Source organism: Clostridium kluyveri DSM 555 (assembly GCF_000016505.1).
Lineage (GTDB): Bacteria > Bacillota > Clostridia > Clostridiales > Clostridiaceae > Clostridium_B > Clostridium_B kluyveri.
Map to the genome: position 1 here is coordinate 1 of NC_009706.1, position 57,671 is coordinate 57,671.

At 31.2% G+C, this 57,671-nt stretch carries 45 protein-coding genes, 7 tRNA genes, 3 rRNA genes and 1 pseudogene; 38 read left to right on the forward strand and 18 right to left on the reverse strand.

All coding sequences use genetic code 11. The annotated features are described in order from the left end of the window. The 20 genes from dnaA to CKL_RS00100 all read left to right on the forward strand — a co-directional run bounded on the left by dnaA (position 1) and on the right by CKL_RS00100 (position 22,631). A complete protein-coding gene (gene dnaA / locus CKL_RS00005; RefSeq protein WP_011988614.1) occupies positions 1 to 1,356 on the forward strand; it encodes a chromosomal replication initiator protein DnaA in 1,356 nt (451 codons plus the stop codon). A 258-nt stretch (positions 1,357 to 1,614) separates the two neighbouring features. After that, positions 1,615 to 2,718 (forward strand): DNA polymerase III subunit beta, encoded by a 1,104-nt coding sequence (dnaN, locus tag CKL_RS00010; RefSeq protein WP_011988615.1) that lies wholly within the window; start codon positions 1,615 to 1,617, stop codon positions 2,716 to 2,718. 27 nt (positions 2,719 to 2,745) lie between these two features. Next, entirely contained in the window at positions 2,746 to 2,952 is a 207-nt protein-coding gene (gene yaaA / locus CKL_RS00015; protein WP_011988616.1) for a S4 domain-containing protein YaaA, read from the forward strand. Positions 2,953 to 3,032: 80 nt separating this feature from the next. Further along, on the forward strand, positions 3,033 to 4,127 hold the full coding sequence (gene recF, locus CKL_RS00020) for a DNA replication/repair protein RecF (protein ID WP_011988617.1): 1,095 nt from the start codon (positions 3,033 to 3,035) through the stop codon (positions 4,125 to 4,127). A 19-nt stretch (positions 4,128 to 4,146) separates the two neighbouring features. Next, entirely contained in the window at positions 4,147 to 4,410 is a 264-nt protein-coding gene (gene remB, locus CKL_RS00025) for an extracellular matrix regulator RemB (protein ID WP_011988618.1), read from the forward strand. Between the two features lie 21 nt (positions 4,411 to 4,431). Beyond that, a complete protein-coding gene (gyrB, locus tag CKL_RS00030) occupies positions 4,432 to 6,345 on the forward strand; it encodes a DNA topoisomerase (ATP-hydrolyzing) subunit B (protein ID WP_011988619.1) in 1,914 nt (637 codons plus the stop codon). Between the two features lie 16 nt (positions 6,346 to 6,361). Next, a complete protein-coding gene (gyrA, locus tag CKL_RS00035) occupies positions 6,362 to 8,782 on the forward strand; it encodes a DNA gyrase subunit A (RefSeq protein ID WP_011988620.1) in 2,421 nt (806 codons plus the stop codon). A gap of 566 nt (positions 8,783 to 9,348) precedes the next feature. Further along, positions 9,349 to 10,859, forward strand: a 16S ribosomal RNA gene (locus CKL_RS00040). A gap of 555 nt (positions 10,860 to 11,414) precedes the next feature. Continuing rightward, positions 11,415 to 14,311 (forward strand): 23S ribosomal RNA (locus CKL_RS00045). Between the two features lie 56 nt (positions 14,312 to 14,367). After that, positions 14,368 to 14,484 (forward strand): 5S ribosomal RNA (gene rrf / locus CKL_RS00050). The 16S, 23S and 5S rRNA genes sit together here with 2 tRNA genes alongside, the layout of an rRNA operon. A 9-nt stretch (positions 14,485 to 14,493) precedes the next feature. Further along, a tRNA-Ile gene (locus tag CKL_RS00055) sits at positions 14,494 to 14,570 on the forward strand. A 3-nt stretch (positions 14,571 to 14,573) separates the two neighbouring features. Beyond that, positions 14,574 to 14,649: transfer RNA gene (locus CKL_RS00060), tRNA-Ala, on the forward strand. A 175-nt stretch (positions 14,650 to 14,824) separates the two neighbouring features. Further along, a complete protein-coding gene (locus CKL_RS00065; RefSeq protein ID WP_011988621.1) occupies positions 14,825 to 15,238 on the forward strand; it encodes an HDIG domain-containing metalloprotein in 414 nt (137 codons plus the stop codon). Positions 15,239 to 15,393: 155 nt separating this feature from the next. Continuing rightward, on the forward strand, positions 15,394 to 15,909 hold the full coding sequence (locus CKL_RS00070) for a transcription repressor NadR (RefSeq protein WP_011988622.1): 516 nt from the start codon (positions 15,394 to 15,396) through the stop codon (positions 15,907 to 15,909). A gap of 36 nt (positions 15,910 to 15,945) precedes the next feature. Beyond that, positions 15,946 to 18,660 (forward strand): UPF0182 family protein, encoded by a 2,715-nt coding sequence (locus CKL_RS00075; RefSeq protein WP_011988623.1) that lies wholly within the window; start codon positions 15,946 to 15,948, stop codon positions 18,658 to 18,660. A gap of 48 nt (positions 18,661 to 18,708) precedes the next feature. After that, a complete protein-coding gene (locus tag CKL_RS00080) occupies positions 18,709 to 20,103 on the forward strand; it encodes an NAD(P)/FAD-dependent oxidoreductase (RefSeq protein WP_011988624.1) in 1,395 nt (464 codons plus the stop codon). 17 nt (positions 20,104 to 20,120) lie between these two features. After that, complete coding sequence (locus CKL_RS00085; RefSeq protein ID WP_011988625.1) at positions 20,121 to 20,468, forward strand: DUF1667 domain-containing protein; 348 nt, start codon at positions 20,121 to 20,123, stop codon at positions 20,466 to 20,468. Between the two features lie 371 nt (positions 20,469 to 20,839). Then, positions 20,840 to 22,120, forward strand: a complete 1,281-nt coding sequence (gene serS / locus CKL_RS00090) for a serine--tRNA ligase (RefSeq protein ID WP_011988626.1) — start codon at positions 20,840 to 20,842, stop codon at positions 22,118 to 22,120. 304 nt (positions 22,121 to 22,424) lie between these two features. Beyond that, positions 22,425 to 22,515 (forward strand) — tRNA-Ser (locus CKL_RS00095). A gap of 25 nt (positions 22,516 to 22,540) precedes the next feature. Next, positions 22,541 to 22,631: transfer RNA gene (locus CKL_RS00100), tRNA-Ser, on the forward strand. 90 nt (positions 22,632 to 22,721) lie between these two features. Here CKL_RS00100 and CKL_RS20190 read toward each other — a convergent pair. Further along, positions 22,722 to 22,916 carry a recombinase-like protein gene (locus CKL_RS20190; protein ID WP_011988627.1) on the reverse strand — a complete coding sequence of 65 codons (195 nt, stop codon included), beginning with the start codon at positions 22,914 to 22,916 and terminating at the stop codon, positions 22,722 to 22,724. Between the two features lie 143 nt (positions 22,917 to 23,059). On the opposite strand from CKL_RS20190, the gene vanR reads away from it, so the two are divergent. Continuing rightward, on the forward strand, positions 23,060 to 23,758 hold the full coding sequence (gene vanR / locus CKL_RS00105) for a VanR-ABDEGLN family response regulator transcription factor (protein WP_011988628.1): 699 nt from the start codon (positions 23,060 to 23,062) through the stop codon (positions 23,756 to 23,758). Further along, positions 23,736 to 24,902, forward strand: coding sequence for a vancomycin resistance histidine kinase VanS (gene vanS, locus CKL_RS00110; RefSeq protein WP_012620025.1), 1,167 nt, complete (start codon positions 23,736 to 23,738; stop codon positions 24,900 to 24,902). Before vanR ends, vanS begins: the two co-directional genes overlap by 23 nt. A 56-nt stretch (positions 24,903 to 24,958) precedes the next feature. Here the strand turns inward: vanS and CKL_RS00115 are convergent, their stop codons facing one another. Then, on the reverse strand, positions 24,959 to 25,663 hold the full coding sequence (locus CKL_RS00115) for a VanZ family protein (RefSeq protein WP_011988630.1): 705 nt from the start codon (positions 25,661 to 25,663) through the stop codon (positions 24,959 to 24,961). A 279-nt stretch (positions 25,664 to 25,942) separates the two neighbouring features. Here CKL_RS00115 and CKL_RS00120 point away from each other — a divergent pair, with 279 nt between their 5' ends. Then, positions 25,943 to 26,875, forward strand: a complete 933-nt coding sequence (locus tag CKL_RS00120) for a D-alanyl-D-alanine carboxypeptidase family protein (RefSeq protein ID WP_011988631.1) — start codon at positions 25,943 to 25,945, stop codon at positions 26,873 to 26,875. A gap of 702 nt (positions 26,876 to 27,577) precedes the next feature. After that, positions 27,578 to 28,027 carry a YsnF/AvaK domain-containing protein gene (locus CKL_RS00130; protein WP_011988633.1) on the forward strand — a complete coding sequence of 150 codons (450 nt, stop codon included), beginning with the start codon at positions 27,578 to 27,580 and terminating at the stop codon, positions 28,025 to 28,027. A gap of 420 nt (positions 28,028 to 28,447) precedes the next feature. Here the strand turns inward: CKL_RS00130 and CKL_RS00135 are convergent, their stop codons facing one another. Continuing rightward, positions 28,448 to 29,626, reverse strand: coding sequence for an IS110 family RNA-guided transposase (locus CKL_RS00135; protein WP_011988634.1), 1,179 nt, complete (start codon positions 29,624 to 29,626; stop codon positions 28,448 to 28,450). A gap of 377 nt (positions 29,627 to 30,003) precedes the next feature. Here CKL_RS00135 and CKL_RS00140 point away from each other — a divergent pair. After that, positions 30,004 to 30,411, forward strand: a pseudogene (locus CKL_RS00140) (YsnF/AvaK domain-containing protein); the annotation flags it as partial. 130 nt (positions 30,412 to 30,541) lie between these two features. Here CKL_RS00140 and CKL_RS00145 read toward each other — a convergent pair. Together CKL_RS00145 and CKL_RS21120 are read right to left on the reverse strand one after the other, a co-directional pair. After that, entirely contained in the window at positions 30,542 to 31,405 is an 864-nt protein-coding gene (locus CKL_RS00145; RefSeq protein WP_011988636.1) for an MBL fold metallo-hydrolase, read from the reverse strand. 159 nt (positions 31,406 to 31,564) lie between these two features. After that, positions 31,565 to 31,735: a zinc ribbon domain-containing protein gene (locus CKL_RS21120; protein ID WP_011988637.1), complete on the reverse strand. Its 171-nt coding sequence runs from the start codon at positions 31,733 to 31,735 to the stop codon at positions 31,565 to 31,567. Between the two features lie 719 nt (positions 31,736 to 32,454). Here CKL_RS21120 and ltrA point away from each other — a divergent pair. Beyond that, positions 32,455 to 33,747 (forward strand): group II intron reverse transcriptase/maturase, encoded by a 1,293-nt coding sequence (gene ltrA / locus CKL_RS00155; RefSeq protein ID WP_011988638.1) that lies wholly within the window; start codon positions 32,455 to 32,457, stop codon positions 33,745 to 33,747. A 141-nt stretch (positions 33,748 to 33,888) separates the two neighbouring features. Here the strand turns inward: ltrA and CKL_RS00160 are convergent, their stop codons facing one another. Together CKL_RS00160 and CKL_RS00165 are read right to left on the reverse strand one after the other, a co-directional pair. Then, positions 33,889 to 34,359, reverse strand: a complete 471-nt coding sequence (locus CKL_RS00160; RefSeq protein ID WP_011988639.1) for a hypothetical protein — start codon at positions 34,357 to 34,359, stop codon at positions 33,889 to 33,891. A 617-nt stretch (positions 34,360 to 34,976) separates the two neighbouring features. Further along, positions 34,977 to 35,053, reverse strand: a tRNA-Arg gene (locus CKL_RS00165). A 233-nt stretch (positions 35,054 to 35,286) separates the two neighbouring features. Here CKL_RS00165 and CKL_RS00170 point away from each other — a divergent pair. The 6 genes from CKL_RS00170 (at position 35,287) to CKL_RS00195 (ending at position 41,625) form a co-directional block, all read left to right on the forward strand. After that, positions 35,287 to 36,546, forward strand: coding sequence for a hypothetical protein (locus CKL_RS00170; protein WP_011988640.1), 1,260 nt, complete (start codon positions 35,287 to 35,289; stop codon positions 36,544 to 36,546). A 191-nt stretch (positions 36,547 to 36,737) separates the two neighbouring features. Next, a complete protein-coding gene (locus CKL_RS00175; RefSeq protein ID WP_011988641.1) occupies positions 36,738 to 37,463 on the forward strand; it encodes an ABC transporter ATP-binding protein in 726 nt (241 codons plus the stop codon). Beyond that, positions 37,450 to 38,202, forward strand: a complete 753-nt coding sequence (locus CKL_RS00180; protein ID WP_011988642.1) for an ABC transporter permease — start codon at positions 37,450 to 37,452, stop codon at positions 38,200 to 38,202. Before CKL_RS00175 ends, CKL_RS00180 begins: the two co-directional genes overlap by 14 nt. Positions 38,203 to 38,215: 13 nt before the next feature. Further along, a complete protein-coding gene (locus tag CKL_RS00185) occupies positions 38,216 to 39,652 on the forward strand; it encodes a HAMP domain-containing sensor histidine kinase (protein WP_011988643.1) in 1,437 nt (478 codons plus the stop codon). A gap of 86 nt (positions 39,653 to 39,738) precedes the next feature. Then, positions 39,739 to 40,428, forward strand: coding sequence for a response regulator transcription factor (locus tag CKL_RS00190; RefSeq protein WP_011988644.1), 690 nt, complete (start codon positions 39,739 to 39,741; stop codon positions 40,426 to 40,428). 135 nt (positions 40,429 to 40,563) lie between these two features. Then, the gene (locus tag CKL_RS00195) at positions 40,564 to 41,625 is read left to right on the forward strand and encodes a metallophosphoesterase (protein WP_011988645.1); all 1,062 of its coding nucleotides are present in this window, start codon (positions 40,564 to 40,566) and stop codon (positions 41,623 to 41,625) included. 115 nt (positions 41,626 to 41,740) lie between these two features. Here the strand turns inward: CKL_RS00195 and CKL_RS00200 are convergent, their stop codons facing one another. Together CKL_RS00200 and CKL_RS00205 are read right to left on the reverse strand one after the other, a co-directional pair. After that, a complete protein-coding gene (locus CKL_RS00200; protein ID WP_011988646.1) occupies positions 41,741 to 42,607 on the reverse strand; it encodes an FRG domain-containing protein in 867 nt (288 codons plus the stop codon). A gap of 36 nt (positions 42,608 to 42,643) precedes the next feature. After that, on the reverse strand, positions 42,644 to 43,042 hold the full coding sequence (locus tag CKL_RS00205) for a GtrA family protein (protein ID WP_012620032.1): 399 nt from the start codon (positions 43,040 to 43,042) through the stop codon (positions 42,644 to 42,646). A gap of 802 nt (positions 43,043 to 43,844) precedes the next feature. Here CKL_RS00205 and CKL_RS00210 point away from each other — a divergent pair. Next, positions 43,845 to 44,750: a LysR family transcriptional regulator gene (locus CKL_RS00210; RefSeq protein WP_011988648.1), complete on the forward strand. Its 906-nt coding sequence runs from the start codon at positions 43,845 to 43,847 to the stop codon at positions 44,748 to 44,750. A gap of 435 nt (positions 44,751 to 45,185) precedes the next feature. On the opposite strand, the gene CKL_RS00215 is transcribed toward CKL_RS00210, so the two are convergent. From CKL_RS00215 to CKL_RS00225, 3 genes are all read right to left on the reverse strand, one after another. Then, positions 45,186 to 46,535, reverse strand: coding sequence for a citrate/2-methylcitrate synthase (locus tag CKL_RS00215; protein ID WP_011988649.1), 1,350 nt, complete (start codon positions 46,533 to 46,535; stop codon positions 45,186 to 45,188). Between the two features lie 380 nt (positions 46,536 to 46,915). Beyond that, positions 46,916 to 47,644: an EcsC family protein gene (locus CKL_RS00220; protein ID WP_011988650.1), complete on the reverse strand. Its 729-nt coding sequence runs from the start codon at positions 47,642 to 47,644 to the stop codon at positions 46,916 to 46,918. 65 nt (positions 47,645 to 47,709) lie between these two features. Further along, on the reverse strand, positions 47,710 to 48,306 hold the full coding sequence (locus CKL_RS00225; protein ID WP_011988651.1) for a TraR/DksA C4-type zinc finger protein: 597 nt from the start codon (positions 48,304 to 48,306) through the stop codon (positions 47,710 to 47,712). A gap of 489 nt (positions 48,307 to 48,795) precedes the next feature. On the opposite strand from CKL_RS00225, the gene CKL_RS00230 reads away from it, so the two are divergent. After that, positions 48,796 to 50,457: a 2-isopropylmalate synthase gene (locus CKL_RS00230; protein ID WP_011988652.1), complete on the forward strand. Its 1,662-nt coding sequence runs from the start codon at positions 48,796 to 48,798 to the stop codon at positions 50,455 to 50,457. A 96-nt stretch (positions 50,458 to 50,553) separates the two neighbouring features. Here CKL_RS00230 and CKL_RS00235 read toward each other — a convergent pair whose 3' ends face one another. Next, the gene (locus CKL_RS00235) at positions 50,554 to 51,057 is read right to left on the reverse strand and encodes a GNAT family N-acetyltransferase (protein WP_011988653.1); all 504 of its coding nucleotides are present in this window, start codon (positions 51,055 to 51,057) and stop codon (positions 50,554 to 50,556) included. Positions 51,058 to 51,096: 39 nt separating this feature from the next. Next, positions 51,097 to 51,987, reverse strand: a complete 891-nt coding sequence (locus CKL_RS00240; protein ID WP_011988654.1) for a phosphatidylserine decarboxylase — start codon at positions 51,985 to 51,987, stop codon at positions 51,097 to 51,099. A 203-nt stretch (positions 51,988 to 52,190) separates the two neighbouring features. On the opposite strand from CKL_RS00240, the gene CKL_RS00245 reads away from it, so the two are divergent. Continuing rightward, positions 52,191 to 52,763, forward strand: coding sequence for a TetR/AcrR family transcriptional regulator (locus tag CKL_RS00245; protein ID WP_011988655.1), 573 nt, complete (start codon positions 52,191 to 52,193; stop codon positions 52,761 to 52,763). Positions 52,764 to 52,774: 11 nt separating this feature from the next. Here CKL_RS00245 and CKL_RS00250 read toward each other — a convergent pair whose 3' ends face one another. Together CKL_RS00250 and CKL_RS00255 are read right to left on the reverse strand one after the other, a co-directional pair. Next, complete coding sequence (locus CKL_RS00250; protein ID WP_011988656.1) at positions 52,775 to 54,376, reverse strand: ABC1 kinase family protein; 1,602 nt, start codon at positions 54,374 to 54,376, stop codon at positions 52,775 to 52,777. A 30-nt stretch (positions 54,377 to 54,406) separates the two neighbouring features. Beyond that, positions 54,407 to 54,709: a phasin family protein gene (locus CKL_RS00255; RefSeq protein ID WP_011988657.1), complete on the reverse strand. Its 303-nt coding sequence runs from the start codon at positions 54,707 to 54,709 to the stop codon at positions 54,407 to 54,409. A 183-nt stretch (positions 54,710 to 54,892) separates the two neighbouring features. Here CKL_RS00255 and CKL_RS00260 point away from each other — a divergent pair. The 3 genes from CKL_RS00260 to CKL_RS00270 all read left to right on the forward strand — a co-directional run bounded on the left by CKL_RS00260 (position 54,893) and on the right by CKL_RS00270 (position 55,803). Then, positions 54,893 to 54,969: transfer RNA gene (locus CKL_RS00260), tRNA-Arg, on the forward strand. A 151-nt stretch (positions 54,970 to 55,120) separates the two neighbouring features. Further along, positions 55,121 to 55,558 carry a tRNA adenosine(34) deaminase TadA gene (tadA, locus tag CKL_RS00265; RefSeq protein ID WP_011988658.1) on the forward strand — a complete coding sequence of 146 codons (438 nt, stop codon included), beginning with the start codon at positions 55,121 to 55,123 and terminating at the stop codon, positions 55,556 to 55,558. A gap of 151 nt (positions 55,559 to 55,709) precedes the next feature. Then, a tRNA-Ser gene (locus tag CKL_RS00270) sits at positions 55,710 to 55,803 on the forward strand. A 342-nt stretch (positions 55,804 to 56,145) separates the two neighbouring features. On the opposite strand, the gene CKL_RS00275 is transcribed toward CKL_RS00270, so the two are convergent. Both CKL_RS00275 and CKL_RS00280 read right to left on the reverse strand, forming a co-directional pair. Further along, on the reverse strand, positions 56,146 to 56,565 hold the full coding sequence (locus CKL_RS00275; RefSeq protein WP_011988659.1) for a hypothetical protein: 420 nt from the start codon (positions 56,563 to 56,565) through the stop codon (positions 56,146 to 56,148). A 3-nt stretch (positions 56,566 to 56,568) separates the two neighbouring features. After that, complete coding sequence (locus CKL_RS00280) at positions 56,569 to 56,766, reverse strand: helix-turn-helix transcriptional regulator (protein ID WP_011988660.1); 198 nt, start codon at positions 56,764 to 56,766, stop codon at positions 56,569 to 56,571. Positions 56,767 to 57,671 lie beyond the last annotated feature (905 nt).

Consider the following 57,671-nt stretch of genomic DNA (forward strand, 5'->3'; position numbering starts at 1 on the left):
ATGAATGCCCATCCAAAAGAAATATGGGAACAATGCTTAAACATAATAAAAGGTGAGACTACTGAAGTAAGCTTTAATACGTGGATCAAAAGTATTACTCCTATATCTATTGAAAATGATACATTTATGTTAACTGTACCAAATGATCTTACCAAAGGTATACTAAGCAATAAATATACTGATTTAATAATTAGGTCACTGCAGATGGTTACTTCACAAAAATACAATGTTAAATTTTTAATTTCATCCGAATTACCCGAAGAATTTTTAACTTTAGATACTATAAATGAACAAAATATAAAAGGTTCAATAATAGTATCTGATGAAATGTCAGCTATGTTAAACCCAAAATACACTTTTACCTCATTTGTCATAGGTAACAGTAACAGATTTGCTCATGCAGCATCTCTTGCTGTAGCTGAATCGCCAGCAAAAGCATATAATCCTTTATTTATATATGGAGGTGTAGGTTTAGGTAAAACTCATCTAATGCACGCTATAGGACATCACATATTGCATAATAATACTAGCTGTAAAGTAGTATATGTTTCTTCTGAAAAATTTACTAATGAATTAATAAATTCTATAAAAGATGATAAAAATGTTGAATTTAGAAGCAAATATAGAAACATAGATGTTTTACTCATAGATGATATTCAATTTATAGCTGGTAAAGAAAGAACTCAGGAAGAATTTTTTCACACTTTCAATGCACTATATGAAGCTAACAAACAAATAATTCTATCAAGTGATAGACCCCCAAAGGAAATACCTACACTGGAAGATAGACTTAGATCTAGATTTGAATGGGGACTTATAGCTGATATCCAACCCCCTGACTTTGAAACAAGAATGGCTATATTAAAAAAGAAAGCTGATGTTGAAAAATTAAACATTCCAAATGAGGTAATGGCATACATAGCAACAAAAATCAAATCAAATATACGGGAACTAGAGGGAGCTTTAATAAGAATAGTTGCCTTTTCATCACTTACGAATAAAGAAATAAGTGTAGATTTGGCAATAGAAGCACTAAAAGATATAATATCAAGTGGACAGTCAAAACAAGTTACAATAGAATTAATACAAGATGTAGTATCTAACTATTATAATTTGAAAGTATCTGATTTTAAATCATCAAGGAGAACCAGAAATGTGGCTTTTCCAAGACAAATAGCTATGTATTTGTGTAGAAAACTTACAGATATGTCCTTACCTAAAATAGGAGAAGAATTCGGTGGAAGGGATCACACAACTGTGATACATGCTTATGAAAAGATATCCAATAATTTAAAAAAAGATGAAAGTCTTAAAAATGCTGTGAATGATCTAACTAAAAGATTAGATCAACAATAATTATTAACACACATTGTTGATAACTATGTTAATATTAAATAAAAAGGATATTACACTTATTATTTTTTTTTAATAATGTGGATAATGTGGATAATATAAATTTTATCCACTTACTTATCCACACTTATTTTTTATTCTTTTTTAGGCTATATCAATGTTTTTAAGACTTATCAACATATCCACAGCCCCTACTACTACTACTACTAGATATAATTATCTATCTATATAAATAATACCCACAAAAAAGGAGGTACTTAGATGAAATTCCTATGTACAAAAAACAAATTGCAAGAATCCATATTTACAGTTCAAAAAGCAATAACTGGTAAATCCAGTATGCCCGTATTAAATGGTATACTTTTAGAAGCTTATAACGATACAATAAGACTAACGGGTTCTGATATAGACTTAAGTATAATAACAACCATACAAGCAGAAGTACAAGAAGAAGGATCCATAGTAATTGATTCTAGAATATTTGGAGATATCATACGAAAATTACCAAACGATAATATATATATATCCACAACTGAGAATAACTCTGTAGAAATATTGTGCCAAAAATCAAAATTTAATATTATTCACATGAATGCAGAAGATTTTCCTGAAATACCTAATATAAATGAAAATATATTTTTTTCTATACCTCAAAATACATTAAAAAATATGATAAAAAGTACTATATTTGCTACAGCACAAGATGAAGCGAGACCTATACTTACAGGTATTTTATTTGAAATTAAAAATAAAAAATTAAATCTAGTGGCTTTAGATGGATATAGATTAGCTTTAAAATCCGAATTTTTAGATAATGAAAATGTAATAAATGCTGTTATTCCAGGAAAAACGTTAAATGAAGTTTCAAAGATTTTAGATGATGATAATGAAAATGTAAATATAACTTTCACTCCTAATCACATATTATTTAATCTAATAAATACGAAAATTATATCCAGACTGTTACAAGGAGAATTTATAAAATATAATTCTATAATTCCTGAGGAATATAATCTTAGAGTGACGGCTAAAAAAAGTGAATTGTTGGATTGTATTGAAAGAGCTTCATTAATGGCCAAGGACAGTAATACAAATTTAATAAAGCTAAAAATAGAACAGAATAATATGATTATAACTTCTAATTCTCAAATAGGAATGGTTAGGGAAGAGTTAAATATATTGTTAGAAGGAGATACACTTCAAATTGCATTTAATTCGAAATACTTAATAGATGTACTTAGGATAATGGAAGATGAGGAAATTGTGATGGAATTTTCAGGTAGTGTAAGCCCTTGTATTATAAAAAACAGCAAAAAAAATAATTGTATTTACTTAGTACTGCCAGTAAGGCTATTAAATAATTAAAAATAAATAAATTGGAGATAATGTAAAATGGATGAAATTAAAATTAATACAGATACAATAAAGCTGGATTCTTTTTTAAAATGGTGTGGAGCAGTTTCACAAGGATCTGAAGCCAAGATATTTATAAAAGATGGTATGGTAAAAGTAAATGGAGAAATAGAAACAAGGAGGGGACGAAAGTTATTTAAAGGCTATATAGTTGAATTTGGAGTAAATACGTATAAAATCATATAACTTATTATATATAAACATTAAGAATTTATTATTAATTGTCAAATATACATTTGTGATATAATTATAAATAGGTGTTTTTGATGTATATAAAATATTTAAAATTAATCAATTTTAGAAATTACAAAGAGTTAGATATAGAATTTGATAAAAATATAAATATATTCGTAGGAGATAATGCACAGGGAAAGACAAATATATTGGAAAGTATGTATTACTGCAGCATAGGTAAATCACCAAGAACAAGCAAGGATAAAGAATTAATAAATTGGGACAATAAAGAGTCATACATAAAAGTCCACATATTAAAGAAATTATTTAACAAAAAAATAGAAATAAAAATATTTAAAGAAGGCAAAAAAGGAATAAATATAAACTCTATAAAAGTAAGTAAATTATCTGAACTCATGGGAGTTCTTAATGTAGTTATGTTTTCACCGGAAGATTTAAAAATAATAAAGGAATCTCCTGTTTATAGAAGAAAATTTTTAGATATTGAACTCTGTAAATTCAGTAAAAAATATTATTATGGCTTAGTTCAATATAATAAAGTATTAACTGCGAGAAATATTATTCTTAAAAAATGGAATAAAGGTAATTATATAGATATTCTTCAGGTATATGATAAACAATTAGCAAAGTATGGTGAAGTTATAATAAAACTTAGAAATAATTATTTAAAAAAACTTAGTGAAAAAGGAAAAGTTATTCATAGTGACATAACTTCTGGAATTGAAAATATAGAATTTAAATATATGACATGTTTAACAAATTTTGATAATATAGAAGATGATCTATTTAAAATTTTAGAATTTAATAGAAAAAAAGATATATATAAAGGCATTACACTCTATGGACCCCATAGAGATGATTTTATTGTGAATATAAATGGAGTTAATGTCAGAAATTTTGGTTCTCAGGGACAGCAAAGAACTTCAATATTAACTATGAAATTTGCTTCTCTTGAAATAATAAAAGAAATTATAGGAGAATATCCTGTATTGCTTTTAGACGATGTTTTATCTGAATTGGATAAAAATAGGCAAAAATATATATTAAGTTCTATAAAGGACATACAAACATTTATAACTTGTACTGGAATTGATGATATAAAAAAAAGTATAATAGATGAAGCTCAATTATTTATTGTAAAAAAAGGAAAGGTTAGCAGAATTTAATTTTGAAAGGAGATTGCTCATGTTTTTACACTTAGGCGAAAATATAGTTGTTCCAATAAAAGATGTAATTGGTATATTTAATGTTGAGACTTCAACATATAGTTCTGATACAACTCAATTTTTAAGAATGGCTGAAGAAGATGGATTTATACAAAAGATTACAAATGATAAACCTAAATCTTTTATTATTGCAGAAGTAAATAAAAAAAGTAAAATTTACTTGTCACCTATATCTTCATCCACATTGACTAAGAGATCGGAAATTCTATACTACGAACTTTAAGATAAAATAAGGAGGATAGGTATGCCACAAGAAAAAAAACAGACTTATGATGAAAATCAAATACAGATATTAGAAGGATTAGAGGCAGTTAGAAAAAGACCGGGTATGTATATTGGAAGTACAAGTTTAAGAGGACTTCATCACCTAGTATATGAAATAGTAGATAATAGTATTGATGAGGCATTAGCAGGATATTGCGATAAAATAGATGTGGTTATACATGAGGATAACTCTGTAACAGTCGCAGACAATGGTAGAGGAATGCCGGTTGGTATACACCATAAAATAAAGAAACCTACAGTAGAAGTAATAATGACAATACTACATGCAGGTGGAAAGTTTGGCGGTGGTGGCTATAAGGTTTCAGGTGGCCTTCATGGAGTTGGTGCATCTGTAGTAAATGCTTTATCTGAAATTTGTGAAGTTGAAGTAAAAAGAGAAAAACATGTATGGAAACAGGTATTTAAGAGAGGTAAAGTAGCTACAGGATTAGAAATAATAGGTGATAGTGAAGAACATGGAACAAAAATATATTTCAAGCCAGATAAAGAAATATTTGATGAAGTAGATTTCGATTATGATATGCTTTCTCAAAGACTTAGAGAACTGGCATTTTTAAATAAAGGTATAGCCATAACCTTAAAAGATGAAAGAAGTGGTAAAGAAGAATTATTTCACTATGAAGGAGGAATAAAATCTTTTGTAACCTACCTCAATAGAAATAAACAAACAATCCACAAAGAGCCAATATATGTAGAAGGTATTAAAGGTGATTACTCTGTAGAGATTGCTTTTCAATACAATAATGGATATTCTGAAAATATTTTTTCTTTTGCAAATAATATAGATACAATAGAGGGTGGAACTCATCTAGCAGGGTTTAAGTCCGCCTTAACAAGAGTTTTTAACGATTATGCAAAAAAATTTAATATATTGAAAGAAAATGATAAAAATTTATCGGGAGAGGATATAAGAGAAGGTATTACTGCAGTAATATCTATAAAACTTGTAGATCCTCAATTTGAAGGCCAAACTAAAACAAAACTTGGAAATAGTGAAGTTAGGGGTATAGTTGATAATATAATGGCAGAATCTTTAAGTGATTTTTTACAAGAGAATCCTCAAGTTGCAAAAACCATAATTGATAAATCACTGGTTGCGTCACGTGCAAGAGAGGCGGCGAGAAAAGCAAGAGAACTTACAAGACGTAAAACTGTACTTGAAAATACATCTCTTCCGGGAAAACTTGCAGATTGCTCATCTAAAGATCCCTCTGAATGTGAAATATATTTAGTTGAGGGAGATTCAGCAGGTGGATCAGCCAAACAGGGTAGGGATAGAAGATTTCAAGCTATACTTCCTCTGCGGGGTAAAATAATGAATGTAGAAAAGCAAAGACTTGATAAAATACTGGGATATGAAGAAATAAGAGCTATGATAACGGCATTTGGAGCAGGAATAGGAAAAGATTTTGATATTAGTAAGATAAGATACAATAAGATAATAATAATGACAGATGCAGATGTAGATGGTGCACATATAAGAACATTACTGCTTACCTTTTTTTATAGATATATGAGAGAACTTGTTGAAAAATGTCATGTTTATATAGCTCAACCACCTCTATACAAAGTAGCTAAAAATAAAAAAGACTATTATGCTTACTCTGATAAAGAATTGGATATATTACTTAATGAAATAGGAGGAAAAAATAGTAATGTAAATATACAAAGATATAAAGGACTTGGAGAAATGGATTCTGAACAGCTTTGGGATACTACTATGAATCCAGAAACAAGAACTTTAATACAAGTTAATGTGGAAGATACAATTGCTGCAGATGAAATTTTTACTATACTTATGGGTGACAAAGTAGAACCTCGTAAAGATTTTATAATAGAAAATGCAAAGAAAGTTGTTAACTTAGATATATAGTAGAGAGGTGTAATTGATGTTTGATGAAGGAAAAGTTTTACCGATAGACATAAGTCAGGAGATGAAAAAAAGTTATATAGATTATGCAATGAGTGTTATTGTCAGCCGTGCACTTCCAGATGTACGTGATGGGTTAAAGCCAGTTCATAGAAGAATATTATATTCTATGTATGAATTGGGAATTACTCCTGAAAAAGGCTATAGGAAATGTGCAAGAATTGTAGGAGATGTTTTAGGTAAATACCATCCACATGGAGATTCATCTGTTTATGATGCTCTTGTTAGAATGGCTCAGGACTTTTCTATTAGATATACTTTAGTTGATGGTCATGGAAATTTTGGCTCTGTAGATGGAGATAGTGCTGCAGCTATGAGATATACAGAAGCCAAAATGGATAAAATAACTGTTGAAATGTTACGTGGAATAAATAAAAATACGGTAGACTTTATTCCTAATTTTGATGGTGAGGAAAAGGAACCAGTGGTTTTGCCTTCAAGATTCCCAAATTTACTTGTAAATGGTTCTGCAGGAATAGCAGTAGGCATGGCTACCAATATACCACCACATAATCTTGTTGAAGTTATAAATGGGGTTATAATGATAATAGAGAATCCAGAAGTTACTATTTATGAACTTATGACATCTATAAAAGGACCTGATTTTCCAACAGCGGGAATAATAGTTGGTACATCTGGTATAAAAAGTGCTTATGAAACTGGAAGAGGAAAGATAATAGTAAGAGCTAAAACTGAAATTCAAGAAGAAAAAGGTAAAAATAGAATAGTAATAACTGAAATTCCATACCAGGTGAACAAATCCAAACTTATAGAAAATATGGCGGATTTAGTTAAAAATAAAAGAATAGATGGTATATCAGATATTAGAGATGAATCAGATAGAGATGGAATGAGAATTGTTGTAGAATTGAAAAGAGATGCTAATGCTAATATAACTTTAAACCAGTTGTATAAACATACAAGAATGCAGGATACTTTTGGAGTTATAATGCTAACACTTGTGGATAATGAGCCTAAAGTTTTAAATTTGAAACAGATGCTTGTACATTATTTGAAATTTCAAGAAGAGATTTTGACAAGAAGGACCAAATTTGAGTTAGATAAAGCAGAAGCAAGAGCTCATATTCTGGAAGGATTAAGAATAGCATTGGACTATATTGATGAAGTAATAAATCTAATAAGATCATCTAAAACTACAGAAATTGCACGAAATGGTTTAATAGATAAATTTAATCTTTCTGAAAAACAGGCACAGGCTATTTTGGATATGAGACTTCAAAGGCTTACAGGACTTGAAAGAGAAAAAATTGAAAATGAATATAATGAACTAATGGATATAATAAAACACCTTAAAGAAATATTAGAGAATAAATCAATTCTATTAAATATGATTAAGGATGAATTAATCGAAATAAGAGATAAATATGGTGATGAAAGAAGAACTGAAATACAGATAAGTAATGATGATATAAATATTGAGGATCTTATCGAAGAAGAAGAAGTGGTTATAACTTTAACTCATGCAGGATATATAAAAAGGATCTCTGCAGATACTTATTCTTCCCAGAGAAGAGGTGGAAAGGGAATACAAGCTATGACTACAAAAGAAGATGACTTTGTAGAACATATATTTATTACTTCTACTCACAGCCATATTTTATTTTTTACCAATAAGGGAAAAGTATATAAATTAAAAGGTTATGAAATTCCTGATGCAGGTAGGACAGCTAAAGGTACTAATTTAGTTAACCTGTTGCCTCTGGATGGAGATGAACAAATTCAAGCAGTTATATCTTTTAAAGAGATTGATGATGATAATTATTTTATAATGGCTACTAAAAGGGGATTAGTTAAAAAGACTGAAATAAATCAATATGCATCTATAAGAAAAAATGGATTAAATGCTATAAATTTAAGAGATGGAGATGAACTTATAGGTGTTAAAATGACTACGGGTGATAGTGAAGTGTTGATTTTCACTAAAAATGGATACGCTATAAGATTTAGTGAAAAAGATGTAAGGCCCACTGGAAGGAATACTACAGGAGTTAAAGCTATAACCTTAAGAAAAAAAGATATTGCTGTTGCTATGGATATTGCAAGTAATAAAGAAGATATTTTAGTAGTTAGTGAAAACGGATTTGGAAAAAGAACTCCAGTAACTGAATATACTATTCATAAAAGAGGTGGAAAAGGAATTATAACCTATAAATCTACGGAAAAAACAGGCTTAATAGTAGGTGCTAGAGTTGTAAAAGATGAGGATGAGATGATGCTCATAAATAGTAGTAATGTAGCTATAAGGCTTAATGTATCTGATATTTCTACTACTAGTAGAAATGCTATGGGAGTTACCCTCATGCGTACAGAAGAGGAACAAAGAGTTGTGGCTATAGCTAAAATAAATTGTACTGAATAATAGATTTAGTTATTAAGAATTGTTTTAAATAAAATCAAGGATGTCTTTTGTTCCCTAAAGTTCCTAGATATTCTTGATTTTAGACATTTTACTGCAAAAATTGAAAAATAAAAAAATTATTTGTCTATATGTAAAAAAATATTTAAAAATGTATTGACGACATTAAATTTAAATGATAGAATGTAAAAGTCGCAAGGGGTTGTAACAGTTTTATTTGCTAAAAGTTCACTATATTTAATAGTACTTCAATGTTGTTACAACATATGCAAAAAGTATTGATCCTTGAAAATTAAACAGAATGAATGAAGATAGGTAAACTTATTTATTAAGAATAAACCAGCAATTCTTTTGAGCTGCGAGAGCAGTAAAGAGAGTAATTTCGTAATGTAGTATATTCAAGCAGTATTCTGCTGAAAGAGATATACTAAAATTGCTAGTAGCGAGTACAGCGAGGAAAAGGCTGAATGAGGAGCGGAACTTACTTATGTAATTGAGCACCGGAATGAGGCATTTAACGAAGCTGGGCGAAGCTAATAGTAATTTTCAACAGAGTCAAATAAAACTTTTAAAATAAGAGTTTGATCCTGGCTCAGGACGAACGCTGGCGGCGTGCCTAACACATGCAAGTCGAGCGAGGAAGCCCCTTCGGGGGTGGAATAGCGGCGGACGGGTGAGTAACACGTGGGTAACCTGCCTCAAAGAGGGGGATAGCCTCCCGAAAGGGAGATTAATACCGCATAGAAGGTAAAAATCGCATGATAAATGCCTTAAAGGAGCAATCCGCTTTGAGATGGGCCCGCGTCGCATTAGCTAGTTGGAGGGATAAAAGCCCCCCAAGGCGACGATGCGTAGCCGACCTGAGAGGGTGAACGGCCACATTGGAACTGAGATACGGTCCAGACTCCTACGGGAGGCAGCAGTGGGGAATATTGCACAATGGGGGAAACCCTGATGCAGCAACGCCGCGTGAGTGAAGAAGGTTTTCGGATCGTAAAGCTCTGTCATCCGGGACGATAATGACGGTACCGGAAGAGGAAGCCACGGCTAACTACGTGCCAGCAGCCGCGGTAATACGTAGGTGGCGAGCGTTGTCCGGAATTACTGGGCGTAAAGGGTGTGCAGGCGGATATTTAAGTGAGATGTGAAAGACCCGGGCTTAACCCGGGCAGTGCATTTCAAACTGGATATCTAGAGTGCAGGAGAGGAGAACGGAATTCCTAGTGTAGCGGTGAAATGCGTAGAGATTAGGAAGAACACCAGTGGCGAAGGCGGTTCTCTGGACTGTAACTGACGCTGAGGCACGAAAGCGTGGGTAGCAAACAGGATTAGATACCCTGGTAGTCCACGCCGTAAACGATGAGTACTAGGTGTAGGGGGTATCGACCCCCCCTGTGCCGCAGTAAACACAATAAGTACTCCGCCTGGGAAGTACGATCGCAAGATTAAAACTCAAAGGAATTGACGGGGACCCGCACAAGCAGCGGAGCATGTGGTTTAATTCGAAGCAACGCGAAGAACCTTACCTGGACTTGACATCCCCTGAATGACTCGTAATGGAGGAAGCCCTACGGGGCAGGGAGACAGGTGGTGCATGGTTGTCGTCAGCTCGTGTCGTGAGATGTTAGGTTAAGTCCTGCAACGAGCGCAACCCCTGTCGTTAGTTGCCAGCACGTAAAGGTGGGCACCCTAACGAGACTGCCGCGGTTAACGTGGAGGAAGGTGGGGATGACGTCAAATCATCATGCCCCTTATGTCCAGGGCAACACACGTGCTACAATGGGCAGAACAGAGAGAAGCAATACCGCGAGGAGGAGCAAATCTCAAAAACTGCCCCCAGTTCGGATTGCAGGCTGAAACCCGCCTGCATGAAGTTGGAGTTGCTAGTAATCGCGAATCAGCATGTCGCGGTGAATACGTTCCCGGGTCTTGTACACACCGCCCGTCACACCATGAGAGCTGGCAACACCCGAAGTCCGTAGTCTAACCAAGGAGGACGCGGCCGAAGGTGGGGTTAGTGATTGGGGTGAAGTCGTAACAAGGTAGCCGTAGGAGAACCTGCGGCTGGATCACCTCCTTTCTAAGGAGTCGAAAGGCTGGGAAAAAACCTGCCTTAAAAGCTGGAATTTGAGATAAATAAGTTGCCCTTTATTCTGTTTAATTTTGAGGGATCATAGTCATTTGACGATAAAGGATTGACAGTTAGATTCCTATTTCAATTGAGCAGTGCAGACTGTAATAATAAATTGTGCACTGTGAATAGTAAATTGAAATAAAATTGTCCTTTGAAAATTGCACAGTAAATAAAAGAAGTAAAGCTAAGGTTAGAAATAACCTTTGTAGTGGATAAGTATAAATGAGTTTATGCTTATTTTAATAAGATGTAGTTCCTATATTAATATAATTGAGAATAAAGTTTTAATTATATTTACGTAGGACAAAGAAAATTAGTGATAACGAGCAGAGCGAGGAAAGACTTGAGTGAGGAGCAGAGTTTACTTGTGTAAATGAGCACCGCAGGGAAAGGCTTGACGAAGCTGTGGGAAGTTAGCAGTAATTTTTTAATGAAACTCACTCAGCTAAGGCTGAGGAGTGCAATTTAGGCACCAAATCGAAGATTTGGACTAAATTATCAGGTCAAGCTACAAAGGGCGCATGGAGGATGCCTTGGCACCAGGAGCCGAAGAAGGACGTGATAAGCTGCGAAAAGCTCTGGGTAGGCGCAAATAGCCAGAGAACCAGAGATGTCCGAATGGGGAAACCCACCTATAAAACAATAGGTACTGCATGCTGAATATATAGGTATGCAGGGGAAAACCCGGGGAACTGAAACATCTAAGTACCCGGAGGAAGAGAAAGAAAAATCGATTTTCTAAGTAGCGGCGAGCGAAAGGGAAAGAGCCCAAACCGGAAACTTGTTTCCGGGGTAGAGGTCAGGTGATAAAAAATGTGGAAGCTTAAGTGAATTCAACTGGAAAGTTGAGCCGCAGAAGGTAAAAGCCCTGTAAGTGAAAAGCAGAAGCAAAATAACCTGTACCGGAGTACCACGAGACACGAGAAACCTTGTGGGAAGCAGGGAGGACCACCTCCCAAGGCTAAATACTACCTGGTGACCGATAGAGGAGGAGTACCGTGAGGGAAAGGTGAAAAGAACCCCGGGAGGGGAGTGAAATAGAACCTGAAACCGTGTGTCCACAAACAGTCGAAGTACGTTAAAGTACGACGGCGTGCTTTTTGTAGAACGAGCCAGCGAGTTACGGTATGCAGCAAGGTTAAGTACTTAAGGTACGGAGCCGAAGGGAAACCGAGTCTGAAAAGGGCGGGGAGTTGTATGCCGTAGACCCGAAACCGGGTGACCTATCCATGGCCAGGTTGAAGCGGAAGTAAAATTTCGTGGAGGACCGAACCACGTTGGTGTTGAAAAACCATGGGATGAGCTGTGGATAGCGGAGAAATTCCAATCGAACTCGGAGATAGCTGGTTCTCCCCGAAATAGCTTTAGGGCTAGCGTCGGGAGTGAGTAATGGAGGTAGAGCACTGACTGGGGTAGGGGCTGACAACAGTTACCGAACCTTATCAAACTCCGAATGCCATATACTTGAATCCCGGCAGTCAGACTGCGAATGATAAGATCCGTAGTCAAAAGGGAAAAAGCCCAGACCAACAGCTAAGGTCCCGAAGTGTAAGTTAAGTGGAAAAGGATGTGTGATTTCGAAGACAACTAGGATGTTGGCTTAGAAGCAGCCATACATTTAAAGAGTGCGTAATAGCTCACTAGTCAAGAGGTCATGCGCCGAAGATGTCCGGGGCTAAAACTTACCACCGAAGCTATGGGCCTGAAAGGGCGGTAGGGGAGCATGCTGCACAGGGAGAAGCCATACCGGAAGGAATGGTGGACAGTGCAGGAGAGAGAATGCTGGCATAAGTAGCGAGAAATAAGTGAGAATCTTATTGGTCGAAAACCTAAGGTTTCCTGGGGAAGGTTCGTCCGCCCAGGGTAAGTCGGGACCTAAGCCGAGGCCGAAAGGCGTAGGCGATGGACAACCGGTTGAGATTCCGGTACCACATTTTTGCGAAAAAGAACAGAAGGGATGACGCAGAAGGATAGGATGTGCACACGAATGGATGTGTGTCCAAGGAGTGAGGGAGGACATAAAGGAAAAGCCGTATGTCCGATAATCCTGGGCTTTGAAGGGGAGTCCGCAAGGACGAGTATCTGATTTCACACTGCCAAGAAAAGTCTCTATGGAGCAGGGATGTGCCCGTACCGCAAACCGACACAGGTAGGTGAGGAGAGAATCCTAAGACCATCGGAAGAATTGTTGTTAAGGAACTCGGCAAATTGACTCCGTAACTTAGGGAAAAGGAGTGCCTCGAAAGAGGCCGCAGAGAAAAGGCCCAAGCAACTGTTTATCAAAAACACAGGTCTCTGCTAAAGCGAAAGCTGAAGTATAGGGGCTGACGCCTGCCCGGTGCTGGAAGGTTAAGGGGACTGCTTAGCGCAAGCGAAGGCAAGAACTTAAGCCCCAGTAAACGGCGGCCGTAACTATAACGGTCCTAAGGTAGCGAAATTCCTTGTCGGGTAAGTTCCGACCCGCACGAATGGCGTAATGATTTGGGCACTGTCTCAACAACAAATCCGGCGAAATTGAAGTGCAAGTGAAGATGCTTGCTACCCGCGATTGGACGGAAAGACCCCGTAGAGCTTTACTGCAGTTTATCACTGAATTTTGGTATTACCTGTACAGGATAGGTGGGAGGCAGAGAAGGAAGTGCGCCAGCATTTCTGGAGTCAACGTTGGGATACCACCCTGGCAGTACTGGAATTCTAACCGGAGTGCATGAAACTGGACACGGGACAATGATAGGCGGGCAGTTTGACTGGGGCGGTCGCCTCCAAAAGAGTAACGGAGGCGTACAAAGGTTCCCTCAGAAGGGTTGGAAATTCTTCGTAGAGTGCAAAGGCAGAAGGGAGCTTGACTGTGACACACACAGGTGGAGCAGGGACGAAAGTCGGGCTTAGTGATCCGGTGGTACCTCGTGGGAGGGCCATCGCTCAACGGATAAAAGCTACCTCGGGGATAACAGGCTGATCTCCCCCAAGAGTTCACATCGACGGGGAGGTTTGGCACCTCGATGTCGGCTCGTCGCATCCTGGGGCTGGAGTAGGTCCCAAGGGTTGGGCTGTTCGCCCATTAAAGCGGCACGCGAGCTGGGTTCAGAACGTCGTGAGACAGTTCGGTCCCTATCCGTCGCGGGCGTAGGAAATTTGAGGGGAGCTGTCCCTAGTACGAGAGGACCGGGATGGACTGACCGCTGGTGAACCAGTTGTTCCGCCAGGAGCACAGCTGGGTAGCTAAGTCGGGAAGGGATAAACGCTGAAAGCATCTAAGTGTGAAGCCCACCCCAAGACAAGATTTCCCATGGCGAAAGCCAGTAAGACCCCTCCGAGAAGAGGAGGAGATAGGTCAGGGGTGTAAGCATGGCAACATGTTAAGCTGACTGATACTAATAGGTCGAGGGCTTGACCAAATAATATTTACTGTGCAATTTTGAGGGGATAAAACTCCTGAAAAGAATAATATAAATCTGGTGGCAATAACGTGGAGGCAACACCCCTTACCATTTCGAACAGGAAGGTTAAGTTCCACAGTGCCCATGGTACTGCAGGGGAGGCCCTGTGGGAGAGCAGGTCGCTGCCGGATAAAGAATAAGGATCTTTAGCTCAGTTGGTTAGAGCAATCGGCTCATAACCGGTTGGTCCGGGGTTCGAGTCCCTGAAGGTCCACCATATGGGGGTATAGCTCAGCTGGGAGAGCATCTGCCTTGCACGCAGAGGGTCAAGAGTTCGAATCTCTTTATCTCCACCAAGAAAAGAACTACATAGTAAATGTAGTTCTTTTCTTTATATCTTAATTTTTAATAGATACCGTTTACTCTGCATTTGAAGGGAGATGAACACATATATTTTATAGAATAAAACAATTTTATTGGGCTATTACGTCTAAGGTTAATGAAGATGATATTAAATTTGTAACAAATATTTTGAATGTAAAAGAATTAGAATTATTTAGTAAATTATCTATACAAGAACAGAAACATTCTATAAGAGTGGCATATGATATAAAATTTTTTTGTAAAGAAAATAATAAAATTGACATGGATTTATTATTGAAAGCGGCACTTCTTCACGACATAGGCAAGACATATAAAAAATTGAATTTGATAGATAAATCTGTAATAGTATTACTGAATAGCATATCTAAAGGAAATATAAAAAGGTTTTTTAAAAATGAAAAAATAAATGTTTATTATAATCATGGTAGAATTGGAAGAGAATTATTGGAAAGAATAAAATGTGATAAAGAATTACTTTATCTAGTAGAGCATCATCATAATTTTGAAATATACAATAATTTGGGATTAAATATACTTAGATTTTATGATAAAAAAAATTAAGCTATAGTAGATAGACTTTGGCCTTACTTAGGAATCGTTTGATATAATTAAATAAATTGTTCATATATGGAAAAGTATTTAAGTTTTTAGTATATAATGTTAGAATATAAGTAACATCATTATTTATATTTTAGAGTGTAGTATTGGAGGTTATAATGAATTCTAAGGAAAGAAGAATATATATTAGAGAAATTTTAGAGAAAAATGATATGCCTCAAAAAGGTCATATTTTATCCCAAAAGTTAGGTGTTACCAGACAGATAATAGTTAAAGATATAGCTATTCTAAGAGCTGAAGGTACAGATATAATAGCAACTCCAGAGGGATATTTAATTCCAAAATCTGAAAAAAACTTAGTAAAACAGGTAATAGCAGTTTCTCATAAAACTACTGAAATAGAGGATGAGCTTAAAGCTATAGTTAAATTTGGTGGTAAAGTTCAAGATGTAATAGTGGAACATTCTATTTATGGAGAAATAAAAGCCATGCTTATGATAAAGACCTTATATGATATAGAAAATTTTATGAATAAGGTGAAAGAACATAAAGCAGAACCTCTGCTTATATTAACAGGAGGAGTTCATTTACATACTATAGTGGCAGAAAATTATGATATACTTGAAAATATAAAAGGTGAATTAAAAAATAAAAATTATATAATCTATGATTAAATTATATTGATTACATTTATAAAAGAGGTGATATTTGTGAAAAGGAAAATGCTGTGGAGTAGTTTAATAGTAATTTTATTTGTATGTATTTTATTTTTAAATAAAATTGTAGATTTTATAATCAATGTAGAATGGTATAAGGAAGTGGGATATTTAACGGTTTATTTTACAAAACTTATAGCTATATGTAAACTTATGATACCTTTATTTATAATAATTTATATAAGTATAGTACTTTATTGGAGAAGTCTAAGGTTAAGTATTATAAAGTATAGAAGGGCTTTTGAAGTAAATAATGATAAAGTTAAAAATGAAAAAAGGATATTTATTATTGTAAATTTAATTGTGTCATTTTTATTTTCTTATGCATTTGCAGCGACTTATTGGTATAGAATTTTACAATTTAATAATTCTGTTCCTTTTAATATTAAAGATCCAATTTTAAATTTAGATGTATCTTTTTATATATTTAAATTGCCACTTATACAATCCTTACATAGTATGATTTTAAGTCTAATAATTTTTTTAGGATTGATAACTCTAGTTACCTATTTTACATTAAGTGTCAAAGATAAAGTAATATGGAGAAATTTTAAAAAAGATTCTGGTAAAATAGATATTTTAAATAGTGGGATAACTAGGTTTGCTGGGAAACAGTTGGCAGTTTTAGCTGCACTTGTAATGATTTGTGTATCCATAGGATATATTTTAAAATGTATTGGACTTGTATATAGCCAAAAAGGTGTAACTTTTGGTGCAGGCTATACAGATGCTCATGTAAGTTTATTATTATATAAAATAATAGCAGCAGCATCAATTATTTCAGCTGTAATTATATTTATAAGTATACTTGTAAGTAAAGTTAAACCTATAATAGTATCCATAACTGTAATAGTAGCCTTAATTCTAATTAAAAGTTTGTCTTATACTGTAGTTCAAAATTTTATTGTAAAATCTAATCAAAAAACATTAGAGCAACCTTATATAAAATATAATATTGATTATACTCGTAAAGCGTTTAATATTGAAAATATTGATGCTAATCCTTTTCAAGTTAAAGATAATTTAACTTCACAGGATATAGATAACAATATGGATACAATAAATAATATAAGGATAAATTCTTTTGAGCCTACTTTAGAATTTTACAATCAGGTTCAAATAATAAGATATTATTATAAATTTAATAATATTGATGTGGATAGATATAATATAAATGGAAAATTTAATCAGATATTTATAGGTACCAGAGAAATAAATACTAAAGCTATAGATCCTAATACCTGGCAAAATAGACATCTTATATATACCCATGGTTATGGTATAGTAATGAATAAAGTTAATTCTGTAACTTCAGAAGGACAACCTAATTTTGTCATAAAAGATATGCCGCCTCAAAATTCTACAGATATAAAGCTTGATAATGCAAGAATATATTTTGGTGAAAAAACTGATGATTATGCTATAGTTGATACCAAATTAAAGGAGTTTGATTATCCAAAGGGAAGTGAAAATGCAACTAATAATTATGATGGTAGTGCAGGGATAAAATTAGGCTTCATTAATAGAATATTGTTTGCAATAAATCAAAAAGATATAAACTTTCTTTTATCTCGTGACATATTAAAAGAAAGTAAAATATTAATAAATAGAAGTATAAAGGATAGAGTAAGTAAAATCGCACCATTTTTGAATTATGATTCGGATCCTTATATAGTTATGAGTGGTGGTAAACTTTATTGGATATTAGATGGATATACTGTTTCAGATAGGTATCCTTTCGCACAACCACAAAATAATTTAAATTATATAAGAAATTCTGTAAAAGTTACTGTAGATGCTGAAAATGGAAATGTTAATTTCTATATAATGGATAAGAGTGATCCTATAGTACAGAGTTATGCCAAGATATTTCCAGATTTATTTAAAGATATAAATAAATTACCATCGGATATAGTTCAACATTTTAAATATCCAAAAGATTTATTTAATATTCAATGTAGTGTACTTGGGAAGTATCATGTAACAGATCCTGGAGTATTTTATAGTGGTGAAGATCTATGGGAAGTAGCTAAAAATCAAAAGCAAGTCAGTGGGGAAAAATATTCAATGGAATCTTCATATATGGTTATGAAACTTCCAAATGAGCAGAAAGAGGAAATGATATTATTACAGTATTTTAACATGAGAGATAAAGATAATATGGTAGCGTTATTTGGAGCTAGGATGGATGGGGAAAATTACGGGAAGATGGTTCTCTATAAATTTCCTGCAGAAAAAACTGTATATAGTCCTTATTTATTTAAACAAAAGCTAAATCAAGATACTACAATATCTAGTCAGTTATCTCTTTGGAATAAAGATGGTTCTGAAGTTCAATTTGGTGACACCATAATAGTTCCTATTAATCAATCTCTTGTTTATGTGGAGCCTATGTATTTAAGAGCTAGTGGAAAAGAAGGTATACCAGAGATGAAAAGAGTTATAGTATCTTATAGCGATAAAATGGTATTAGCTGAAAGTATAGATGATGCACTGCAGCAGATATTTAGTTATAAGCAAGATTATAATCAGGAAAATTCCAATGAATCTCAAATAGAAACACCTTCTTATGATATTAATGCAGAAAAGTTAAAAGAGGCAAAAAGTTTGTATGAACAGGCATTGGAAGCTCAGAAAAATGGGGATTGGTCAAAGTATGGAGAAAATATTAAAAAACTTGGTGATATAATAGATTCGTTACAAAAATAAAAGATGTAAAATTGAATAATCTTGTTTTTGTTGAAGGGAAGATTTAATATGGATTATGATGTACTTATATTAGGCGGTGGAATAGTAGGATGTGCGGTTTCATATGAACTTTCAAAATATAACTTAAATATAGCATTGATTGAAAAAGATTATGATATAGCAGATGACGTAGCTTTAATAGATTCTTCTATAGTTTATGATGGATTAGAGTGCGAGGATACTCTATTATCAAAATTAGAACTCATGGGAAATAAAATCATGCCGGAACTTGCCTCTAAGTTTAATATATTCTTTAAAAAAAAAGGATATTTATTATTAGCAGATAGTAGAAAGAGCGAAGAGAAATTAGTTAAGATGTACGATACAGCGTTAAATAGGGGTATAGAAAATATATATTTACTCAATAATTCTAAAGATATATATAATTTAGAACCAAGTTTAAATAAAAATATAAGAAAGGCTATCTATTCTAAAAATACAGCAGTTATTTCACCATATGACTTAGCAATTTCATATGGTGAGATTGCTTTCGATAATGGTGTGAATTTTAAATTAGGAGAAGAAGTCTTAGATATAAAAAATATATCTAAAGGATTTAGAGTAATAACTAATAAGAATAAATTTACTTGTAATATGGTTGTAAATACTACTCCAAGAGAAAGTTATAGGATAGATAAGGAAAATAAATTTAATAAAAAAAAGAAGTATTTAAAATATTTCCTTTTGGAAGAAAACTCATCTAAAGCATATAAAAATATCATATCTGTTATGGGAGAAAATGATGAAAAAATATATACTATTCCTACTAAAGAAAATGGGATGTTAATAGTTTTAAAGAACAATAGGAAAATAAGTAATGAAGAGGGATTAAGAAAGATTAAATATTTTATAAAAAATGTATCAGAGAAGAATATCATACCATTTTATGAATCTACATTTTATGATGATTTTTTAATTATAGATGATAGTTTAATTGATAAAGGCTATATTAAAATATTTGGAAAACATTATGGTCAAGTTACTATGACTCCGGCAATTACAACTATAGTATGTGAAACTATAGTTAGTAATTTAAACTGCGTCTTAAAAAAAGATTTTATAGATAAGAGAAGAGAAATCTATAAATTTAGGGATCTTTTAAATATAGACAGACAAAATATAATAAATTTGAATAAAAAGTATGGAAAAATAATATGTTATTGTAAAAAAATAACAGAAGGTGAAATCATAGATTCCATAAGAAGACCTCTTGGAGCACGTACTATAGAGGGAATAAGGCGAAGGACAAATGCTACTTTTGGAAATTGTAAAGGATCTCAATGCCTTTCTAAAGTTGCATCAATTTTGGCCAGGGAGATAAACAAAGATATGACAGATATACTCAAGGATTCTAAAGATTCTAATATCATATTGGGCAGAATAAAAGAATTTGACGAGATGTAATCAGGAGGAATTATAAATTGATTAAAGAAGTAATTTGTAGTGAGTGTAATGAAAAATTTGATATAAATGATGATTTAAAAATCAATAATCATTTATATGGTAAAAAGGACAATCTCACCAAATTAAATATTTACAGTGAATGTGGCATATTTACCACTATTGTTAGAATAAAGGGTTCAAATTATAATGTAGTACCAGTAAAGAGCTCCAGACCTTTAAATAAGAATTTATGGGTAGAATGTTCAAAGGTTTTAAGTAGAATACATGTTGGAGCACCTATAAAAATGGGAGATATAATTTGTAAGAATATATTAAATACTGGAGTTGATATAATCTGCACTAAAAGTATTGATAAAAGAAAGTAATAAATTTTTAGTTTTTACTTTATTATTTTCTACATGTTGGTTATAATAAATGATGGATATGTAGTTATATATCAATATTAGACTAATTTTGTGTAATCTAAAAATAAAATCAACTGATAAATAGATTATTAGCTTTATATAATATTTAAGGGAGTCAGTGTTTTGGTGTAAGTTGATATAATGATATTGTTAATTTGTCTTTGAAATATTAATAAATCATATTATATCGTTATAATCTTTAAGAATAATCATTAATTGGTTATTGGTTAATTGGAGTGTCAACACGGAGTCTTTGGTCCTTGAGAGGTATAAGGCTCCATTTGTTTTGAATAGAAAAATAGAAATTATGCATAAACTAAGGAGGATTAACTATGTTAGATTTAAAAAGGATAAGAAATAATCCAGAAGAAATAAAGAAACAACTTTTAAATAGGGGAGAAGATTTTGAACTGTCAATTATTGATAAAGTAGTATCTTTAGATGAAAAAAGAAGAAAAATTTTAGTTGAAGTAGAAGCTTTAAAAAATAAAAGAAATCAAGATTCTGGAGAAATAGCTAAGATAAAAAGAGCTGGTGGAAATGCAGATACTTTAGTTGTAGAAATGAAGCAAGTTTCAGACAATATAAAACAATACGATATTCAACTATCAGAAATAAATGATAAAATAGAGTACATAATGCTTAGAATACCTAATATTCCAAATCCAGCAGTTCCAGAAGGAAAGCTGGATGAAGATAATGTAGAAATTAGACGATGGATGGAGCCTACTAAATTTAAATTTCAACCTAAAGCTCATTGGGATATAGGTACGAATCTTAATATACTTGATTTTGAAAGAGGAGGAAAAGTAGCAGGTTCTAGGTTTACTTTTTATAGGGGGTTAGGGGCAAGACTTGAAAGAGCTATTGTATCTTATTATTTGGATTTTCATACTGAAAAACACGGATATGAAGAGATATTACCACCTTATATGGTAAACAGAACCAGCATGATTGGTACAGGACAACTTCCAAAGTTTGAAGAAGATGCTTTTAGGGTAGCAAATAATGATTTTTTCTTAATTCCAACGGCAGAAGTGCCAGTAACTAATTTTTATAGAAATGAAGTATTAAAAGGAGAAGATCTTCCAATAAAATATGTTGCATATAGTGCATGTTTTAGAGCTGAAGCAGGTTCAGCAGGAAGAGATACTAGAGGAATTATAAGACAGCATCAATTCAACAAGGTTGAACTCGTTAAATTTGCAAAACCTGAACAATCTTATGATGAACTTGAGAAATTAACTAATGATGCAGAAGATGTAATTAAAGGATTAAAAATTCCCTATAGAGTAGTTAAGATATGTAAAGGGGATCTTGGATTTACAGCTGCCCTTAAGTATGATATAGAGGTTTGGATGCCAAGTTACAATAGATATGTAGAAATATCAAGTTGTAGTAATTTTGAAGATTTTCAAGCAAGACGAGTTAATATTAAATACAAGGAGACTCCAAAAGATAAACCCAAATATATTCATACATTAAATGGTTCTGGAGTGGCTATAGGAAGAACTGTAGCAGCTATTTTAGAGAATTATCAACAGGATGATGGAAGTGTATTGATTCCTGAAATATTAAAACCATACATGGGTGGAAGAGAAGTAATAAAATAGTTTTTCATAAAAATTGAATTTACCTAAAGGGGTAGTTAGTTTACACCCTAGCTTCATCAAAATGGAGATAAGCAGTGTTATATACTGAATAAATTCCTCTAAGGTTCAGGTGGAGAAGGCACTTATTGTGAGTAAATTTCATCTGAACCTGAAAATGACTTGAGGGTATAAAACTTTTCCTTATTTTTAATGGAAAGTCTATTGACAGCTAAAAAACTTCATGTTATAGTATTTAAGGTGAACGAAAGAAAAAATGTCATGCAGCATTAATCAATAGAGTTTATTATAACTTAAAGATAACTGTGGAAAGATGGTCGAGTTGGTTTAAGGCACCGGTCTTGAAAACCGGCGTACGGGTGACCGTACCAAGGGTTCGAATCCCTTTCTTTCCGCCACTAATATATTTAAATGGTAGGACATGGAGAAATACTCAAGTGGCCGAAGAGGCGCCCCTGCTAAGGGTGTAGGTCGGGAAACCGGCGCGAGGGTTCAAATCCCTCTTTCTCCGCCATAGTATTTATTAAGATGCGTTAAGCTTCAAAAATGGCTTAAAATCAAGGATTTAGGAAATTTGAGTTTCAAGTAGTAAATATAGAAGCAATCAATCTAAGAAGTTATCCAGTAAGTTGGCAACTTCTTTTTTCTTTGCCTCAGATACATGTACATAAGGTTTTCTTGTGGTGTTTACGTCTATATGACCTAATAATGCTTGTATTACATTTTTGTATTTTTCGGGACTTTTAATTTTATGCCATTCTGAGCCTAGTAGCTCACATTTTGTTAATCCCCCCTGCACGGTAGTGGATAAAGGCGTAGGTGCATAGAAAACGGTTGCACAATTTCGAAGCCGACTGATTTTTACATTTTTTTCAAATTGTAAATTGTAAAAAAGTACTATAATAATAATGAGTGTTTAATCAGGAAGAAGGGATAGAACTTATGAGTATGAATATTTTGGTTGTAGACGATGAGCAACCTATAGCGGACCTAATTGAAGTTTATTTAAAAAATGAAGGTTTTACAATATACAAATCTTATAACGGTCAAGATGCGTTCCGGTGTGTTGAGTCGGAACAGTTAGAGCTTGCGATACTTGATGTCATGCTGCCGGATATAGATGGCTTTACTCTCTGCCAGAGAATCAGGGAAAATCATAATTTCCCTGTTATTATGCTGACTGCTAAAGAAGAAGAAATTGATAAAATTACCGGATTGACACTAGGTGCGGATGATTACATAACAAAACCGTTTCGGCCTTTGGAGCTTGTTGCCCGTGTCAAGGCGCAGCTCCGGAGATTTACCAAATATAATTCTGTGGAGCCAAACCAGGAAGAACACTTGATTGCCTTTTCCGGATTGATATTGGACATGGATACCCATGAATGTACGCTAAATGAGAAAAAGATATCTCTCACTCCTAAAGAGTTTTCAATTCTTTGGGTCCTTTGCTCCAATCGCGGACGGGTGGTAAGTTCGGAAGAATTGTTCCATGAGGTATGGGGAGATAAGTATTTTACTAACAGCAATAATACTGTAATGGTTCATATAAGACATCTAAGAGAAAAAATGCACGGCAGCGCAGAACACCCTAAATATATCAAAACGGTATGGGGGGTTGGCTATAAAATTGAAAAGTAAGAGAGATAAAAGAAGGAATGATTATACGAAATTAAAAAGGAAAGTATTTTTTCAAATGCTTATGATTACAGTTGCCGCCGCTGTGACTGTTTATCTATTGCGCCATATCCTGCGTGGACAGATCGGAAATCGTATCGTTCGATTTTTAGTCAACGCTTTTCATTTTAAAAATTCGGAAGCACAGACAATCTATCAGTTGGTTATTCGCAACAATATGGACATGATCCTTTTTGTTGTAATCCTAATATTTTTAGTTATCCTTTTTCGATTTTCTGTTTCTTGGTTTACCAAATATTTCGACGAGGTCAGCGCAGGAATGGATAAACTTGCTGAAGAATTCGATGAAAAGATTACATTATCACCGGAATTGGATTTCATGGAAAATAAGCTTAATCAGATAAAAAACAACTTGGAAAAGCAAGAAAAAGCTGCTCTTGATGCCGAGCAGCGCAAGAATGATTTGGTAGTTTACCTGGCTCATGATATAAAGACACCTCTGACCTCCGTTATAGGATACTTAAGTCTTCTGGATGAAGCTCCTGATATGCCTCCAGAACAGAAGGCAAAATATGTGAGTATTACCTTGGAAAAAGCTTATCGATTAGAGCAGCTTATAAATGAGTTTTTTGAGATCACAAGATTTAATCTTCAAACGATTGTTTTGAATAAAGTAAAAATCAATTTACTGTTTATGCTCCAGCAGATGGCGGATGAATTCTATCCAATACTGACTCCACAGGAAAAGCAGGTGTCTGTCAATGTGCCTGACGGACTCACTCTGTGGGGAGATGCAGACAAAATGGCCCGTGTGTTCAATAACATTCTGAAAAATGCGATAGCCTATAGCTATGAAAACAGCATCATTGACATTTCTGCTAAGCAGCAGGACAAAAATATTATTATAACTTTTACGAATCAAGGTAATCCTATCCCACCAGAAAAACTGGAAACGATATTTGAGAAATTTTTTCGGCTGGACACATCTCGTTCTACTAATACAGGCGGTGCCGGGCTTGGACTGGCTATTGCCAAAGAAATCGTAAACGCGCATGGAGGCAATATTTTCGTGCAAAGTAATACAGAAAAGACAGTCTTTACTGTCGTACTTCCACAAAAGCAAGAAAAGGACAGGTTATCTGCTTAAGTCAGATAGCCTGTCTTCTTGTAAATAAAAATCTTCTGCAATTCGTAATATACAATTTATATATTAACTTTAATTTTAAGTACGAATTGCAGTGAAGATATTAAAAATGGGTAAAACACAAAGAGCATACCGGCGAATGCGCTGGCCATATAAAAACGTGCCTCTTCACAAAGGAGCAAGGGAATTCTTTCGATATTGGTATTTTGGACAGAAAGTTTGTATTGTAGTTTTGATAAATATTCTTTCAGCAGCCTAAAAAATACCCATCCGATTAACGCTCCGAGAGCATTCATCAGTAAATCATCAATATCCGTTATTCTTCTATTGAACAATTGACTTAATTCTATTATAAGAGATAATGTAATACCGGATAATGTTGTTTTCCATAACACTTCATATTTTTTCCAAATACATGGAAGCATAAATCCAAGAGGTATAAAAAGCAATATATTTTCTATGTATGGGCGAACACCCTCTGTAATCCAACGAAATGGAATCAGATTAATCTCACCCAGTGGAAAATCGAACCCCTTTGGGGTTATTATTCCAAAGCTGTTATCAACAATATCACTTATTGAAGGAATACCAGTAAAACTTAGAACAACAGTAAGGTAGTACACAAAGATATATACGATTATAATATGTCCAATTGACAGTTTATAGCCAATCTTTTTGCTTTGAGAGGTCAGTAGTATATGGTATGGAATCAAGAATGGCAAAGTACTAATAAAACATGTAATCGACACTATAATAATAAACATTAAATTCACCCCCGCTGTAATTAACTTGTTTATAATAGCATATTTAAAAAAGAAATGTCTTAATAAAACCTTAAGATATGGTGATTTTCTTCTTAATAAGTTTTATTCCTATTTTTACAACTATTAAGATGCAGTAGTGTCACAAAGAACATATATGTCACAGTGAAACTCTAGATACCGAGATAAGAAAATCTTAAGAAGTTCATAAGATGGAATTCCAACATAGCTCTTTTTTCTATGGTTAAATAATATCAGTACAGAATGAGGAGCTGTTTTATTATGGTACGAAAAGTAAAAAAGGAAAGCTTAGAAATATTCATATTTGTAACATTTCTATTGATCGCTGTCATTACAGCTAGTGTTTATAAATTTATCATTACCCCAGAAAATCAACATATTTTTAAGATAGAACCGGATTCAACTGTCTCTATATCTCCTGATAAGTTGAACAGCCCCAATGTGATTCTGATCCGTTTAAAAGATCATGCTATCCTAATGCAAAAAAATAGCGAAGAAAAAATCTATCCTGCTTCTTTGACTAAAATTATGACAGCCATTGTTGCAATAGAAAATTTACCTAATCTGAAGGAAGAAATAAGACTTACCAATTCTACATTTCAGAGGCTGTACGAAGCAGATGCATCAATGACAGGTTTTCAGCCGGGTGAGAAGGTAAGTGCTATTGACCTTTTATATGGAGCACTGCTTCCAAGCGGTGCAGAGTCTTGTATTGGGCTTGCAAATCAAATTGCGGGTTCAGAGCAGGGATTCGTAAAGATGATGAATCAAAAGGCGGCAGATCTTGGTATGGATAACACTCATTTTGAAAATGTGACAGGGATTCATAATGAAAATCATTACACAACAGTCGAGAATTTGGCTGTTCTTCTAAGCTATGCATTGCAAAATGATACTTTCAGGGATATTTTTACTTCGTCCCGTCATTCAACACAACCCACGAATAAGCACCCTGATGGTATAACCTTTTACAGTACTATGTTTGAAGAACTCGACAATCAAAACATTATTGATGGGGAAATTTTAGGAGGAAAAACTGGATATACCGATGAAGTTGGTCTATGCCTTGCGAGTCTTGCCAAAGTAGGTAGACAAGAGTATATTCTGATTTCAGCTGGCGCGAAAGGGGATCACCATTCGGAACAGTATAATATTACCGATGCATTAGCTGTATACAACAGTATGGGAAAATAATAAGTTCTTCATATGTGGTAAAAAACAATATATTACAATATAATTATGTTTAGTTTCAATAAGGAGTTAATAGAATACAGTATAATTGTAGTAAAATAAACACAAAAACTATAAATTAAGAACTTAATCTATTATTTTATGCTATATTTTTATAAATTATCCACAGGTTATTCACATTATCCACAATATTCCATTAACTGAAATTTTAAAACAACTTTAGAAATAAGTTTTTAAGAAATAAAAAGAAGTAAAACAATGTACTTATATCTCCTAAATTATAAGATTTAAAGATTAGGTGAAGAAACGAGGAAATATCATAAAATGAACAGTAAAAAAATACAATGCTATAAATGTAAATATTATTACATTACATGGGATATAAAGTTTCCTTATGCATGCAAATTATATAAAGTAAAATCTAAGCAAGTTCCATCTATAATTGTTTCTAAATCTATAGGAACAGTATGTGATAAATTTGTGAAGAAATTACGATAAAAATATGAAATTTACAATATCTTTATGTTCAGAATATGCGATTTTTGCATTTTTTGATGGGATGATGCTCGTATATTAAACAAAAATTACATTTATTGGTTGTAAACCATTTACTTTAGCTCCATATTTCACAAAGGATATATTACTTCAGCAAGGATAAAATATTAATGAATTGAAAATATGTACTTATAGGAGGTAATGCTTATTATGGGTTTATTTAACAATGTTTTGGGAAATAACAATGATAATAAGAAAAGTGAAGATGAAGGAAGACTTACACTTCATAAGGAAGAGCTTGATATAAACAAAAACAAGATTAGAAAAGGTGAAGTTGAACTAAGTAAAGAAATTGTTGAAGAACAAAAAACGGTTGATGTTCCAGTTACTCATGAAGAAGTTGTTATCGAAAGAAGAGCAGTAGATAATCAAACCAGCGATACGCCTATTGATGATAAGGAAACAATACGTATTCCGGTCAGTGAAGAACAGGTCAACGTGGATAAACATACTGTGGTGACTGGAGAAGTATCTGCCCATAAACGTGAAGTTGGAGAAACAAGGCGAGTAGATGAGAAACTAAAAAGAGAAGAAGCTCGTATAAACACGAATGGTAATGCGGATATAGTGGATGACAATACAGATAATGGCTTACGTTAAGAAATTCATAAAATAAATTAAAAAACACCTCTCAAATTATATGTCAGATTTATGGGGTGTTTTTTAGACCATCTACAAGAAATCAGTAGAAAATTGAAAAATCATTTTGTATTAAAAAACCATATGTGGAGATATAAATATTTACTATGTTAGATATGATGGGGTAAGCATTAGAACTATTTGCTTATAAATAATAGAATTCTATGAAAATAGACCAGCTATTAAAAGTCAATAGTAAATCGAATTTATTTTGCCTTTGTGATTATAGAATTTCTGTTAGAACCCGTCAAGGGAGAAAGAGCTCCTTGACAGAACCTACCATAAATTCTTATGTAAAATTAGGCAAAACAAATAAGCCTAGATTAGAAATGAGAAAATTAGGCTGATTTAGGTTAGGTATAAGGACAAATATTTGTAACCTTAAAGAATATTTGGAACATAGGGTTTGTCATTTGTAAGTACAGCAAAGATAATATTACACATTTTTCTTGCAACAGCACCTATAGCTGTTAAATGATGTTTGCCACGTGCCCTTAAAGCCTGATAATACAAAGATAGTGCTGGATCTTTAAAAGCTGCAACAGTAGCAGCAAGCCAAATTGCTCTACGAAGATAAGGAGAACCTCGTTTAGATATTTTGGTTTGTGTTCCGACAAAGTCGCCAGATTGCTTTACAGAAGCATCTAGACCAGCGTAGGCAACTAATTGTGGTGCAGATTCAAAACGTGAAATATCACCAATTTCCCCAATGATAACAGCACCAAGAACATCACCAATACCAGTTATTGTAGTGATAACTTGGTTAGTTCTATGGAGTAAAGTAGATATCTCATTTTCAAGTTCTTTTAACTGCTCTTCGATAAAATTAATTTGGGCAATAATTTGTTTAATTTGAAAAGCAAAGGCATCCTTTGCAAAACTAACACCAAAAGTATTAGAAGCGGACTCTTGTATTTCGGAAGCTTTAGAGATACCAAAGCGACCTCTACTTGCTTCAGATAAAAGCTTAGAAAGAGTATCGGTATCTATAGAAAGTATATCCTCAGGAGTAGGATAGTTAGATAGTAACTCTCTAGATGTAACTCCAAAAGTATCAGAGAAAAGTTTTGAGTACTCATGGAAAACCTGATCTAACAATGCAATACACTTACGTTTCCAGTCTGAGCATTCATCTACTAAAGAAAAACGATAGCGAGAAAGTTGGCGTAAAGCCATAATATCTTCATCAGCTAAAGAAGTAGTTGAAAACTCACCGAAACGCATGATTTGAGCTATGATAAAAGAATCTTTAGAATCATTCTTAGTTTGTCTAATATACATTTTTCTGAATGCTTCTGATTGGATAGGGTTAATAACATAAACAGTAAATCCGAGCTCCAGTAAATAAGAATAAAGACTAAGCCAATAATGACCAGTAGCTTCCATTCCAATAATTACATTGGAGGAACCTGCTTCAAATTTATTAAGTAAGGCAATAAGCTTATTGCTACCAGACTCAGAATTTGAAAAGGAAATACTTTTATCCAAAAGCTTACCATTAGAATCAATAATAGAAGCTTCGTGGTTTTTCTTAGCAATATCAATACCAGCATAAAACATAAAATCACCAGCTTTTATAGTATTAACAGATAAAGACTAGAACCTCTGTGCTTTACAACAATACAACCTCGTTAGATATTCAGTAACTAGGTACTATCCAGCTCATTCGCATATAGATGTAAAGAAGAGGCGTAACCCTATTTTAGGAAGACAACGCTTCAGGGAGGAAAACTACGACCCCTATCTGTACAAATATTATCTCATAAGATCAATGAGATAGAAAAGAAAAATAAAGTAAATTAAAGTTATTTAACTTTAACTATATTATACGAGGAGTAAATAAAAGATAATTTTAAGTTATTGATATAGGAGGATAGAGCATGTTAAACAAATATGTGCCTAGTATGGAAAGTGTTCAAACGGTTTCAAATAAGATTCCTCATAATGTAGACAGTAGTGTAAATATGCAGCTTCGCAAGGAACAAATGGAAATATCTAAGGACAAAATGAAAACTGGTGAGGTATCCATTCGCAAGGAACTCTTAACTGAAGAAAAAAATATTACTGTACCTGTGAAACGGGAGGAACTTGTTATTGAAAAGAGTGTTTTTGATTCCCCATCTCATAATAAATCAGATGTTCATACTGAAACTATTCGAATACCTATTAGTGAAGAACGTATTGATATATACAAACAGCCAGTAACTTTAGAAGATGTTTCAGTTAGTAATCATCAATATAATCAGGTGGAGCATGTAACTGAAACACTAAGAAAGGAAGTGCCTCACATTAGTACTAAGGAGGAAGCAAAAATTATGGATAAGGAAATTGATAAAAAATATTGAAGTTAGAATTATGAAATTAATATTCTATAGCATATATATTATTAATTGCTTTCATATCTTACACTTATTTTCTAAAACAAAAATAAGCACCCTAGATGACGAGTGCTTATTTTTAACAATATCATTTTTTTCACCTATTATTAATTATTGATTTAATCATAGCTCGATTATTTATCTCAAAGGCATAATCTGGTTGATATAACTTGTACTCTTCATCTCTAAAAAAATTTTCAAATTCTTTAAAAATTTTATCTTGATCAAATCCTAATGAGAATAATTTAAGTACAAAATTCCTGGTATTATTTGCAGCTTGAATACATTTTTTCCAATATGTAGGCGTTTCACTTTTATCAACCAAGCCAAAGTGAGGAGATATAATGTATCGTGGATTGGCTTTCTGGCATTTATTGATGGAGTTTATTGTTTGTTTATAACTGATTATAAATGCAGAATTAATTTTTCCTGATTTACTCATACATCCAGTTGTCTCGCTTGGAAAGATAACCTCATTATTAACTAGAAATGATAATGAACACTTTGTATGACCAGGTGTTTCTAATACATCAATATTTGTATTACCTAAATTTAATGAGTCTCCTTCTGAAATTTTATGATCTACTTTCATTAAAGTATCATCGTAGTCTATTAATTGGCTGGATCCATAATATAGTACAGACTGATTGTTTAGTTCTTTAATTGTTTTTAAAGCACTTTTTTTAGTTAAAATATTTTGTGCATATTCTGCCGCCATTACTTTAACATCAGGCCATACTTTTCTTAAGTATGGTACTGCACTAATATGATCGTAATGGGAGTGACTAAGAAGTATATAGTCTAACTTTCTTTCATCATTAAGCACTTGCTGAATATTTCTTATAAGACTAGAAGCGCAGTATGCCATTCCGCAATCAATTAATGCTGTTTTATCTTTTCCGAGTATCAAAAATGCAGTGCTGCTGCCTTTCCCGCTTGTTACGTTTATTATATTCTTCATTATTTAATCAGCTTTAAAAAATCTATAAAAACCTAAATAAATACATAAAGATTATAGATTTAATTCATACACTCAATATTGCTATTAGTGTACATAATAACATTTCTCTATAATGTCATACCGCAAGCTGACGGTACTTTTGCCACTTCCCTTCTAAAATTAAGCAACTAATTTTCCATTTTGAAAATATAGAGTAGTTACTTTATTTATATTCTTATAATTCAATTGTTGATTTTGTTTATATCTATTAAGGATATTTATTGCAGAATTGATATCCCTATCTATATTCATTCCACATTTACATTTATAAACTCTATTTGATAATGGCATAGATTGCTCTTTGAGTTAATCTATAGTTTTTTCTTGAATATCATTACCCATATATTTTCCCTCTTAATTATTTATGTAGAATAACTCACTCTACATTATTTTCCAAATTTCCCCTTAAAAACAAAAAAAGATGACAGTATATGCCACCTCTAATATTAAATGAAGAAAGAAGTAATTCCTTTATTATTTCTTTTTTATTGTCGGTGCGTCCAGATAAGCTGGACCATGCTTACTGGTGAAAGTCCAGTCTAGGTAATTACCAAGAAGCCTAGTAGCCAATCACCATGTGCAGTAGAAATACTGGGCATGAAGCGTGAAGGTAATATATCCCGAAAGGGAGATAGCGAAAATGCAGGTTGTAATATAAAATGAATTCTGCCGCATCGTTAAAAAGGTCTCCGATAGGAGGAAAAGAGGGAGTTGAGCCTTGCGAAATTGGGTGAAAACCACGGAAGATGGGAAGAACTTGGATAGCACCATCGAAGAATCCTCCGGTGTAGAGGAAACGACATGTATTTATAGTATGGTTCGGAACTGGAGAGACCTTCATCTGCACGGCGATAGCCGTAAAATGAAAGCATATAAGCTAATGGCGAAATTGTCATTTCAGCAGAAAAGGAGTCGGAGGAGTTAATAGTACCAATAATTATGCAGACAACAAAACTGTATATAGGGAAGGAACTCTACTTTATTCAAGTTTTCAAAGGAGGTAAGAGTGAGTGAATGCGAAAGCTAACAACACCATAGACAAAGTTCGAGAACTTCAGAGAAAACTATATCTAAGTGCCAAAACTAATAAGAAACGGAAGTTTCACTCTCTATATGACAAAGTTTATAGAGAAGATATTCTATTAAAAGCATGGAAACAAGTGAAAGCCAATAAAGGTTCCGGTGGGATTGATGATATGCATATTGATGATGTTATAAAGTATGGAGAAAATAAATTTCTCAAAGAAATACAACAAAAATTAATAGAAAATAATTATCATCCTAAGCCGGTGAAAAGAGTATTCATCCCAAAGAAAGGCGGTAAGAAAAGACCATTGGGAATTCCAATAATTAAAGATAGAGTTGTGCAAATGGCAACTAAAATAGTTATTGAACCTGTATTTGAAGCAGATTTTAAGGAATATTCATATGGCTTTCGCCCCAAGCACAACCAACATCAAGCCTTAGACGTTATAAGAAAGAAATGTAATAACAAAGGTTGGTGGGTACTTGATGCAGATATCAAAAGTTATTTTGATAATATAAATCACGATAAGTTAATGATATTGATAAAACAAAGGGTATCAGACAGACGAATGTTAAAACTTATAATGAAATGGTTAAAGGTGGGGGTAATGGAAGATGGAGAGTATAAAGAAAGTGAAATGGGCTCTCCGCAAGGATCACCCATCAGTCCATTGCTTTCAAATATATATCTAAATTATTTTGATGTGGTATGGGATAAATACTATAAACATCTTGGCACGCTTGTAAAGTTTGCTGATGATTTTATTGTTATCTCAAGAACAAAGAAAGAAATATACCATGCATATAATGCAGTAAAGAAAATCTTCAAAAGACTAGAATTACAGTTACATCCTGATAAAACAAGGTTTGTGAATATGTGGGATGGTAAAGAAGGATTTGATTTTCTCGGGTTTCATCATAGGCGTAGCCTTGTGGAGAATGGTAAAGGGCAGAGATATCATACAACAATACAAGTGCCTAATCAAAAGGCTATGAAAAATATGAGAAGAAAGATTAAAGAAGTCCTTGGAAACAGGTCAAATTTGAAGATGGATATGTATGATTTAGTCCAGATAATGAACAAGAAAATAGTAGGACTTAAGAATTACTATAATCTAAAGTATTCTGGTAAGCAATTAAATAAAATAGATTGGTATATTATAGAAAGGTTTACGATTTGGTACAACAATAAGAAACAACGTAGACCCCGACATAGAGGTGTAAAAGAGGTAATGAATAAACTCAGTGAAATAGGATTACGAAAACTTTCTTCTTAGGGTTGTAATGCCTTAGAAAGAAGAATATCGGAAAGCCGTGTGCGGGAAAATCGCATGCACGGTTTGATGAGGGTGCGAAGGAAAACAAAGTTTTCCTTCAATCTACCCTACCATAACTCATTAACTATTGTTTCTCGTTGATTAAGGTTGAGAAAAAGTTTTTAAAAAATGTCGTATACCGCCTTCACCTATATTTATTTTGCCATATTCTTCCTTCTTGAGCCTTCTAGCTATTTCATTATCAGATATTCCTAAAATTTTCCAATAAAGTATGTTGTTTTTCTGAGCTAAAAGCTTAGAATCAAATTTTTCACCTTGCCTTTTATGTATATATCCCTTATCCAACTCTCTTTTTAAGTTTTCATTTTCAACTTGTAATTTCATATTTTCACGTCTAAGATGTTGCATTTGTTCATCTAAAGTATTATACATACTTGTAAACTCAATTATAGCATTTTTATACTGATTAATTACATCATTAATGGCTCTGCGTATACCCACAATTTTTGAATCTTTTAGAAGCTTTTTTAATACTATCAGTTTATTTTCTATTCCATTTATTTCAAGATCAGGTTTGTCTTTCCTCTCTTTATCTTTCCAATATATAACCACTCAAAAATCACCTTTTTTCTCGTATTTTAAGCTTATACTACGAATTTTTTATTATATTATAATACCTTATATAAGATAAGTAAAGTATAGAAAATATTTAAAGAATAAGCGCCAGTTTTACCTATGTCTAATGTTCGTAATCTCTTAAAGCCTTTTCCATAAGGATGAAATAATTTCTTATTAAGCTTCTTTTTTCTCTTACATTTGGACTTGATTTATCATCTATACAGTGGCCATTGATAAATGTTTGGCTGTTTCCAAAGTTAATAGTCTTTTCTTGCGATTCACCATTGCCCTAACTTGACGTGTGTAGTAAAATCAATACTTTCAATAAAATTATTATAAACTTTTCTATTATACCGTTTGTTAAATATTCCCTAAGGTTTATCTAATTGTTTCCAAAGATTTTCAGCATTAATTACAAATCTATCTACACCATCCTGTAGCAGCTCTGGAAAAAAATTTTACAGTTTAAGACATACTTTTGCTACATGTCTATTTGAAAATAATATACCATTAAAAGCAGTTCAATTGAAAACTTTGGGTACAAAATGGGGACAATTATCTAAAAATGAACAAAATAATAACCGTTGAAACTTAGTGTTTCCAACGGTTTCTGGTGCATCAGAGAGGACTTGAACCCCCGGCACGCTGGTTCGTAGCCAACTGCTCTATCCAACTGAGCTACTGATGCATGTTACAGGTATTATATTAACACAAATAATATTTAAAATCAATTTTAATATTTTTACGTTTTTAGGGGGCATATGTATAAATTATTGAAAAAGAAAAGCTCATTGCAGTGCTAATTTATCACTTTAAAAAGTTTAGATTTTGTTTATAATTAGTTTAGATAAAATAGAGATACATATTTTACAATATAATTAGGAAGTACTTCCCCATAAAATATAAAAAGGAGATGAAAAAATGAAGCTTAAGAAAAAAACAGCTATGGTAATAAGTTTTACAGTGGGAATTATGATGTTTGCCACCACTGCTATGGCCGAAGTAGCATCTAAAAGTGGTTATGATCAATTAAAAGATTCTTTAAAATATACTGCAGAAAATTGTACTAGCACTCTTTCAAACTTCACCGTAGATGCATCTTTCGTGGTAAAGGATAATGGAAATACCATAATGTCAGAGAGTTTAATCAATAAGTATGATATATCCAAAAATTCAGAGGAAAGTACAAATACCAGTATTAAAGGTTCTACTAAGACAGAGAGTTATTCTTATAGGGATAAAAGTGGTTATATAACTAAAAGCCCCAATGCCAATGAAAATGTGTACTATTTAACTGAATATTCCAATGAGAAAGATAAAAATCGTAGTGTGCTTGAAAATCCTTTTAAGGAAGATAAGGCGGCTGATATAGAAAAAATAGCAGATGCTCTTGTAGGAAATTTAAAAGATTCAGTAACAGTTACTGAAAAGCAAGATGGAACTAAAGAAATATCCGGCTCTTTAAATAATACTCAAATTCCCACTCTCATAAATGCTCTTACATCTTTTCAGTTTAAAAGTTCCTATGGGAATACAAATAACAGCGAAGATGTTATACCTAAACTAACAAAAAATATTTTTGTAAATGGTATAAAAGGCAATATGACTACTGATAAAAATGGTTTGATTAAAACTATTTTAGCTTCTGGGACTTTAAATGGTACGGATAAAACTGGTACCGAGCATCAGGTTACTTTAGAGATTCTAGTAAAAATAGGAGATATAAATTCAACTACTGTAACAAAACCTGATTTATCTAAAGAAAAGGTAGTAAAGAATATAGAGAAAGATTATACTAAGTTAACTAATCCTCAGAAATATGAAGGAAAATATACATCAGATATTATAGTAGAAGATGATGATAAATTTACAAAAATAGGAGAAGCTATTGTGAACATTGAGAAAATAGATAACAAGACCATAACTGGAAGTTACTCTAAAGAGTATTTAAAGGAATATGAAAATTATGCAAATGGTAATGAAAGTGTAAAATTTACTGGGACTTTAGGTGAAAATCAAGATAACTTTAGTGGTAAATTCAATGGTACAACAGAATCCAATGAAAAGGTATCTGGAGATATTTATATTCAGCCTAATAATGCAAGTATATATTTTAATATTGGCAACTATGAAAATCCAAATGTAATATTAGACGGTACCTATAGGAAAGTATTAAACTAAATCTTAGGATAAAATATATATTAAAAACAATTTGTCGGAATATTGCCGGCAAATTGTTTCCAAATCAAGTGATTCAAAGGTTCAGGTAGAGTTTGCTATAGAGAAATACTTATCTCTTACTTTGAGGAAGATGTGAGTATTAGCAATGGCAGTGTTGGGATAAATAAGACCAAATTTTAGGAGGAATTTAAATGGAAAAAGTTATTGAATTAATTAATTTATCTAAAGTATATAAAAATGGAAGGGGTATACAAAATGTTGATTTAGATATATATAGAGGCCAGATTTTTGGTTTTTTGGGGCCAAACGGTGCAGGAAAAACCACTGCCATGAAAATAATGACGGGACTTGTAAAACCAGATAGGGGAGATGTGAAAATATTAGGTTATAGTATATTGGAGGAATTTGAAAAGGCTATTTATAAGGTAGGGTGTATTATAGAAAATGCAGAAGCTTATTCCTATTTAACAGCTTTTGAAAATTTAAGGCAATTTTCTAGATATTACAACAATATAGATGATACTAAAATTGAAGAGGTTTTAGATATGGTAGGGCTTCTAAAATATAAAGATGAAAAACCTGAAAAATTTTCTTTGGGAATGAAACAAAGGCTTGGAATTGCATCTTCAATTCTATGTGATCCTGAAATTGTAATTTTGGATGAGCCTTTAAATGGTTTGGATGTGGAAGGGATGATTGATGTAAGAAACATAATAAAAAATTTAGCAGAAAATAAAAATACTACTTTTTTTATTTCTAGTCACCTAATACATGATATCGAATTAACTTGTACACATATTGGTGTTTTGTATAATGGAAATCTTATCAATGTAGATACTACTAAAAATATATTGAATAATTATGCTTCCTTGGAAAATTATTTTATAAGTGAGGTAGATAGAAATGACAGGAATTAAAGCAACCCTAATAAATGAGTTGGAAAAATTATATAAAAATAAAAAAGTTTTAATAGTAGCTGTACTGTCCATAATATTTATTATAATTGGACAAGTTTTTATTTTAGTGGTAAGAAATAATTTTGGCCTTAAAGGTGTTTCTAGTACGGAGTTTCCCTTGCTGGTTCTCTCAGTATTTATAAACACACTGCTACCCTTGTTTATAGCTCTTATTACTATTGATAGTTTTTCTGGTGAGTTCTCTAATAATACTATGAAAATATGTTTAACAAAACCCGTTTCAAGATTAAAGCTTTTTATTGTAAAAATAAGTGCAATAATTGTAATTATATTTATAACTTTGATGGTTATAATGTTTTTTTCTATAATATCAGGACTAATTTTTAATGCTAATTCTTTTACTTGGGAGAACATTATTAAAATAATAATTTCATACATGGTAACTTTGATACCTATGATAATCCTATGCCTTATGATTGTTCTGTTTACAAATATATTAAAAAGTGGAATAGCTGTATTTTTTCTTTCTGTGCTAGTGTTTATTTTATTTAAAGTACTTGCTGTTTTCTTTCCATCATATTCTGGAATTTTGTTTACATCCATTATGGGATGGCACACTTTGTGGCTTATGGATAATATACCATTTATAAAGATATTTCGTAATTTTATAATGATGTTAAGTTATATTATAATATTATTTACAACAGCTTATTATATGTTTGACAAAAAAGATTTTTAAGGTGTGAATTTATATGGATATAAAAAGACGAATGATTCTTTATAATACTTTAACAATAATAATTCCCTTTATAATTGCAAGCATAATTGCAATTATATTTGTATCATTATCTTCAAAATTTTTTGATACTAGTATAAACTATGATGAATTTAAAGAATCTGCATACGTAAGGTCCGAATTATTGAATACAGTAAGAGAAATATCCAAATCTAATATTAAAAATATAAAAGGTACAGAATTTGAAAAGTTTTTAAATCAAAAACTTGCACTTATAGATGGTAAAATTATAATAATAAAAAATGACAGTATTATATTTTATTCTGACAATATGGATAAAATGGATATAGAAAATTCCTTAAGTGAGGCAAATAATAAGTCTTCAAAAAATCTGGTAACCATAGGAAATATTCATTATTCTGTAAAGTCTTTTCCCCTTCAGTTTAATGATGATCTGCAAGGAAAAGTAATATTTTTAGTTCCTATAAAAAAAGAAACAGATGTTTTGAAAAACTTTATAATAGCCATTTTAGCTATATTTTTGATTTCCTCTGTTCTAACAAGTATTCTTGTATCGTATATATTTTCAAAAAAAATATTGACTCCCATAACATTATTAAAAGAATCCATGTCAAAAATACGAGATGGAGAATTAAATTTTGAAATTGCAGAAACGGGAGATAAAGAAATAAGAGAACTTTGTACTGATTTTGAACAGATGAGGATAAAATTGAAAGATTCAATTAATGCAAAAATGAAATATGATGATAACAGAAAATTACTTATTTCCAGTATATCTCATGATTTAAAAACTCCAATAACTTCTATAGAAGGATATGTTCAGGGAATTTTAGACGGTGTAGCTAACACTCCTGAAAAACTAGAACATTATTTAAAAACCATACATAAAAAAACAATACAAATTGACAATATGATAGATGATTTGCTTTTATATTCTAAGTTAAATTTAAAACAGATTCCCTTCAACTACGAAAGGACAGATATTGTGGATTATTTTAATTACTGTATTCTTGAAAATGAACCAGAACTTAATAAATTTAACATAAAAATAAACTTACAAAATCACTTGAAAAATTCAAAATATGTTATGATAGATAAAGAGAGGTTCATGAGGGTTATATTAAATATAATTGATAACTCCAGAAAATACATGGATAAAGAAGAAGGAAAAATAATTATATTTCTCAGAGAAACTGCTTCAAGTATAATAATTGAGATAAAAGATAATGGATGTGGCATTAATGAAAATGATGTAAATAAAATATTTAATAAATTCTATAGAGGAGATTCTTCAAGAAGCAATGCTTCAGGAAGTGGTTTAGGTCTTGCAATATCAAAACAAATTGTAGAAGGCCATAATGGTAAGATATGGGCTGTATCTAATGAACTCAAAGGAACAAGTATACTAATATCTATTGGAAAAGTTAGTTAAGAGATTTATATCAGGACAATCTTTCCTTTAATCAATATAAAAAACAAATTAAATATATAATACCAAATATATGAAAGAGGTTATTTATGAGAAAGATTTTAATAATTGAAGATGATTTAAGTATAGCAGAACTTCAAAAGGATTATCTTGAATTAGAAGGATTCGAAGTTACCATATGTACAGAAGGAGTAAAAGGACTAAATACGTTAAATAATAATAAATTTGATTTATTGATTCTAGATATAATGCTTCCTAAAATTAATGGTTATAGTATTTTGCGTAGTATACAAGATAAGAAGGACATTCCTGTACTTTTAGTTTCTGCTAAAAAAGAGGAAATTGATAAAATTAAGGGATTCACTTTAGGAGCAGATGATTATATTACAAAGCCTTTTAGTCCTGGTGAACTAGTGGCAAGGGTTAAATCACATATTCAAAATTATGAAAGAATAAAAAGTAAATTTAATTTAAAGCATAATAAATTAATAATAAGAGGACTAGAAATACTAAAGGATTCCAGACAGGTTTTTGTAAATGGCAAGGAAATTACTTTGGCCCAAAAAGAGTTTGATATTTTACTTTATATGGCGGAAAATCCCAACAGAGTATTCAATAGAGAAGAACTTTTTGAAAAAATATGGGGTCTTGGCTCTATGGGAGATAATGCCACAGTTACAGTACATATAAGAAGGATACGTGAAAAGATAGAACCTTATCCGTCTAAGCCTCAATACATAGAAACAGTGTGGGGGGCAGGTTACAGGCTTAGAGTTTAATATAAATCAAACATATTAAATATTTTTGAGAGTGGGTGTATTAAACTGACTTATTATGTATTAACAAGTGTATTCATACTATTATTTGGAGCTTTGAATTATTATATAGGACTTTTGGGGTGGCATCTCCTTAGTATGAATATATCTTTTTTCAATCAAAATATCTATTGGATATTTTTTTCTATTATAGTTATATGTGTAATTATTGGGATTACTGCAAATAAGTTTCTACCCTATTTTCTCCGAAGCAGTTTTTATGTTCTGGGTTACTATTGGCTGGCCGCTTTATCTTACTTTATAATATTCATTATAATCTTTAATATTATTGTTTTTTTAAATAAGATCATACATTTTTCTAAAAATCTAATTAGTGCTAACTTTGTTTTCAGTAATTTATTTATAATATGTGTTGTTATAGTAACAATAACTTTACTTATATATGGCACATTTAATGCTAAAAAGCTTAAAATAAAAACATATAATGTAAATATACCTAAAAATGAAACTATTTTGAAAGAACTTAATATAGTTATGATATCTGATATACATATTAGTAACATAGATGACAAAAGACAGAACAAAATAATCAATGTTATAAACAATTTAAATCCAGATATTGTTTTTATTGTAGGAGATATACTGGATGATATAATACCTTTTGTGGAATATAAAATGATGGATGATTTTCATAAAATCAACAGTAAATATGGTGTATATGCCTGCTTGGGAAACCACGACTACTTAAATGGAGATTTATCATATATGATAGATAAACTTAATGAGTCAAAGATTAATGTACTTAGAGATAGTGTGGTAGAGATAGCACACAGCTTTTATATCATTGGACGTGAAGATAAGTCTTATGAAATGATAAGTAAACAAAAACGAATAAAATTATCAAACATTGTGGAAAGGATAAACAGTAAATTACCAATAATTATGTTAGATCATCAACCAATAGATATTCCTGAAGCAGAGGATGCTGGAATCGATTTACAGTTATCTGGTCACACTCACAAGGGACAATTTTTCCCTTTTAATTTTATAACAAATAAGCTTTTTAAAGTTCATTATGGATATCTGAGAACGGGAAGATTACAGGTTGTAGTATCCTGTGGTGCTGGCACATGGGGACCTCCTATACGAATAGGTTCAACCTCTGAGGTAGTAAATATTATTGTGAAATTTCAAAAGTAGATATTTTAATTAACCTATTAGTATTTATTCAGGACTTAAATTCGCTGATATTTTACACTAAAGCTCCTTGAAAGAGAAATATACACTGCTTTGTATCCTTGGATAAATTTTAGGTTCACTTGATTAAAATAGTATTTATATAGTCAAAAACAGAACGCGAAACACCATTATAATTAGGAAATAAGGTTGCACCTGAAATACCATATAATTTACATAGCTTCAGTATCTCCACAGAATATTTAACAGGAAGCGTTATTTTCCACAAAGGTGTATCTGGTGTATTTTCAAACTCATTTTCTAGAAATTTGGGAGAAAATATATCCCCCATTTTACCCGGTTGTTTTAGAAAGGTAAATAGACCAGACTGAGCAGCAAGATTGTTGCTAGTTGAACCTGGAACTTTAATTAATTTAATATTCTTGTATAACTTAATCTTTTCTATATCTAAAGCCCATACTGCTAATTTTTTATCATTATTTTCCTCATAATGTTTCAAGGCTGATGAAGCAGCAAAATATGCAGCTATATATGAACGTTTTGACCAGTCAATAAGACTGGTTGGTACTCCACAATGCTGTGCTAATGCCATTAATTCTAATAATTCCTCACTGGGCCAATTTGATGGATCAATAAAAGATTTATCATTGCCATCTCCTACTTTAAAATCTAGATACCTTTTTCGAAATTCCAGAGAATCATTTATAATACTGATTCCTATAGAATCACACTGATCCACAAAATAATTTAATATCATAAGTTCATTATGTACTTGCTCTTCACATTTTATGTGGATTTTATGATTGATTTTTTTATTAATTCTCAATATACTAGGAACTAAAGGCCATGTATCATCTCTTTGACCTCTGTAAATAAATCTTCCTCTTTTATTTCCTAAAGGCCTCTCAGGACATAGCTCCTTCCAAAATTCATCAATATTATCACATTCTTTTAAAAGATATCTTTTATATTGATTTATAGACATATATACGCATCTCACTCCGTTGATTTACACAAGTATTTAAGAAAATGTCCATACTTTATTCATTATGTAATTAAACATACCTGTAGAAATGGTTGATATTAACTGTGAAAGCACGCTATCTAAGCCAATATTATTTACTAGTGTAAATAATATTATAGAATTAAACAAGAGAGAAATTATATTCACAATAATAAATTTACTAAATAATATGACAATCTTCTTATTAGACTTAAATACCCAAATTTTATCCAGTATAAATCCATTTATAATTCCAAGAAAATACGCTATAACATTTGATATCATATAATTAACACCAATTTGTATGAGAATATTATAAATAAGTAATGTTATTAATGTATTTATTGTTCCTGAAATGGCATATTTTATAAATTTTTCTTTTTTTAATAATAACTCCAATATCATAGCTATCTCCATAGTTTATAATATTATTATAAAAATATTATATGAACCTTAATAATTACTTAAAATTAAATGTTTAATATAACTATAATATTATAATTAAATATAAAAAATAGGAACCACTAAAATAAGTTTTATTATCTTAGGCTTTCCTATTTTTTTGAAAATATTCCTGTGAATTTAAATGTCTTAAAAATTTATATTTTTATTAGGAGGTAGTTTTATTATATTGATTTTATATCTTATGTTTTGTTATTATATTATTTATCTTTAAAAATATGAAATATTATTAATGCCGTATATATTAAACGTTTTTATATTTATAATAAATATTATTGAATAATATACATTAAATATAAAGCTGCAACTACAACTAATATAATGCCTATGGTACTTAAAAATTTTTTCATAAAAATTCCCCCTTAAAATATGCATTTTATTATATTTCAATGTAACATTAATTACTTATGGTTACAGATAATAAACTAGTTTTGTACATAAAAAGCAATTCTACCTCCTAAAATATTCAATGAATTCAATGTAAAAAGGGCATAAAAGACAATTAATATCCATATCAAAGTGTATAGTGTAATATATCTATAATTTATAATTACGTGTAAAAATACAAAATAATTACTTTAATAATGCAGACTTAAAATCCAAACTATAAAAATTTTAAATAAATAGTTCATAGTTATAAATATAAAAGATTGTTGTACTTGAAATCCTCTTATTTCTAATGTAGCATAAAATATGTATGGTGATAAGTCGATTATTTTAATTAATTTAATCTGTTTTTACGATTGGATGTGATTTAATGGATATTAAACAACTTCAGACATTTATTACTGTTGCTAAATTGTTAAATTTCAGAGAAGCTGGAGAAGAACTTAATTACTCTCAATCCTCTGTTTCTGATCATATACGTAGTTTAGAAAAAGAACTTGGTACAAAACTTTTTGAACGTCTTGGAAGAAAAGTGTTTCTAAATGAAAATGGGAAAAAGTTAATTTCCTTAGCCGAAAAAATCATTCAAGATGAAAAGGAAATTCAAGGGCTATTTAACAAAAATGAAAAAATTTCTGGATTACTTAGAATAGGAGCTGCTGAAACCCTTTCCGTTTTCTGGCTTCCTCCTATACTCAAAGAATATCGTATTATATATCCAGATGTTAAAGTAACACTTAGGATGGACGATTGTGTTGAATTTCCTAAAATGTTATCTCATAATATGATTGATGTGGCTTTTAGTCTTCATGATCAATCACAGCATGAATATATTTCTCAAATTAATATTTTAAAGGATTCTACAGTTTTTGTTGCAGCACCTGATCATCCCCTTGTTAATTTAAATAGAATAAAGATACATGAACTTGAGAATCAGTCTTTTATTCTTCCAGAAGCTGAATGCTGCTATCGTGTGGAATTAGAAGAATTATTAAAAGAAAATGGCATAAAAATAGATACCATTATGGAACTTAGTAGTTTGGAGGCTATAAAACAATGTGTAAAAATAGGACTTGGAATTTCTCTGTTACCTAAAATTGCAGTTCAACGGGAAATTAATAAAGGTGAACTTGCCATTTTGACTATAGAAAATTGTGATATTTCCATATGTGCTAAAATGATATATCATAAACAAAAGTGGATATCTCCTCCTTTAAATGCTTTAAAAAATATGATATGTACAAATAATAAAGAGGAGGAACATAAAATATCATAACTTAAATAATAAAATAGACCCTACTTTATATTTTTAGTTATTCATCATTTATGACAGAAATAAAAAATAAGCATCTGGAATTAAATCAAATGCTTATTTTTTTCTCTAAGTTTTTACCTTAGGACAAGTACTATTATATATGTAAAATAATAGTAAATCAAGTACTAAATAGTAATTCCTTATTATAAGAAAATAATTAGAGTAAAAAGAATATATGATGAGATATCTTACAGTTATTAGATAAATTAGCATTTTACACTTCTTTTATTCCTAAATTATTTATATATAATTCATATTTATGTAATAATTATTATTTATTGTTAATATATAAATATACTTTAGATTCATTGGATAAAAAAATAAAAAATTGTAAGTAAAAATTAAATCTAATTTTATGCTTACAATTTTCTTAAATTAAGGCACAAGATAAATGGCCTATCTATTTTCTAAAGAAATATAATTCCTTCTTCTAGAAACACATTTAAAAGCAGGTCTGACAATTTTACCATTGTTCACGATTTCTTCAATACGATGTGCACTCCAACCTACTATTCTTGAAATAGCAAAAATAGGTGTATACATTTCAATTGGTATATCAAGCATTCTATATACAAAACCGGAATAAAAATCAACATTTGCACTGACATCTTTATTGACTTTTGATAGGTTCTTCATTAGTTTAGATGCAAGTTTTTCCACTTTTGCATAAAGATTATATTCATCTTCTAAGCCTTTTTCTTTAGCAAGCTTTTTTACATATTTTTTAAAAATAACTGCTCTTGGATCTGAAATGGAATATACAGCATGTCCTATCCCATAAATGAGACCAGATTTATCAAATGCTTCCTTGTTAAGTAATTTAGCAAGATAATTTTCAACTTCTTCATCATCACTCCAGTCCTTCAAATTTTCCTTCATGTCATTAAACATTTCAACTACTTTGAGATTTGCACCTCCATGTCTTGGACCTTTTAAAGAACCAAGAGCTGCTGCAATTACTGAATAAGTATCTGAACCTGCAGATGTTACAACGTGGGTAACAAAAGAGGAATTGTTGCCTCCTCCATGTTCAGCATGAAGTACCAATGCAAGATCTAGGAGCATGGCTTCAAGCTTAGTATATTTACAGTCATTTCTAAGCATATGTAAAATATTTTCAGCTGTACTCAGATGTGGTTCAGGGCTGTGAATAATAAGACTCTTATTTTTATGATAATGGGAAAAGGCATGATATCCATAAACACCAATTAGAGGGAAACAAGCTATGAGTCTAATACATTGTTTCAATACATTATCTATGGAAGTATTATCAGCGTTATCATCAATACTGTAAAGAGCCAGTACACTTCTTGCCATTGAATTCATTATATTTTTACTTGGCATTTTTAATATCATATCCCGAACAAAATCTTCAGGTAAATTTCTATACTTTGAAACAAGTTCTGTAAACTGATTAAGTTCCTTCTTATTAGGTAGTTCTCCAAAAAGCAACAAATAACAAACTTCTTCAAAACCAAAACGATCATCTTTTAAGAAACCATTTACTATATACTGTATATTGATACCTCTATACATTAAGGTACCTGGAATGGGGATAACTTCATTTTCATCTATAATGTATGAATGTACTTCTCCAATTTCTGTTAATCCCACCAGTACTCCCCTGCCATCTGCGTCCCTAAGACCACGTTTAACCTGGTATTTGTTATATAACTCAGGATCAATAGAATTCCTTAACTTTTTAGATAGATCTTGTTCAAATTTCTCTAAATCCATATTATCCATAATATATTACCTCACAAAATTATTAATTTATAGCTCTACCTATAATAATAAAGTTTTAATTTTAATATACTGAAAAGTGCTGATCTACGTTAATATTAACCTTTAAAACAAATAAAAATACACATTAAGGAATATTAATGCAATCAATAAAATTAAGTTTCTGTATAATAATTTTTACCTAAATCATATAAATATATAATACAGTCAATTATACAGAAGAAAGTTACACTTTTCAATTAATTTTTAATAATTAACTTTAATCTACTAAATTTGTAAGGTGATAGTTCGACATATCGAATTAATTAATCAGTTCAATATATTATCATAGTCATAAAATCGTAATAAAAATTTAATTATGCGTGTATATAAGCTGTATTTTATTAATTTTTAATGTTGTCTAAAATTCTAAGTCTATATGCATTCATACTGGTGTTCCCCAATTTATCCATAAGCTTGTAATTAGCATAAGCACCAACTACTGCACCAATTCCAGGTACCATTTGAAGCATCTTTGCAATATCTATATAGTCTCTATATTCCTGCTGGAAAGTCCTCCAATCAAAATCATCTTTATTCATTGGAAGAGATTTAGAATGATCATTCCAATGAGACATAATGTTATAAATTTCATTTCTTCTCTTTTGACTTGAGAATGCTATTTGAAATATATATAAAATATATAACCTTTCTTTATAATTCTTTAAATCAAAGCCGTAAATACCTGCTATATCAAATAAAAATTTTATCTTTAAGCTTAAAAGAATAGGGAAATCTGCTAAGCTTAAAAGAATACCTCCTGCTCCGGTTCCTGCTCCGCTTAACATCGCAGCTTTTCTGTAAGATTCTATTTTTTCCCTTGCTATACTTTCCCTATTCTTTAGATTTAAACTGTGAAGTGGATTTTTTGAGATATATTTGCAAGTGAATATTACCCCCTTTACCATGTTTTTTATGGAGCCAGTAATTATAATGTTGGCTTTTTCAGGGACAATGCTATTTAATTTTTTCTGGATACCCTTGGTAAAATTATTTGTGAAACCGGCATTTTTAGTCATCTTTTTCTGCCAAGCTAATAATTCTTTTAAAACTTTACTTTCATATGAATCCATATATTCTCCTTATAACAATCAATTTTATATACTATATTTAATATACCTTAAAATTTCTCTAAGTTCTAGTATAATTGATTTTTATACTGTTCGTTACTTATTCTTTCTATAGGCTCAACATATTCTTCATCTTCATCCTCATATTCTTCAATTATATTTTTTCTTCTATTAAATTTTCCTACAGATTGGTAACTATCCTCTGCATCAAATTCTGTCTGACTATCATATCCCAGATCAAGGGTATGTTTAATAACTTCTTCTTCTGCAGGCCTATTTCTTTTTTCAGCAGGTTTTATATTATCAATAGTTCTTTGACAGTCAATACAATACTCAGTGTAGGGAATAGATTCTAACCTATTTTCGTTTATATTTTTTCCGCATTTTTTGCATATACCATAGGTGCCATTTTCTATGTTTTTTAAAGCATCTTCTATTTTTCTTATAATAATTTTTTCATTTTTTTCGAAAGCTATTCCTCTTTCCTTATCATATATACTGCTGGCGCTATCTGCAGGGTGATTGTCATAAAAAGATAATTCCGCAGACATTTCAGTATTGGATTTTATGGTTTCATTTTTTCCCATTTGTTTTAATAAATTATACGCTTCATTCTTTTGTGATTCTAATTTGTATTTTAGATTTCTTAGCAATTTATCATCCATATTAGCATAACACCTTCCATTTATATTTAGACATATACTTATTTTAACTTAAAAAATATCATTTATTCCGTAATTATAAATTATCATGTAAGAACAATAAAATTCTCTTGATAAGGAAGACTAAATAATGTAAAATAAATACAACATGATAATAGGATAAAGGATATGAAAAGGAATAGTACTTATAGTCTAAATTTTAGAAAGCTGTTGGCTGATGTGAAACAGTATGAGGAATATATGGAACTCACCTTGGAAACTTCTATTTAAAATTCAGAACTAGGCTATATGCGACTTCTGAAAAGTAGATATAGACAGAAACCCTCTGTTATAAGGGAAAGACATAAAATTTATTTAACTTGTGTCTTTAAAATATAAACTTGAATTTATAAATTGGAGTGGTACAGCGAAGATTTAATCTTTCGTCTCTAACTGCAGTATTGGCAGAAGACGAAAGATTTTTTTATTACTATGAAAAAGGAGAGAAGGAATATGCACAATTATAAAAAATATAAAAAAAATTATTTTTTACCACCAGTACCATCAACAAATTGGGTGAATAAAGATTACATTGATAAAGCACCTATATGGTGCAGTGTAGATTTACGGGATGGCAATCAGGCATTAATAGAACCTATGGATTTAGAAGAAAAACTTGAATTTTTTCAAATGTTATTAAAAATAGGGTTTAAGGAAATTGAAGTTGGATTTCCAGCGGCATCTGAAACAGAATATCAATTTTTGAGAACAATTATTGAGAAAAATATGATTCCAGAAGATGTGACAATACAAGTTCTGACGCAAGCAAGAGAGCATATTATAAGAAAAACCTTTGATGCCATAAAAGGTGCTCCTAAAGCAATTGTTCACTTGTATAATTCCACTTCTGTTGCACAAAGGGAGCAAGTATTTAAAAAAACAAAAGAAGAAGTTAAACAATTAGCTATAGAAGGAGCTAAATTATTAAAAGAATTATCATTGGATACAGAGGGTAATTTTTCTTTTCAATACAGTCCTGAAAGTTTTCCTGGGACTGAAGTAGATTATGCACTTGATGTGTGCAATAATATACTTGATATTTGGCAGCCAGGTTGTGGACATAAAGTAGTTATCAATATCCCTACAACTGTTGAAAATGCTATGCCTCATGTATTTGCTAGTCAAGTGGAATATATAAATAATAATTTAAAATATAGAGAAAATGTTATTTTATCCTTACATCCTCATAATGATAGGGGCTGTGGAGTTTGTGATGCAGAACTTGGATTATTGGCAGGTGCAGATCGAATTGAAGGAACCTTATTTGGAAACGGAGAAAGGACAGGTAATGTAGATATTATTACAGTTGCTATGAATCTTTATTCTCACGGCGTTGATCCTAACTTAGATTTTAGCGATATACCAAATATTTGTAATAAATATGAAAAACTCACCAAAATGAGTGTACATGAGAGACAACCTTATGCTGGTTCACTGGTATTCACAGCTTTTTCTGGCTCCCATCAGGACGCCATTGCAAAAGGTATGAGCTGGCGTGAAGAAAAAGATTGCAGGCATTGGACAGTACCTTATTTACCTATTGATCCTAAAGATGTAGGAAGAAAATATGACTCAGATGTGATACGCTTTAACAGTCAATCTGGAAAAGGTGGTGTGAGCTATATTCTTAAACAGAATTTTGGCATTCAATTACCTGAAAAGATGAAGGAGGAAATGGGTTATATATCCAAATCAATTTCCGACGCCCAGCATAAAGAGTTAACTCCAGAATGGATCTATGAAGTGTTTGAATCAGAATATATGGGAACCAGTCACATTTTCAGAATAGATGAATGTCACTTTAAGCAGCAAGATGGTATAATTGCAGAAGTTACAATTGAATATAATAAGCAGCATAAAGTACTAAATGGCAAGGGAAATGGAAGATTGGACGCCGTCAGCAATGCCTTAAAGCAATATTTTTCTGTGGATTATGAAATATCCTGTTATGAAGAACATGCCTTAGAAAAAGGTTCTTCTTCAAAAGCTATATCTTATGTAGGAATTACTTGTCATGATAAATTGTATTGGGGGGTAGGGGTCGACCCAGACATTATAAAATCTTCTATTCAAGCTTTAATTGCAGCAATTAATCGTTCGGGACAAATATCATAAATTAATAAATCACTTGTAAAATAATCTTAATCTTTCAATTTTAAATTATATAAATTGAAAGATTACATAGATTATTTTACTTTCATATTTTTGGTTTTAATCTTTTAACTTCAATTCCATAAATCTTGTGCCTTTTATTGGATTATATACATATGGTTCAATATCATGGAAACCAAAGGATACATATAAATCCTGAGCCTTTTTCATCGCTTCAAGAGTATCCAGTCTCATGTAACTATAATTAAGTCTTAAGGCTTCTTGAATTATTATATTAACAAGTTTTTTTCCAATACCTAATTTTCTATAAGTATCTCTAACGTACAATCTTTTCATTTCACATATATTTTCAGAAATTTTGCGGAGTGCAATAGTACCTGCTGCTTTATCATCAACCAGTGCTAATATTAAAATTCCGCAAGGTGGTCCGTATTTTCCCGGCAGTACTTTAATCTCTGTTTCGAAATTCTGAAAGTATAGATCTATTTTAAGTGATTGAACGTATTCTAAAAAAAGCTTCCTTACTTCTTCTACCATAATGTTTTGTTCATATACATGTTCAAATCGAATAATAGAATTATTAATATTAAAATTAGATTCCATAAATTATAAATCACCCCTTATTAAAGTATAATCTTATCTTTATTGGTATTTAATACCAATACTCTCGCCCATAAGTACTTTAGTTTCATAGCCCATATTTGACTGTTCCAATAAGTCTTTATGAATTCTTATTTTATTTTGTTCAAAAAATAAGATAATTGTAGAGCCGCCAAATTTAAAATAACCTTTTTCATCTCCTTTTGATACATGTTTTCCCGGAAAGTATGTCTGTACTATACTTCCTACACAGGTGGCACCTACTTCTACATAAAGTATATCTCCAAAGTTTTTTGAATGAAAAATGCTCCACTCTCTCTTATTTCTACAGAAGATATTAGAAATGTTTCTTAAAGCAATTGGATTTACAGAATAGTAATTTCCTTTAATTTTATGAGTAAAATCACATATTCCATAATCTATAAAGTGAAATCTGTGATAATCAGTTGGGCAAAGTCTTAATATTAAGCAGGTGCCTTTGTAGAATCTTTTAGCAATTTCAATATCATTTATAAGATTATATAAACTATATGTAAAGCCCTTGATTTGAACGATTTTGTTTAAATCTATATTTTCATATACTTGTAATCTTCCATCTCCAGGAGATATTAAAACTTTTTCATCCCTATCAATAGATCTGGAGTTATTTTTAAGGGCTCGTGAAAAAAAATCATTGAAACATTTAAAATTATCTGTTTGTTCTATATAATCATCCATATTTATATTAAAGTTTTTTATGAAGGGATAAATATTTTTTTTACTGTATCTGCTATTACAAAAATATCCATATAATTTAGAAAATATTTTTTTCTTAATTATAAGTTCTAAAAGTTTCATTCCAATAGGAGAGCAATAGGTCCATTTTAAGTATTTTTCACCTGCCACTTGTTCAATTTCATATTGTTTTGTTTTTCTATTAAAATATTTAATCATTTTTAACCTGCCTTTGGAATTGTTCTAATTTCCATTTTAAATCCTTTATAATTTATTTTAGCATTATAAGTATTATGTATAAATAGTTTATACAGCTAATGTTTAAAAAGTTATTGAGTTGTTTTAGTAACATAAGTATAATAAAGTTGTATATAATTGACTCACCGGTCGATAATTAATAATAGAAACCTGGGGTGGTCTTCGTGAATAATACAAAGAGGATAATTTTCGAATCTGCTATAAAAATTTTTTCAAAAAATGGATACAATGGAGCAACTATGGATGCAATAGCTGCAGATGCCAGTGTAGCAAAGGGAACATTATATTATCATTTTAAAAGCAAAGAAGAGATATTTAAATATATAGTAGAAAAGGGAATGAATGTACTTATAGAAAAAATAGAAATTGATTCTAAAAAGGAAAAAAATGCTTTAGATAAGATAAAGATTCTATGTAAGGCTCAATGGGGACTGGTTTATGAAAATAGAGATTTCATTAAGGTAGTGATGAGTCAACTTTGGGGACAGGAAATAAGACAGCTGGAGTTGAGAGAGTATATAAGGTCCTATATAATTTATATACAAAACTATCTGAAACAATGTATGAAAGAAGGCAGTATAAAAAAATGTGATTCATTATTTTTGGCTTATACTTTATTTGGAACCATTTGCTCTGTTGCGGTTTATGAATTATTAAATGAGGATAAAAAGGATTTAGATGACATGATAGAAAATCTTATGAGTCATATTTTAGATGGGATAAAAAAAGGAGAGTGATTTAATCTCCTTTAAAGTTTACCTGATTTTAGTATGGAAATTATAAGTGTAATACCAATAAATATAAAAAGTATGAAATCTACAATACCGATTAAAGGTATATTGTAAATTTTAGGACCTATATTTAGATTTAATATCAAAGAAGAACTTATAATCATAGAACATACTATAAGAGAAATTGATAATCTATTTACCATTCTATTTAATTGATTTATAGAGTCATCAATTTTATTGAATTTTAGCTGAATTTTAGCTCTTCCATTTAGTATACCATCTATTAATTCAACAGTTTTCATTGGAAGTTTTGAAAAATTTTTAGTAAAACTATAAGAGTTTATAAGTATATCCTCTAAATTTATTCCTTCAAAATAATAGAATCTGTTATTTTGTTTTAAAAAAGGTATAGCCACGTCTAAAATGTTAATTTCAGGTGAAATTTCTGTTATTAAACCTTCTATTATTATTAGACTTTTTACTAGTAATATTAAATCCTTGGGCAAAACTATATTGTTATTTTTTGCACACTTAAAAATTTCTGTCATCAATACTGAAATTTTTATATTTTTAAGTGATGTAGATAAGTAATTTACTAAGAACATTTCTATATCTTCATATAGTTTATTTCTATCTATGAGTTCTTTTTTTACGCCTAAGGATATAATTGAGAATACAAGCTTATCTATATCTTTTTGCACTATAGCTATAATAACTTCGTTTAAAAGTGATTTAAGTCCAGGCGAAATTATACCCACTATACCAAAGTCTATAAAACATATTTTTTTATCAAGTATCATTAAATTACCAGCATGGGGATCACCGTGAAAAAATCCATCAGTAAATACTTGTTTAAAGAAAAATAATGCGAGTTTTTCACCTAAATCTTGTAAATCGTACTTTTTTTGCCTTAATTTGGCCATATCATTTATTTTAAATCCGTGAATTTTTTCCATTGTCAATACTTTAGTTCCGGAGAGAGATTTTACTACATAAGGTACATAACAAAAGTTAATATTTTTATTTAGTTCTTTGAATTTTACCATATTTTCATATTCTAATTTAAAATTTAGTTCTCGTTCGGTGGAGAACAGTAATTCATCTAAAGCTTCTTCAGGATCTATTAAAACATTTTTAAATTTATTTCTACTAAGTTTTATAATTTTATATAATAGATTTATATCAGTTTCTATTTTTTCTTTTATTTCAGGCCTTTGTATTTTTACAATAACTTTTCTTCCATCCATTAAAATAGCATTATGTACTTGGGCTATAGAGCCAGAAGCCAGGGGAGTTTTCTCAAAATATAAAAAACAATCCTTTATATTTTTATTAAACTCATTAAAAAATACTTTGTCTATATGTTCATATTTTTCAGGAAATACTTCATCTTGAAGCTTTGAAAGTTCTTCAATATATTTTAAAGGTAGTATGTCCGGTCGTGAGCTTAGGATTTGGCCTATCTTTATAAATGTAGGCCCTAAAGTTTCAAATGCTTTTCTAAGGTTTTCGGGAGATTTTTTGTCTCTAGTGCTTTTATTGTCTATTAAAAATTTAAAACCATATTTAGTTAGTACTTTCAATATCTCTTTAAATCTTTTTGCAGATTTCTTATTCATAAATATATTTAATAACTAAAGCCAAAGGCTTTAGTTATCATTATTTATTTTACTTTCAAGTTTATCTAATCTTTCATTTATTTTTGATATATCATCTTTCGTTGCAAAATTCATACTATCTAATATGGATGTGAGTTGAGTTTTATTTAGAGGTTTTATTTGTTCTTTTTTAGCTATGGCAGTTTTTTTTAGTTCTTCGGACAACTGTTTTCCTTCATCAACCGTTATTCTTCCTTTTTGAACCATTTCTTGGATTAGTTTTGATGCTTTTTCATAAGTGTATGCAGCAGAACCAATTCCTGCTAAAAATAATTTTTTTAATTCATTGATCATGTAAAATCCTCCTTTATAATATTTTTAATTTTAGGGGCAAATATATACATTTTTATAAATGATATATTAAAATAATTAGAATATGAAATATCTATTTTAATATTTATTATACAAGAGCAAAAAGAAATTGACAATTATTATAAACTATAATAAAATATTAAGGTAGCAATTGTACATAAATATGCGCTCGTAGCTCAGTAGGATAGAGCAGCGGTTTCCTAAACCGCGTGCCGGGGGTTCGATTCCTCTCGGGCGCACCATAAGTCTTGTAAATGGTGAATTTACAAGATATTTATTTTATAAAGGATTATGCTTTTATTTTATATTTTATTTAATGTTAGTAATTTATATGTACATTTATCATAAAAGTAATTTGTATTAATTTTAAATTATTAATTTTCAGAGGTATTTATGGATGGTTTTATGTTTGAGGCTATAAAACAAGCTGAAATGGCATTACAATTAGGAGAAGTTCCGGTAGGAGCTGTGGTAGTAAAAAATAATAATATAATATCAAGAGCTTATAACTTAAAAGAAACATTGAAAGATAGTACAGCTCATGCAGAAATACTTGCTATAAGAAGTGCTTCAAAAGTGGTTAAAAATTGGAGATTGAAAGATTGCAGCATGTATGTTACATTAGAACCCTGTCCTATGTGTGCAGGAGCTATATTGCAGTGTAGAATAAGTAGGTTATATATAGGAACATTTGATCCTGTCATGGGTGCCTGTGGTTCCGTAGTTAATATACTGCAAAATAACTTTCTAAATCATTGGATAGATATTCAATGGCTATATAATAATGAGTGTAGCAATATGTTAAAAAAATTTTTTAAAAATAGAAGATAGAAGAACTTATCAGGGGTATAGCATATTTATTATCTACTTTGAAGAAGATGGGGGTATCAGCTAATTGCTGCCTTTGGAGTCTGAATCAGGACAGATTTATGAGTTGTTCTATCCAAGTTCTGTCCGAGGTGCTAAAATAAGTTTATAATCTGGAGAAGTACCCAAGTGGTTGAAGGGTCCGCACTCGAAATGCGGTAGGTCGGGAGTTCCCTGGCGCAAGGGTTCAAATCCCTTCTTCTCCGCCATAGTGTTTATTAAGATGTGTTAAACTCCAAAAATGGCTTAAATTAAGGCTTTAAGGAATTTTAGTTTAGATAAGAATTATTAAAATGTAGTACAATTGTAGTAAAAATAATCATAGTTAATCCAAAAAGTTGTCTAGTAAAGCAGGAGGCTACTGAAAAACCTAGGTGTTTCAGTGCCTCCCGCTTTACTAGGGCTCTTTTCTTGTGTATAAAAATAAGGAGATAGGCAGGTGGGGATGAAGTTTAATATGTCTCAAAGAGCTGTCACGAAAAGGAGGTATAGGTTGATTAAAAATATACTGTTTTATCTAATTGTTACGAAAAGCAGTATATTTTTGTTGACTAATATTTTTTACTATAATAGGATAAGAAAATTATAGTTATAATAATCTGTGCAATTAGAATGGTGGCAATAGTTATAGAAGCTTCTTTTAACCTTAAAAATCCTAGTATGATAGTTGTTATTGATTCAAGAAAAATTATTATGGTATAGGCAGATGAGTGAGATTTCATTCTTATTAATTGAGTGCGTTCTTCATTTTTAGCGATTTCGATTCGTTCTGCTTTTTTGGGGTTGTTTATTAGTCTAATGCTAGAAATAGTACCTAGTATTCCAGTGGCTGTACACGCTCCAGCTATGCCATAAATAAGTCCATTGCTGTAGTCATAGGCAAAATTATGAAATAGAGCAACTGTAAATGCAACAATATCAATAACGGTATATACAATAAAAAATACAAACTGTTTTTTAGCATAATTCATGGGTTATTCCTCCTCAAAAATAAATACTTCTTCAATTGATAATCCGAATATTTTGGCTATTTTATAGGCAAGAAAAATTGATGGATTATATTTCCCACTTTCGAGGGAAATTATTGTCTGTCTGGTAACTTTACAGAGTTCAGAAAGTTCTTCTTGTGTCATACGTTTTTTCTTGCGTAAATCTTTAATATAATTTTTCATAATTCACTCCTTATAAAAAGTATAGTAAACTTTACAATTTAAAGTATAGTAAACTTTACTTTAAATGTCAAGTCAATTTTACATTAAAATATACCTCTGGTTCCAGGGTTAAATGGAGTCTTGCTTTTACTTAAAAGAAATAGTACTATATATTAGGATAATATTAAAGAGGATGTATGGGGGAAGCCCAAAAGTAAAGGCGTAGCAGAATCAACAATTGAGCTTTTCGAGTGTGGTTATGATGCCGGCGTAAAGTCTATTGCTCCGATGGTCACGATAACGGAAGATGGAGTTTTGGAGATTAGTTCTAAGAACAAAGAATTGATTTTTAATTTTAATAACGTTATCAAATATAGAATTGTTCTTTTTAAATTATACAGGTTTGGCTATAGCTTTTAAATATAGCTACCAATGTGGGAAACCACAAATAAAAATTATACTACATATTGTGAAAGGCATTTGATTAAGTTCAAATGCCTTTTGATATGTGTAAATATTTATTTAACCTGTACAAAATAATATCGTAACAATTGATGTATATAATACATAATAAGACATACATACCATCCTCTGGGCATTGAGGATACATAAGGCTGTGTCCATGGTTGCAGGGCACATTAAATATAGATGCAACCACTATAAGTTATGTTTTTACTGCATCTTTAAAATAAAAGAACATTGAAAATAGGCACTGTTAATGCAGTGTCTACTTTTATATTATTTACAAATAGTTATTACATAGGACATTGGATTGTAACAAATGCTGTGTATAATAAGTATTGTGAATGGCTTATGAATTAGTTTCCCACCATATACATATTTACGTCAGTGTCCTATAGTTGCAGGGCACGTTAAACTCAAATGCAACTGACAGAAGTTTATATGTTAAATTGATCTCCTTTTAG

What these genes read in the sequence shown, in the direction of transcription:
- CKL_RS00115 (WP_011988630.1), bottom strand. Translation starts at nt 25,663, where the DNA reads ATGTTTATTATTATAGTGTCGATTACATGTTTTATTAGTACTTTGCCA.
- CKL_RS00280 (WP_011988660.1), bottom strand. Translation starts at nt 56,766, where the DNA reads ATGAAAAATTATATTAAAGATTTACGCAAGAAAAAACGTATGACACAA.
- CKL_RS00130 (WP_011988633.1), top strand. Translation starts at nt 27,578, where the DNA reads ATGGGTTTATTTAACAATGTTTTGGGAAATAACAATGATAATAAGAAA.
- CKL_RS00195 (WP_011988645.1), top strand. Translation starts at nt 40,564, where the DNA reads ATGAATATATCTTTTTTCAATCAAAATATCTATTGGATATTTTTTTCT.
- CKL_RS00145 (WP_011988636.1), bottom strand. Translation starts at nt 31,405, where the DNA reads ATGAAGAATATAATAAACGTAACAAGCGGGAAAGGCAGCAGCACTGCA.
- CKL_RS00275 (WP_011988659.1), bottom strand. Translation starts at nt 56,565, where the DNA reads ATGAATTATGCTAAAAAACAGTTTGTATTTTTTATTGTATATACCGTT.
- CKL_RS00205 (WP_012620032.1), bottom strand. Translation starts at nt 43,042, where the DNA reads ATGGAGATAGCTATGATATTGGAGTTATTATTAAAAAAAGAAAAATTT.
- vanR (WP_011988628.1), top strand. Translation starts at nt 23,060, where the DNA reads ATGAGTATGAATATTTTGGTTGTAGACGATGAGCAACCTATAGCGGAC.
- serS (WP_011988626.1), top strand. Translation starts at nt 20,840, where the DNA reads ATGTTAGATTTAAAAAGGATAAGAAATAATCCAGAAGAAATAAAGAAA.
- CKL_RS00255 (WP_011988657.1), bottom strand. Translation starts at nt 54,709, where the DNA reads ATGATCAATGAATTAAAAAAATTATTTTTAGCAGGAATTGGTTCTGCT.
- CKL_RS00135 (WP_011988634.1), bottom strand. Translation starts at nt 29,626, where the DNA reads ATGTTTTATGCTGGTATTGATATTGCTAAGAAAAACCACGAAGCTTCT.
- CKL_RS00210 (WP_011988648.1), top strand. Translation starts at nt 43,845, where the DNA reads ATGGATATTAAACAACTTCAGACATTTATTACTGTTGCTAAATTGTTA.
- CKL_RS00240 (WP_011988654.1), bottom strand. Translation starts at nt 51,987, where the DNA reads ATGATTAAATATTTTAATAGAAAAACAAAACAATATGAAATTGAACAA.
- yaaA (WP_011988616.1), top strand. Translation starts at nt 2,746, where the DNA reads ATGGATGAAATTAAAATTAATACAGATACAATAAAGCTGGATTCTTTT.
- CKL_RS00175 (WP_011988641.1), top strand. Translation starts at nt 36,738, where the DNA reads ATGGAAAAAGTTATTGAATTAATTAATTTATCTAAAGTATATAAAAAT.
- CKL_RS00220 (WP_011988650.1), bottom strand. Translation starts at nt 47,644, where the DNA reads ATGGATTCATATGAAAGTAAAGTTTTAAAAGAATTATTAGCTTGGCAG.
- CKL_RS00185 (WP_011988643.1), top strand. Translation starts at nt 38,216, where the DNA reads ATGGATATAAAAAGACGAATGATTCTTTATAATACTTTAACAATAATA.
- CKL_RS00215 (WP_011988649.1), bottom strand. Translation starts at nt 46,535, where the DNA reads ATGGATAATATGGATTTAGAGAAATTTGAACAAGATCTATCTAAAAAG.
- CKL_RS00235 (WP_011988653.1), bottom strand. Translation starts at nt 51,057, where the DNA reads ATGGAATCTAATTTTAATATTAATAATTCTATTATTCGATTTGAACAT.
- gyrB (WP_011988619.1), top strand. Translation starts at nt 4,432, where the DNA reads ATGCCACAAGAAAAAAAACAGACTTATGATGAAAATCAAATACAGATA.
- CKL_RS21120 (WP_011988637.1), bottom strand. Translation starts at nt 31,735, where the DNA reads ATGCCATTATCAAATAGAGTTTATAAATGTAAATGTGGAATGAATATA.
- gyrA (WP_011988620.1), top strand. Translation starts at nt 6,362, where the DNA reads ATGTTTGATGAAGGAAAAGTTTTACCGATAGACATAAGTCAGGAGATG.
- tadA (WP_011988658.1), top strand. Translation starts at nt 55,121, where the DNA reads ATGGATGGTTTTATGTTTGAGGCTATAAAACAAGCTGAAATGGCATTA.
- CKL_RS00200 (WP_011988646.1), bottom strand. Translation starts at nt 42,607, where the DNA reads ATGTCTATAAATCAATATAAAAGATATCTTTTAAAAGAATGTGATAAT.
- CKL_RS00230 (WP_011988652.1), top strand. Translation starts at nt 48,796, where the DNA reads ATGCACAATTATAAAAAATATAAAAAAAATTATTTTTTACCACCAGTA.
- CKL_RS00070 (WP_011988622.1), top strand. Translation starts at nt 15,394, where the DNA reads ATGAATTCTAAGGAAAGAAGAATATATATTAGAGAAATTTTAGAGAAA.
- CKL_RS00190 (WP_011988644.1), top strand. Translation starts at nt 39,739, where the DNA reads ATGAGAAAGATTTTAATAATTGAAGATGATTTAAGTATAGCAGAACTT.
- CKL_RS00080 (WP_011988624.1), top strand. Translation starts at nt 18,709, where the DNA reads ATGGATTATGATGTACTTATATTAGGCGGTGGAATAGTAGGATGTGCG.
- CKL_RS00170 (WP_011988640.1), top strand. Translation starts at nt 35,287, where the DNA reads ATGAAGCTTAAGAAAAAAACAGCTATGGTAATAAGTTTTACAGTGGGA.
- CKL_RS00250 (WP_011988656.1), bottom strand. Translation starts at nt 54,376, where the DNA reads ATGAATAAGAAATCTGCAAAAAGATTTAAAGAGATATTGAAAGTACTA.
- recF (WP_011988617.1), top strand. Translation starts at nt 3,033, where the DNA reads ATGTATATAAAATATTTAAAATTAATCAATTTTAGAAATTACAAAGAG.
- CKL_RS00120 (WP_011988631.1), top strand. Translation starts at nt 25,943, where the DNA reads ATGGTACGAAAAGTAAAAAAGGAAAGCTTAGAAATATTCATATTTGTA.
- CKL_RS00180 (WP_011988642.1), top strand. Translation starts at nt 37,450, where the DNA reads ATGACAGGAATTAAAGCAACCCTAATAAATGAGTTGGAAAAATTATAT.
- dnaN (WP_011988615.1), top strand. Translation starts at nt 1,615, where the DNA reads ATGAAATTCCTATGTACAAAAAACAAATTGCAAGAATCCATATTTACA.
- dnaA (WP_011988614.1), top strand. Translation starts at nt 1, where the DNA reads ATGAATGCCCATCCAAAAGAAATATGGGAACAATGCTTAAACATAATA.
- remB (WP_011988618.1), top strand. Translation starts at nt 4,147, where the DNA reads ATGTTTTTACACTTAGGCGAAAATATAGTTGTTCCAATAAAAGATGTA.
- CKL_RS00225 (WP_011988651.1), bottom strand. Translation starts at nt 48,306, where the DNA reads ATGGATGATAAATTGCTAAGAAATCTAAAATACAAATTAGAATCACAA.